The organism is Streptomyces sp. NPDC046881 (assembly GCF_040645015.1).
Classification (GTDB): Bacteria; Actinomycetota; Actinomycetes; order Streptomycetales; family Streptomycetaceae; genus Streptomyces.
This window is the reverse complement of sequence record NZ_JBEYXJ010000012.1, coordinates 1-56356: the sequence shown is the minus strand read 5'-3', so window position 1 is coordinate 56356 and position 56356 is coordinate 1. Positions and strand designations below refer to the sequence as shown.

The 56356-nt window shown below is 71.9% G+C and carries 51 protein-coding genes, 1 tRNA gene and 1 pseudogene (1 of these 53 cut by a window edge); 20 read left to right on the top strand and 33 right to left on the bottom strand.

The window, feature by feature from the left end; translation table 11 throughout:
* Positions 1–305, top strand: the 3' end of a protein-coding gene (locus tag ABZ923_RS08910; protein ID WP_361468653.1) for a Pr6Pr family membrane protein. It extends 454 nt beyond the left edge of the window; 305 of the gene's 759 nt are visible here — the last part of the coding sequence; the start codon falls outside the window, past its left edge; its stop codon occupies positions 303–305.
* A 66-nt stretch (positions 306–371) separates the two neighbouring features.
* Positions 372–445: transfer RNA gene (locus tag ABZ923_RS08905), tRNA-Pro, on the top strand.
* Positions 446–991: 546 nt separating this feature from the next.
* Here the strand turns inward: ABZ923_RS08905 and ABZ923_RS08900 are convergent.
* From ABZ923_RS08900 to rfbD, 5 genes are all read right to left on the bottom strand, one after another.
* The gene (locus ABZ923_RS08900) at positions 992–1498 is read right to left on the bottom strand and encodes a hypothetical protein (protein ID WP_361468650.1); all 507 of its coding nucleotides are present in this window, start codon (positions 1496–1498) and stop codon (positions 992–994) included.
* Entirely contained in the window at positions 1495–5754 is a 4260-nt protein-coding gene (locus ABZ923_RS08895) for a DUF6531 domain-containing protein (RefSeq protein WP_361468648.1), read from the bottom strand. Before ABZ923_RS08895 ends, ABZ923_RS08900 begins: the two co-directional genes overlap by 4 nt.
* Positions 5744–6109 (bottom strand): hypothetical protein, encoded by a 366-nt coding sequence (locus ABZ923_RS08890; RefSeq protein WP_361468645.1) that lies wholly within the window; start codon positions 6107–6109, stop codon positions 5744–5746. Before ABZ923_RS08890 ends, ABZ923_RS08895 begins: the two co-directional genes overlap by 11 nt.
* Positions 6110–6336: 227 nt before the next feature.
* The gene (locus ABZ923_RS08885; RefSeq protein ID WP_361468643.1) at positions 6337–6519 is read right to left on the bottom strand and encodes a hypothetical protein; all 183 of its coding nucleotides are present in this window, start codon (positions 6517–6519) and stop codon (positions 6337–6339) included.
* Positions 6520–6636: 117 nt separating this feature from the next.
* Positions 6637–7536 (bottom strand): dTDP-4-dehydrorhamnose reductase, encoded by a 900-nt coding sequence (rfbD, locus tag ABZ923_RS08880; protein WP_361468640.1) that lies wholly within the window; start codon positions 7534–7536, stop codon positions 6637–6639.
* 249 nt (positions 7537–7785) lie between these two features.
* Between rfbD and ABZ923_RS08875 the strand changes: the two genes are divergently transcribed.
* From ABZ923_RS08875 to ABZ923_RS08860, 4 genes are all read left to right on the top strand, one after another.
* On the top strand, positions 7786–8307 hold the full coding sequence (locus ABZ923_RS08875; RefSeq protein WP_361468637.1) for a flavin reductase family protein: 522 nt from the start codon (positions 7786–7788) through the stop codon (positions 8305–8307).
* A 92-nt stretch (positions 8308–8399) separates the two neighbouring features.
* The gene (locus tag ABZ923_RS08870) at positions 8400–9665 is read left to right on the top strand and encodes a beta-ketoacyl-[acyl-carrier-protein] synthase family protein (protein ID WP_361468635.1); all 1266 of its coding nucleotides are present in this window, start codon (positions 8400–8402) and stop codon (positions 9663–9665) included.
* Positions 9662–10867, top strand: a complete 1206-nt coding sequence (locus ABZ923_RS08865; protein ID WP_361468633.1) for a ketosynthase chain-length factor — start codon at positions 9662–9664, stop codon at positions 10865–10867. Before ABZ923_RS08870 ends, ABZ923_RS08865 begins: the two co-directional genes overlap by 4 nt.
* 59 nt (positions 10868–10926) lie before the next feature.
* On the top strand, positions 10927–11187 hold the full coding sequence (locus tag ABZ923_RS08860; RefSeq protein WP_361468631.1) for an acyl carrier protein: 261 nt from the start codon (positions 10927–10929) through the stop codon (positions 11185–11187).
* 85 nt (positions 11188–11272) lie between these two features.
* Here ABZ923_RS08860 and ABZ923_RS08855 read toward each other — a convergent pair whose 3' ends face one another.
* Positions 11273–12097: an AfsR/SARP family transcriptional regulator gene (locus ABZ923_RS08855; RefSeq protein WP_361468628.1), complete on the bottom strand. Its 825-nt coding sequence runs from the start codon at positions 12095–12097 to the stop codon at positions 11273–11275.
* A gap of 265 nt (positions 12098–12362) precedes the next feature.
* Between ABZ923_RS08855 and ABZ923_RS08850 the strand changes: the two genes are divergently transcribed.
* A complete protein-coding gene (locus ABZ923_RS08850; RefSeq protein WP_361468625.1) occupies positions 12363–13514 on the top strand; it encodes a glycosyltransferase in 1152 nt (383 codons plus the stop codon).
* A gap of 143 nt (positions 13515–13657) precedes the next feature.
* On the opposite strand, the gene ABZ923_RS08845 is transcribed toward ABZ923_RS08850, so the two are convergent.
* Positions 13658–14653, bottom strand: a complete 996-nt coding sequence (locus ABZ923_RS08845) for a Gfo/Idh/MocA family oxidoreductase (RefSeq protein WP_361468622.1) — start codon at positions 14651–14653, stop codon at positions 13658–13660.
* Between the two features lie 149 nt (positions 14654–14802).
* Here ABZ923_RS08845 and ABZ923_RS08840 point away from each other — a divergent pair, with 149 nt between their 5' ends.
* Entirely contained in the window at positions 14803–15972 is a 1170-nt protein-coding gene (locus ABZ923_RS08840; RefSeq protein WP_361468619.1) for a serine hydrolase domain-containing protein, read from the top strand.
* A 39-nt stretch (positions 15973–16011) separates the two neighbouring features.
* On the opposite strand, the gene ABZ923_RS08835 is transcribed toward ABZ923_RS08840, so the two are convergent.
* Positions 16012–17154, bottom strand: a complete 1143-nt coding sequence (locus ABZ923_RS08835) for a hydrolase (RefSeq protein ID WP_361468616.1) — start codon at positions 17152–17154, stop codon at positions 16012–16014.
* Positions 17155–17501: 347 nt separating this feature from the next.
* Between ABZ923_RS08835 and ABZ923_RS08830 the strand changes: the two genes are divergently transcribed.
* Both ABZ923_RS08830 and ABZ923_RS08825 read left to right on the top strand, forming a co-directional pair.
* Positions 17502–18296, top strand: a complete 795-nt coding sequence (locus ABZ923_RS08830; protein ID WP_361468614.1) for an AfsR/SARP family transcriptional regulator — start codon at positions 17502–17504, stop codon at positions 18294–18296.
* 48 nt (positions 18297–18344) lie between these two features.
* Positions 18345–19286: an MBL fold metallo-hydrolase gene (locus ABZ923_RS08825; RefSeq protein ID WP_361468612.1), complete on the top strand. Its 942-nt coding sequence runs from the start codon at positions 18345–18347 to the stop codon at positions 19284–19286.
* A gap of 65 nt (positions 19287–19351) precedes the next feature.
* On the opposite strand, the gene ABZ923_RS08820 is transcribed toward ABZ923_RS08825, so the two are convergent.
* Positions 19352–20281: an NAD(P)-dependent oxidoreductase gene (locus tag ABZ923_RS08820; RefSeq protein WP_361468609.1), complete on the bottom strand. Its 930-nt coding sequence runs from the start codon at positions 20279–20281 to the stop codon at positions 19352–19354.
* A complete protein-coding gene (locus ABZ923_RS08815; RefSeq protein WP_361468606.1) occupies positions 20278–20871 on the bottom strand; it encodes a dTDP-4-dehydrorhamnose 3,5-epimerase family protein in 594 nt (197 codons plus the stop codon). The genes ABZ923_RS08820 and ABZ923_RS08815 overlap by 4 nt, the downstream gene beginning before the upstream one ends.
* 222 nt (positions 20872–21093) lie before the next feature.
* Here ABZ923_RS08815 and ABZ923_RS08810 point away from each other — a divergent pair, with 222 nt between their 5' ends.
* Positions 21094–22359 carry an activator-dependent family glycosyltransferase gene (locus ABZ923_RS08810; protein ID WP_361468603.1) on the top strand — a complete coding sequence of 422 codons (1266 nt, stop codon included), beginning with the start codon at positions 21094–21096 and terminating at the stop codon, positions 22357–22359.
* On the opposite strand, the gene ABZ923_RS08805 is transcribed toward ABZ923_RS08810, so the two are convergent.
* Both ABZ923_RS08805 and ABZ923_RS08800 read right to left on the bottom strand, forming a co-directional pair.
* Positions 22335–23084: an FkbM family methyltransferase gene (locus ABZ923_RS08805; RefSeq protein ID WP_361468601.1), complete on the bottom strand. Its 750-nt coding sequence runs from the start codon at positions 23082–23084 to the stop codon at positions 22335–22337. The genes ABZ923_RS08810 and ABZ923_RS08805 overlap by 25 nt on opposite strands.
* Positions 23085–23160: 76 nt before the next feature.
* A complete protein-coding gene (locus tag ABZ923_RS08800; RefSeq protein ID WP_361468599.1) occupies positions 23161–24144 on the bottom strand; it encodes a twin-arginine translocation signal domain-containing protein in 984 nt (327 codons plus the stop codon).
* Between the two features lie 174 nt (positions 24145–24318).
* Between ABZ923_RS08800 and fabD the strand changes: the two genes are divergently transcribed.
* The gene (gene fabD / locus ABZ923_RS08795; RefSeq protein WP_361468596.1) at positions 24319–25272 is read left to right on the top strand and encodes an ACP S-malonyltransferase; all 954 of its coding nucleotides are present in this window, start codon (positions 24319–24321) and stop codon (positions 25270–25272) included.
* Between the two features lie 88 nt (positions 25273–25360).
* Here the strand turns inward: fabD and ABZ923_RS08790 are convergent, their stop codons facing one another.
* From ABZ923_RS08790 to ABZ923_RS08760, 7 genes are all read right to left on the bottom strand, one after another.
* Positions 25361–26143 carry an SDR family NAD(P)-dependent oxidoreductase gene (locus ABZ923_RS08790; protein WP_361468593.1) on the bottom strand — a complete coding sequence of 261 codons (783 nt, stop codon included), beginning with the start codon at positions 26141–26143 and terminating at the stop codon, positions 25361–25363.
* The gene (locus ABZ923_RS08785; protein WP_361468591.1) at positions 26140–27345 is read right to left on the bottom strand and encodes a serine hydrolase domain-containing protein; all 1206 of its coding nucleotides are present in this window, start codon (positions 27343–27345) and stop codon (positions 26140–26142) included. The genes ABZ923_RS08790 and ABZ923_RS08785 overlap by 4 nt, the downstream gene beginning before the upstream one ends.
* Positions 27338–28324 (bottom strand): aromatase/cyclase, encoded by a 987-nt coding sequence (locus ABZ923_RS08780; protein WP_361468588.1) that lies wholly within the window; start codon positions 28322–28324, stop codon positions 27338–27340. Before ABZ923_RS08780 ends, ABZ923_RS08785 begins: the two co-directional genes overlap by 8 nt.
* A 134-nt stretch (positions 28325–28458) precedes the next feature.
* A complete protein-coding gene (locus ABZ923_RS08775) occupies positions 28459–29394 on the bottom strand; it encodes a nitroreductase/quinone reductase family protein (protein ID WP_361468586.1) in 936 nt (311 codons plus the stop codon).
* Positions 29395–29726: 332 nt separating this feature from the next.
* Positions 29727–30761: an LLM class flavin-dependent oxidoreductase gene (locus tag ABZ923_RS08770; protein WP_361468583.1), complete on the bottom strand. Its 1035-nt coding sequence runs from the start codon at positions 30759–30761 to the stop codon at positions 29727–29729.
* A 19-nt stretch (positions 30762–30780) separates the two neighbouring features.
* Positions 30781–31515, bottom strand: a complete 735-nt coding sequence (locus ABZ923_RS08765; RefSeq protein ID WP_361468582.1) for an SDR family oxidoreductase — start codon at positions 31513–31515, stop codon at positions 30781–30783.
* 35 nt (positions 31516–31550) lie between these two features.
* On the bottom strand, positions 31551–31991 hold the full coding sequence (locus ABZ923_RS08760) for a nuclear transport factor 2 family protein (RefSeq protein ID WP_361468580.1): 441 nt from the start codon (positions 31989–31991) through the stop codon (positions 31551–31553).
* Between the two features lie 241 nt (positions 31992–32232).
* On the opposite strand from ABZ923_RS08760, the gene ABZ923_RS08755 reads away from it, so the two are divergent.
* Together ABZ923_RS08755 and rfbB are read left to right on the top strand one after the other, a co-directional pair.
* The gene (locus tag ABZ923_RS08755) at positions 32233–33300 is read left to right on the top strand and encodes a glucose-1-phosphate thymidylyltransferase (protein WP_361468578.1); all 1068 of its coding nucleotides are present in this window, start codon (positions 32233–32235) and stop codon (positions 33298–33300) included.
* On the top strand, positions 33297–34277 hold the full coding sequence (gene rfbB / locus ABZ923_RS08750; RefSeq protein WP_361468575.1) for a dTDP-glucose 4,6-dehydratase: 981 nt from the start codon (positions 33297–33299) through the stop codon (positions 34275–34277). Before ABZ923_RS08755 ends, rfbB begins: the two co-directional genes overlap by 4 nt.
* Positions 34278–34370: 93 nt before the next feature.
* Here rfbB and ABZ923_RS08745 read toward each other — a convergent pair whose 3' ends face one another.
* Together ABZ923_RS08745 and ABZ923_RS08740 are read right to left on the bottom strand one after the other, a co-directional pair.
* Positions 34371–35738, bottom strand: coding sequence for an NDP-hexose 2,3-dehydratase family protein (locus tag ABZ923_RS08745; protein ID WP_361468573.1), 1368 nt, complete (start codon positions 35736–35738; stop codon positions 34371–34373).
* Positions 35739–35775: 37 nt separating this feature from the next.
* Positions 35776–37008, bottom strand: coding sequence for a nucleotide disphospho-sugar-binding domain-containing protein (locus ABZ923_RS08740; protein WP_361468570.1), 1233 nt, complete (start codon positions 37006–37008; stop codon positions 35776–35778).
* Positions 37009–37200: 192 nt separating this feature from the next.
* Here ABZ923_RS08740 and ABZ923_RS08735 point away from each other — a divergent pair, with 192 nt between their 5' ends.
* Entirely contained in the window at positions 37201–37947 is a 747-nt protein-coding gene (locus ABZ923_RS08735; RefSeq protein WP_361468567.1) for an FkbM family methyltransferase, read from the top strand.
* 57 nt (positions 37948–38004) lie between these two features.
* On the opposite strand, the gene ABZ923_RS08730 is transcribed toward ABZ923_RS08735, so the two are convergent.
* Positions 38005–38409: a hypothetical protein gene (locus ABZ923_RS08730; protein ID WP_361468565.1), complete on the bottom strand. Its 405-nt coding sequence runs from the start codon at positions 38407–38409 to the stop codon at positions 38005–38007.
* A 96-nt stretch (positions 38410–38505) separates the two neighbouring features.
* On the opposite strand from ABZ923_RS08730, the gene ABZ923_RS08725 reads away from it, so the two are divergent.
* Complete coding sequence (locus ABZ923_RS08725) at positions 38506–40572, top strand: NAD(+) synthase (protein WP_361468562.1); 2067 nt, start codon at positions 38506–38508, stop codon at positions 40570–40572.
* A 14-nt stretch (positions 40573–40586) separates the two neighbouring features.
* Here the strand turns inward: ABZ923_RS08725 and ABZ923_RS08720 are convergent, their stop codons facing one another.
* Together ABZ923_RS08720 and ABZ923_RS08715 are read right to left on the bottom strand one after the other, a co-directional pair.
* Positions 40587–41300 carry a TIGR03943 family protein gene (locus tag ABZ923_RS08720; RefSeq protein ID WP_361468559.1) on the bottom strand — a complete coding sequence of 238 codons (714 nt, stop codon included), beginning with the start codon at positions 41298–41300 and terminating at the stop codon, positions 40587–40589.
* Positions 41297–42307, bottom strand: a complete 1011-nt coding sequence (locus tag ABZ923_RS08715; RefSeq protein ID WP_361468557.1) for a permease — start codon at positions 42305–42307, stop codon at positions 41297–41299. Before ABZ923_RS08715 ends, ABZ923_RS08720 begins: the two co-directional genes overlap by 4 nt.
* Positions 42308–42466: 159 nt before the next feature.
* Here ABZ923_RS08715 and ABZ923_RS08710 point away from each other — a divergent pair, with 159 nt between their 5' ends.
* On the top strand, positions 42467–44290 hold the full coding sequence (locus ABZ923_RS08710; protein WP_361468786.1) for an NAD(P)-binding protein: 1824 nt from the start codon (positions 42467–42469) through the stop codon (positions 44288–44290).
* A gap of 2 nt (positions 44291–44292) precedes the next feature.
* Here ABZ923_RS08710 and ABZ923_RS08705 read toward each other — a convergent pair whose 3' ends face one another.
* Positions 44293–46098, bottom strand: a complete 1806-nt coding sequence (locus ABZ923_RS08705; protein WP_361468555.1) for a prolyl oligopeptidase family serine peptidase — start codon at positions 46096–46098, stop codon at positions 44293–44295.
* A gap of 239 nt (positions 46099–46337) precedes the next feature.
* Between ABZ923_RS08705 and ABZ923_RS08700 the strand changes: the two genes are divergently transcribed.
* Both ABZ923_RS08700 and ABZ923_RS08695 read left to right on the top strand, forming a co-directional pair.
* Complete coding sequence (locus tag ABZ923_RS08700) at positions 46338–47120, top strand: class I SAM-dependent methyltransferase (RefSeq protein ID WP_361468552.1); 783 nt, start codon at positions 46338–46340, stop codon at positions 47118–47120.
* 58 nt (positions 47121–47178) lie between these two features.
* Positions 47179–47964, top strand: coding sequence for an SURF1 family protein (locus ABZ923_RS08695; RefSeq protein WP_361468549.1), 786 nt, complete (start codon positions 47179–47181; stop codon positions 47962–47964).
* A gap of 196 nt (positions 47965–48160) precedes the next feature.
* On the opposite strand, the gene ABZ923_RS08690 is transcribed toward ABZ923_RS08695, so the two are convergent.
* From ABZ923_RS08690 to ABZ923_RS08660, 7 genes are all read right to left on the bottom strand, one after another.
* The gene (locus tag ABZ923_RS08690) at positions 48161–49237 is read right to left on the bottom strand and encodes a hypothetical protein (protein ID WP_361468547.1); all 1077 of its coding nucleotides are present in this window, start codon (positions 49235–49237) and stop codon (positions 48161–48163) included.
* Between the two features lie 143 nt (positions 49238–49380).
* Positions 49381–50061 carry a SigE family RNA polymerase sigma factor gene (locus tag ABZ923_RS08685; protein ID WP_361468544.1) on the bottom strand — a complete coding sequence of 227 codons (681 nt, stop codon included), beginning with the start codon at positions 50059–50061 and terminating at the stop codon, positions 49381–49383.
* Between the two features lie 312 nt (positions 50062–50373).
* The gene (locus ABZ923_RS08680) at positions 50374–51447 is read right to left on the bottom strand and encodes an aspartate-semialdehyde dehydrogenase (protein ID WP_361468541.1); all 1074 of its coding nucleotides are present in this window, start codon (positions 51445–51447) and stop codon (positions 50374–50376) included.
* Positions 51448–51463: 16 nt separating this feature from the next.
* On the bottom strand, positions 51464–52735 hold the full coding sequence (locus ABZ923_RS08675; protein WP_356151568.1) for an aspartate kinase: 1272 nt from the start codon (positions 52733–52735) through the stop codon (positions 51464–51466).
* 171 nt (positions 52736–52906) lie between these two features.
* Complete coding sequence (locus tag ABZ923_RS08670) at positions 52907–53569, bottom strand: DUF5063 domain-containing protein (RefSeq protein WP_361468537.1); 663 nt, start codon at positions 53567–53569, stop codon at positions 52907–52909.
* Positions 53562–54161, bottom strand: a complete 600-nt coding sequence (gene recR / locus ABZ923_RS08665) for a recombination mediator RecR (protein WP_030342446.1) — start codon at positions 54159–54161, stop codon at positions 53562–53564. Before recR ends, ABZ923_RS08670 begins: the two co-directional genes overlap by 8 nt.
* A gap of 73 nt (positions 54162–54234) precedes the next feature.
* On the bottom strand, positions 54235–54579 hold the full coding sequence (locus ABZ923_RS08660; RefSeq protein ID WP_361468534.1) for a YbaB/EbfC family nucleoid-associated protein: 345 nt from the start codon (positions 54577–54579) through the stop codon (positions 54235–54237).
* Between the two features lie 250 nt (positions 54580–54829).
* Here ABZ923_RS08660 and ABZ923_RS08655 point away from each other — a divergent pair, with 250 nt between their 5' ends.
* Entirely contained in the window at positions 54830–55579 is a 750-nt protein-coding gene (locus ABZ923_RS08655; protein WP_361468531.1) for an SLATT domain-containing protein, read from the top strand.
* Between the two features lie 96 nt (positions 55580–55675).
* Here ABZ923_RS08655 and ABZ923_RS08650 read toward each other — a convergent pair.
* Positions 55676–56356 (bottom strand): annotated as a pseudogene (locus tag ABZ923_RS08650) (serine/threonine protein kinase); the annotation flags it as partial.

The following is a 56356-nucleotide window of genomic DNA, read 5'->3' as shown; positions in this document are numbered from 1 at the left end:
TCGTCCCGGCGGCGGCCCTGCTGGACTGGCTCCTGCTCACCCCCGCGGCCCGCCTGCACATCCGCCAGACGGCGGCCTGGCTCCTCTACCCCCTGGCCTACCTGACCTTCTTCCTCACCAGGGCCGCCTTCCTCCCGCCCACCAGCCCGTCCCGCTACCTCTATCCCTTCCTGGACGTGGCGGCCCACGGCTACCGCAGCACCCTGGCCAACGCCCTCCTCCTGGGCCTCGCGATCTACGCGCTCGCCGCCCTCCTGGTGGCCCTCGACCACACCCGCCCCACCCCGGTCCGCCGCCGCGCCTAAACCGGATTTCGTCCAGAGCCACCAGTGGGCTAAAGTAAACGACGTCGCCGCGACAAGCAGCGACACCGGGGTGTAGCGCAGCTTGGCAGCGCGCTTCGTTCGGGACGAAGAGGTCGTGGGTTCAAATCCCGCCACCCCGACGCCGTAGTACCAGGTCAGGGGCCTGATCCACCTAGTGGGTCAGGCCCCTGAGTGGTTCCCGGGGCCTTTTGGAAGCCGTTTGGCAGCCGACTTCGGGATCCGGCTCCCATTCCTCTCGCCCGGTGGCAGGCCTGGGCACATCACGGGGCTCCTGAAGAGCACACGCACGAGTGCAGTGCGGCACAGCCCAGGCGGCTGCTGATCCGGACAGCCCGTGTGTGCGCCTCCGTTCCTGATCTGCCAGCGGCCATCCCCGGGCGCGCGCTTCAGGTCTTGTGGCTGGCACGGATCCGCAGGCTCCGTGCCAGCTGGCCGGGTGAGCGGATGCCGCGTCGCCGGGCCGTGTCAGCCGGCGGACGGGCAACCCGCTGGCGTCACCCTGGCCGGGCCGTACGGTGAAATGCGTGGTGATCACGGAGGTAGCTCTTCGCCGGCAGGTGATGACGTGGCTATCGGGATCGGAGTCAGCGATGTTTGGATAACCGGCCGACGTGCCGTTCGCGATCGTTCTCTAGTCGAAGGCCCGGATCCGGCGCCAGAGATCCCTATGTACTCGCCACCTGGAGCGGATCACATCTGGAGTGCCACGCGGGCAGTTCCCGTGCGATGTGCTCCTGACTCATAGCCGTGTAGTCAGGCGGAACATCGCTGATCCCGTCCACTTCCAGGACGTAGAATTCCGCCTGCGCACCCGCGACGTCGAGCTGAGCATCAGGGAAGAATCCGAATCGCGTGCGGAACGATCCGGGGGAGCGGGCTGGCAGTTGGGAGACCACGGTCATAGCCGCGAGAGGCACTTGCACGGCTGAAGAGCTCCAGCCGAAAGAGCTTACTCCACGCACGACAAGCAATGCAGCGTTACCGATATCGAATTGCAGCGAGGTGCGCAGGTCGAAGAGCAGCGCAACCGTACCGGTCAGCTGACACACGCGAGATTCGAGCAATTGGGATTCTTGGAGGGCGTCGGCCTCCCTCAGGGGATTCGGGTCGGCCGCTTCGGCAATAGCTGCGATCTCTGGCCTCGACGCAACGAGACTGTTCACTGTAATCATGGAATCGGAATGTGATTGTAAGGGTCAGCCTTGCTGACAGTCTGGCCGGTTAGAGGGTTTACTGACTGCCCTGCCTTGTTCATGTATACGACGTATCCATTGGGGTATTGGTATTTTCCTGTCGTCACCGGATCCATGACCCGGACTTGGGTAACCCGTGGATCCAGCCCCTTGGTCCCAGCTGGAATATCGTAAGCCCAGCCCTTACCTGTCGCGACGGGCGTACCGGCTGCCCCCTTAGGAAGGGGCAAAGTCTCCCCTGCGGGTCCCTTCACCGATGCTATGCCGCAGGGCGTCAGCCCGAGAGGATCCGCGGTCGACAGGGGCGATTCCACGTAAGCATGGTGGTTGGGTGCGGGTTCTAGGCCGAGAGGGTCGGGGCTGAGGTATCGGGCTGTCTCGGGGTCGTAGTACCGGAAGTAGTTGTAATGCAGGCCCGTTTCGGCATCGGCGTACTGACCGGGGAAGCGGAGCGGACACTCCACGGTTGTCTGGTCGTCATGGGGCGTTGCGGGAAACCGGGTTCCCCACAGCGTCGTGCGGTACTGCCACGCCAGATGCCCCTCAGTGGAGACGAGCTCGGCGGGAGTGCCTACGAGATCCGTGACAATCGCGTGGAAGCGCGCAGAGCGATCCTCATGGGTCTCCTCGGCGAGCTGGGCCAGGAATGACGTCCCTGGAGTGCGCGAGTGTGACCAGTGATCGGTCTGAGTGAGTGGACGGTGCGTTCCTGGGGTGTGGGTCCAGGTGGTGACGTGCCCATCACTTCCAGTCTGCTCAGCGAGCCGGGTGTCGTCCCAGCTGAAGTCAGTTGTCGAAGCCGCGCAGCTATCGGTGGCTTCACGGCTTTTGGAGATGCGGCGGCCAAGTGGGTCGTATGTATATTGCCAGCGCTCCCCGTCCGGAGTGGTTACTGCGGTGAGGCGATCTTCCGCATTCCAACTGTAGGACCAGGTTCGAGTCTGGCCGTTGAGTAGTTTGCGGGTCTTGCGGACCAGACGGCCCTGGGCATCGTGTTCGTACGTGGTGCGGCCCGTGGTACGCAGGAGCGTGCCTGTGAAGGAGCGTCCGCCGGGCTCGGGGTGGCCTGGAGCGGTCGTCTGCGTGAGGTTGCCCGTGGTGTCGTACGCATAGGTCTCGGACCATCCGAGGGCATGGACCGCTGTGGCCCGGCCGGCCGCATCGAGGTCGAAGCGACGTGTACCGAAGGTAAGTTCACGGATTTCGGAGACGTAGCCGTCGGTGCGGTAAACGTAGTTCCGGTGCTGGAGCAGCCCTTCTGGGGTCGAAACCGAAGTAGTGGCGCTCAGGGTTTGGGTGGTGAGGCGGTCTGTGCTGTCCCATCCCTGGGTGAGGACCGCGCCGTCGCCAATGCTGCGTTGTGTCTCGCGTCCGGCAGCGTCGTACGTGAAGGCCAGCGAACCGTGCTTCGAGTGGAGTCCGGCGAGGCGACCCGCCGCGTCGTACGTCCAGTCGGTGGCCAGGCCTGTGGGGGTGATGCGGCGGGTGCGCTGCCCAAGGGCGTCATACGAGTACACCATGGTGCGGCCATTGACGCGGTCCGACAGCAAGCGGCCCAACGCGTCGTACTCCAGCACGACATCGGCGACAGCATTGGTGGCGCGGCCCAGAGCTCCGCTGGGTGTGTAGGCGTATGTTGTGATGTCACCTGCATCGGTGCGCTGTTCGATGACGCGACCCAGGGAGTCCCGCACGTAGTGAAGGGACTCGTTTGCGCCGTTGGTGCGGGCGGTGAGGCGACCTGCCGCATCGTGTGTGTAGGTGATCGTGCGGCCATTGAAGTCGGTCTCTGCGGTGAGGCGACCGGCGACGTCGTAGGTGTAGCTCCACTGCAGGCCTTGGGGATTGGTGACGGCCGTGAGACGCAGTTCGGTGTCGTAGGCGAATTCGTAATGGGCGCCGTCCGGATCGGTGCGTGTCGCGGGCACGTCGAACAGGCCATGAGTGTGTCGAGTGATGTTTCCCGCTGGGTCGGTGTGAGTGAGGAGATTGCCCTCGCCGTCCCAGGTCCACACCTCCCGTGTACGGTCGGGGAACTCACGCCAGGCAGGCTTCCCCTCGATGGTCCAACCTGTCCGCGTTACACGGCCGAGCGGGTCGGTGACTTCGGAGATACGCCCGAAGAGGTCACGGCGCATCACGGTGGTGTGGCCGAGTTCGTCGGTGACCGATACGGGGAGCCCCGCGAGGTTCGGGATCACGGTACGGGTGTGGCCGAGTGCGTTCGTGATGGCCGTCGGGCGACCCGCCTCGTCGTACGCGTACCGTGTCTCGGCTCCTAGCGGATCGACCGTCGTCAGCCGGTTGCCCCGCTCGTCGTACGTGTGTCGCCAGACCGTACCGCCCGGCTCGACCACCTCGGTCGGCAGGCCAAGCGCGTTGTACTGCGCCTGGGCTTGTGTGCCGTCGGGGAGAGCTACGCCGGTGAGGTTGCCGGCGTCGTCGTAGGTGTACCGGGTGGTGTGGCCCAGCGGATCGGTCACCGCGAGCGGATGGGCGCCGTACTCGTCCCACTCCGTGCGGGTGACGTGCCCGAGCTGGTCCGTCTCCTCCACCACCAGGCCCTCGGTGTTGTACCGGTGGAGCGAGGTGTGGCCTTGGGAGTCGGTGTACGTCGTGGTGCGGGTGGCGTCGTCGTAGGTGAGGGTCCCGGAGAGGATGCCGTCGACGCCCTCGGTGCGGACGACGCGGCCGCGGTCGTCGTAGACGTAGGAGAACCAGGTGCCGTTGCGGTCGGTCCAGCGGGTGATGCGGCCTTCGGTGTCGTAGGTGAAGCGCAGGGGTTTGTCGCTGGAGTTGATGACCTCGGTGAGGTTGCCGGCGGTGTCGTAGCCGTAGCGCATGACGACCGTGCCCTCGTCGGGCGTGGTGGACGGACGGTAGCGCGAGGGGGGTTCGTCCAGGAGGCGCAGGGCGGTGATACGGGGGCCCTGGGTGTCGACGGCGACGTAGTAGCCGCCGGAGTGGCGGATGCCGAAGGGGATGCCGTCGTCGTCGCGTTCGACGTCGATGCGGTTGCCGTTGCGGTCGGACCAGGAGTCCAGGGCCAGGTGGAAGACGCCGAAGGAGGGAGAGGGGACGGGGGCGGCGAAGGTGCGCGTCACGCCGGTCGCGGGGTCGGTGACCGTCATCGCGCCGTCCGGTTTGCCGTCCCACTCCAGCGGCCAGCGCGGGCCCTTCACCGGCATCGCGGGGACGCCCGGCTGCGGCACCGGGTAGACCAGGCGCATGCCGTCGGCCGCGGCGAAGACGACGCCCTCGCCGTCGATCTGGAGGCACTCGTCCAGGGTGGAGATCCAGGTCGGGCCGAAGCAGACGCCTCCCCGGTAGGAGGACAGGTGGGTACGCGTGAACTCCAGGGGCAGGCTGCCCGGCAGGGACAGGTCCGTCTGCGTCATCAGCATGGCGCCGGTCGCCACGTCGATCGGCTCGCCCACACAGGGGGTGCGTTCGGCGTTGCGGGCCGCCGGGCCCAGTTCCACCAGGTCGGGGCGGAGGGAGGGCGGGCGCAGCAGCAGCGGGGTGGTGTCGGCGAGGCCGCCTTCCATGCTCGCCTTGAGCAGTCCGCCGCCCGCGCCGAGCGCGCCGCCGAAGATCATGCCGTCCTTGGCGGCCTGGTTGACCTCGTCCAGGCTGAAGCCGTCCTGCAGCCCGGTCGCGATCTTCAGCGGCTGGGCCACGGCGAGGTCGACGGCGACCGACTCGACCCCGCCGAACGCAGCGGCGACCAGCGTGCCCGCGGCGATCTCGGCGACGGTCGTGGAGACCGCGATGCCCATGGCGGCGCCGAACTCGATGACCGCGTCCGCCGCCGCGACGGCCGCCCCGGAGGCCAGACCCGCGGTGAAGAAGGCCAGCGCCACCCCGCCCGCGATCACGGCCGCGTCGATACCGATCTGCGTCCACAGCTTGTTGATCGCGTCGTCGATGGCGTCGGCGAACTTCTCCAGGGCCTTGGCCATCTCCCGCGAGGACTTCGCCAGATCGCTCAGCCAGCCGCCGTCCTGGTCCTTGGCATAACGGCCCCAGAACTTCTCGAACGCCTCGATCGACTCACCGGTGTTGTTGTGGATGATCGAGGACGCACTGCGGTGCACGGGAGCGCGGACGTCGTCCACCGAGTCGGCGAAGGCATGCCAGGCCTTCGCCGCGTCCCGCAGCTTGCCGGAGTCCGCCTCGGGCCACCACAGACCCAGCTTCAGAAGGATGTGGCGGGCCTTGTCCTCAACGCTCACCGGCACCGTCGCTCTGCTTGTCGGTCTTCACTTGCGTGAACATCCCGGCGATGAGCTTGTCGTTGTCCACGTGCCCGTCGGAGAGGTCCACCATGGCCTCGTGAATGCTCGTCAGACCGAGCACCAGGATGCCCGCCGCGCTCTCGATCTTCTTCTGCTGCGGCTTGTAGGCGCTGCCGAACTTGTCGCCCTGCTCGTCGTGGCCCCAGGGCTCACCCAGGCCGTCCAGAGTCTGGATGAGCGTGGTCAGCGCCTTGCTCAGATCGATGGCCCCCTGATGGAAGGCCGGAGCCGCCGCCTTGATGTCGGCGGTCTTGATGTCCAGGACCTTACCGGGCACCTTGCCGTCGCCCACCGATGAACCCCCGTTCGCAGTCGCGGCATCCGACCATAGGGCACACGGGTAAAGGAAGTGTCATGTCGACCCTGCGCGTGATGGTGCCCGCCGAGTGTTCGAGCTGAACCGGGCCAACGTGACGGCCCCGGCGTTCAGTCTCTTCGACACGGCGGCGGGACTTCGAGAGCCGCGACGGCAAGCTGATGACACTCCCTGACGAGTTCCCCCCCAGAGGACGGGGTGGTTCAGTGGCTGCACTGGCCGGAGGCCACCAGTTCGGGGGCTGGGTTGTTTCCTTCGTAGACGGCGACGGACCAACGGACGTAGGGCCAGGTCTTGTTGTGGTGGTACTCGGTGGTCAGCCTCGGGCAGAGGGTTGTGGAGACGGCGTCCTGGAAGTTGGCTCGCTGGGCTCGGCCGATGAGCACTCCGTAGGTGTCCCGCGCCCAGACGTACGCGGCCTTCTCGACCGGGTCGAAGCCGACGTCGATGCCGTCGCCTGCGGCGAAGGGCTCCAGGCCTGCCCAAGGACCGGGTTCCCTGCGTCAGGGTGATGTCCGCGGTGGAACCAGGGTCCTGAAGGCCGGGCGGCGCAGGGCCTCGGAGAGGGACTGTTGCCAGTCGGGCAGGGGGGACAGGCCGGCCGTGGGCCAGTTGTCGTGGGCCAGGACGCTGTACGTGGGGCGGCGGGTCGGGGACGGGAAGGCCGAGGAGGGGATCGGGCGGATGCGGGCCGGGTCCAGGCCGGTCAGGCGGTAGGTCTCCTGGGCCAGGCCGAACCAGCTGGTGCTGCCGCCGGCGGTGCCGTGGTACACGCCGGCCGGGGCCCGGCCGGTGTGGGCGGCTCGGCCGAGTTCCGCCAGTGTGCGGGCCAGGGCGTACGACCAGGTGGGCTGACCGCGCTGGTCGTCGACCACGTCCACGGTGTCCCGCCGGGCGGCGAGCCGGAGCATGGTGGCCACGAAGTTGGGGCCGTGCTCGCCGTACAGCCAGGCCGTGCGGACCGTGTAGCCGTGCTCCGGCAGCAGCTCGGCGACGGCCTGCTCGCCGGCCAGCTTGGAGCGGCCGTAGGCGTTGACCGGACCGGTCGGTGCGGATTCCGGGTACGGGTCGGTGGCGTCTCCCGGCAGGACGTAGTCGGTGGAGACGTGGAGCAGCCGGGTCCCCGTTCCGGCGCAGGCGGCGGCGAGGTGGCGGACGCCGGTGCCGTTGACCGCGGTGGCCCTGTCCTCGGCCGTCTCGGCGCCGTCCACGTCCGTCCAGGCCGCGCAGTTCACCACGACGTCGTGTCCGCGGACCGCCCGGCGCACGGCGTCCGGGTCCGTGATGTCGAGATCGGCCCGGGTGGCCGCGGTGACGTCCTCGCCGGAACGCCCCAGCACCGAGCACAGGTCCCGGCCGAGCATCCCGCCGGCGCCCGTGACCAGCCAACGTATGTCCCTCATGGGGCCACACTCCGGCACGCGGCTCGAGCCGGGTTCGAATCCCGCTCGACGTGCCCCGTTCCGCCCCGCCGGAATCTCCTTCCGCCCGCCAGCCACCACACCCCGTCACCACACCCCCCTCAAAACCCCCTCGAATCCCGCTCGACGCCCGGCGGAAATGCCGGTTCGAGTGGGATTCAAGCAATGAGTGAGATGCCGTTGAAACGGTGTCGGTGAAGGCCATTTCCATGGGGGGTGAACCAGAATTCAATGACGATCACCGAGTGTGCCGAGGACGGCTCGGCGGCACTGCGCGACTGCCTGGCGCACTGGCCGAGCGGTGTCGCCGTGGTGACCACCGTGGACGGCGACGGAGTGCGGCGGGGATTCACCGCGACGGCCTTTTCGTCGCTGTCGGCGCGTCCGCCGCTGGTGCTGGTGTGCCTCGACCGGAGTGCCGACTGCCACCCCGCGTTCGACCGCGCCGAGGCGATGGCCGTGCACCTGCTCCGCGACGACCAGGCAGGACTGGCCGAGCGGTTCGCCACCAAGGGGGTGGACAAGTACGCGGGTCTGGTGTCCACGCCGGGGCTGGACCGGGTGCCGCTCCTGGACGGCGTGCTCGCCCGCATGGAATGCGAGCTGGTCGACCGGCTCGACGGCGGCGACCACGTGATCCTGGTGGGGCTGGTCCGGCGCTCCGAGGTGTTTTCCGGGCAGCCACTGGTCTACTGCGGTCGCGCCTTTCGTTCTCTGCCTGCCGAGGAAAGCGCCGGGAAAAGTCCGGTGTGACCCGTGGCGCTTTCCGTCCGAGGCCAGAAGTCGAGCTGTTCTCAAGCGACAGCCGCGAGCATTCCTCCCAACTTCCAGGAAGGAACTGTCATATGTCCAGACGCGTCGTGATCACCGGAATGGGGGTCCGCGCACCGGGGGCGTCCGGAACCGAGGAGTTCTGGGACCTGCTGAGCGCGGGTCGCACCGCGACCCGCCGGATCAGCTTCTTCGACCCCTCGCCCTACCGGTCCCAGGTGGCCGGCGAGTGCGACTTCGACCCGGTCGCCGAGGGGTTGAGCGCCAGAGAGATCCGTCGCATGGACCGGTCCGCGCAGTTCGCCGCCGTGTGCGCCGGCGACGCGATCGCGGACAGCGGCCTGGAGGTGGAGCGTCTGGATCCGTACCGGGTCGGTGTCAGCCTGGGCAGCGCGGTGGCCGCCTCCACCAGCCTGGACGTCGAGTACCAGGTGCTCTCCGACGCGGGGCGGCACTGGGCGGTGAGCCCCGAGTACCTGTCCCCGCACATGTTCGACTACCTCACCCCGGGGATCATGCCGGCCGAACTGGCCTGGCGGATCGGGGCCGAGGGCCCGGTGACGATGGTGTCCAACGGCTGCACGTCCGGGCTCGACGCGATCGGCAACGCCGTGCAGGTGATCCGGGAGGGCACGGCGGACATCATGCTGGCGGGTGCCACCGACACCCCGGTCACCCCGATCGTCGTCGCCTGTTTCGACGCGATCAAGGCCACGACCACGTACAACGACGACCCCGCGCACGCGTCGCGGCCCTTCGACGCCTCCCGCAACGGGTTCGTGCTGGCCGAGGGCTCGGCCATGTTCGTGCTGGAGACCCTCGACCACGCCCTGGAGCGGGGAGCGCACATCTACGCCGAGGTGAGCGGCTACGCCACCCGCGGTAACGCGTACCACATGACGGGCCTGAAGAAGGACGGCCGGGAGATGGCCGAGGCGATAGGCGCCGCGCTGGCCGAGGCGGGCAAGAACGCCGAGGACCTCGACTACGTCAACGCGCACGGCTCGGGCACCAAGCAGAACGACTGGCACGAGACCGCCGCGCTGAAGCGCAGCCTCGGGCACCACGCGTACGAGGTGCCGGTCAGCTCGATCAAGTCGATGGTCGGTCACTCGCTGGGCGCGATCGGCTCCATCGAACTCGCCGCCTGTCTGCTGGCGATGAAGAACGGTGCCGTACCGCCGACCGCCAACCTGCACGAGGCCGACCCGCAGTGCGACCTCGACTACGTGCCGGTCACCGCGCGGGAGAAGACGGTGGACACCGTGCTGAGCGTGGGCAGCGGCTTCGGTGGATTCCAGAGCGCAGTCGTGCTGAACCGGCCGGGAGGGACCCGATGACCACCGCTGTCGTGACGGGACTCGGTGTGGTGGCCCCCAACGGGGTCGGCACCGAGGACTACTGGAAGGCCACGCTGGACGGCCGCGACGGGATCGCGGAGATCACCCGGTTCGACGCCACGCCGTACGCGGCCCGGCGCGCGGGCGAGGTGCTGGACTTCGACTCCGAGGAACACATCTCGGCGCGGCTGCTGCCGCAGACCGACATCTCCACGCGGTACGCGCTGGCCGCCGCCGACTGGGCGCTCGCCGACGCCGCGGTGCAGCCGTCGGAGCTGGTCGACTACGACATGTCCGTGGTGACCTCCAACGCCCTGGGCGGGTTCGAGTTCACCCACCGGGAGCTGGCGAAGCTGTGGTCCAAGGGGCCGGAGCACGTGAGCGTCTACGAGTCGTTCGCCTGGTTCTACGCGGTCAACACCGGCCAGATCTCGATCCGGCACGGCATGCGCGGCCCCAACAAGGCGCTGGTCGCCGAGCAGGCGGGCGGTCTGGACGCGATCGGCCACGCCCGGCGGGCCGTCCGCCAGGGCACGGGCCTGGTCGTCACCGGCGGTGTGGACTCCGCCCTCGACCCGTGGGGCTGGGCCTCCCAGCTCTCCGGCGGCCGGGTGAGTGCCACCTCCTACCGGCCCTTCGACGTGCGGGCCGACGGCTACATCCCGGGTGAGGGCGGTGCCCTGCTGGTCATGGAGGACCTGGCGGCGGCCCGTCGCCGGGGCGCCGGCCAGGTGTACGGCGCGATCACCGGGTACGCCGCCACGTTCGACCCGGCTCCCGGTTCGCCGCGTCCGCCGGCGCTGCGCCGGGCGATCGAGCTGGCGCTGCGGGACGCCGGTCTGTCCGCCGGCGAGGTGGACGTGGTGTTCGCCGACGCGGCCGGTGTCGGCGAGCTGGACCGGCAGGAGGCGGAGGCGATCTGCGCCGTCTTCGGGCCGTCCGGCGTTCCGGTGACCGCCCCCAAGGCGCTGACCGGCCGCCTCTACTCCGGCGGCGGACCGCTGGACGTGGTCACCGCGCTGCTGTCCATCCGCGACGGCGTGATCCCGGCGACCGCCCACGTCGGCGAGGTGCCCGCCGGCTACCGGCTGGACCTGGTCCGCGGCGAGCCGCGCTACCGGCCCGTGTCCCACGCCCTCGTGCTCGCCCGCGGCAAGTGGGGCTTCAACACGGCGATCGTCGTCAGCGCCCTGGGCGACTGAGCGACCTGGCACCCCTGCGACTTCGACGACTTCGACGACTTCGGAAACGAGGAAACACCATGAGCAAGCCCATCACGGCGGACGAACTGCGCGACGTCCTGGTCCGGTGCGCCGGCATCGACGACGCGGGCCGGCCGGACCGGGAGATCCTGGACCTGACCTTCGAGGAGCTGGGCTACGACTCGCTGGCCCTGATGGAGACCGCGGCCGTCCTGCAGCGCGAGTTCGGCATCGAGATCCCCGACGACGAGCTGTTCGCCACCGACACCCCGCGGGCGCTGCTCGACCGGGCCAACAGCGCGGTCGCGAACGCCGGCTGACGGCCGTACGCACGACGGCCGAGGCCGGCAGCCCCCGGTGTGTCCGGGGTCTGCCGGCCTCGGCCGAGCGGTGTCCAGCGGTACGTCAGCGTGCCAGGCCGGCGTACCCGGCGTCCGGCGTGAGGCCGAAGTCGCCCAGGCAGAGGGCGGAGGCGTTCTCCAGCACCTCCTGGTGCAGTCTCTGCAGCCGGTACGAGGGCTCGACCCCCAGTTCCCGCACCAGGCCGTCCCGCAGGTCCCGGAAGGCGGCCAGCGCCCGCCAGGTGGCCCCGGAGCGGTGCAGGGCGACCATGAGCATGGCGCACAGGTTCTCGTGGAACGGGTTCTGGGCGACGAGCGTCTGCAACTCGGGCACGAGCGTGGCGTGCCTGCCCAGCATGAGGTCGGCGACGATGCGGCGTTCGAGCACCCGCATCCGGCTCTCCTCCAGGCCGATGATCTCGGAGTGGAGCACCTGTCCGGCCGGTACGTCCATCAGGGCGGGGCCGCGCCACAGGGCCAGCGCGCGGCCGAGCAGGCGGGAGGCGCCGGCGGCGTCACCCGTTGCCAGCGCGGCGTCACCCTCGACCGAGAGCCGTTCGAACTCGCGAAGATCCGAGTAGGTCGGGTCGGCCATCAGCTGGTAGCCGTTGAAGTGGGTGACGATTAAGTCCTTGGCGTCCCGGCGGGAGTCCGTGTCCAGCGACAGGGTGATGAGCCGCCGCAGCTGGAGGATGTATGTCTGCAATGTGCAAGCGCTGCTGCGCGGGATGTCGGTGCCCCAGACCTCGTCGACGAGGGTCGGGACCGGAGTGATCCGGCCGCAGCGGACGGCGAGCAGCGCCAGCAGCTGCCTGGGCTTTCTCGCGGTGGGGACGATCGAGGTGCCGTTGATGGTCACGGTCATGGGCCCGAGCAGGCCGAGCTCCATGGTTTTGATGCGGTGATTTGCGGTAGGTACGACTGCGCAGTGGTGCCTGATGGTTCTCTACCCCCGTAGTACTTCCGCGGCTATCCGCGCACAAATTGTTGTAATGCGCACATATCTGCGGGTCTTTTGATCATAGGCTGGCGCGCTCGGACGTGTCCACCAGCAAAGATCCGGGCGTGCTCGATCGCGGATACACCGTTGTTCAGGCGCCTTCGCGCAGGCTGTGCCGGACCGCATGGACAAGGACGGAAGGAGCCACTCCGGCATGGCACGTTCGTTGAGGATGCTCTTCGTGGCCGCCGGCAGCCCGGCCACGGTGTTCGCGCTCGCCCCGCTCGCGACGGCCGCGCGCAACGCCGGCCACGACGTGGTGGTGGCGGCCACCGAGGACATGGTGCCGGTGGTCCTGGAGGCAGGGCTGCCGGGGTTGCCTGCCACGCGCCGGAGCATGCGCGCGTACATGTTCGAGACCCGGGACGGCACCCCGCTCGAACTGCCCGCCGACACCGCGACCCGGCTGCGCTTCGGCGGCCACGGGTTCGGGCGGCTGGCGGCCGGCAGCCTGCCGGCCCTGCGCGCACTCAGCCGGGACTGGCGTCCGGACGTCGTCGTCGGCGGCACCCTCTCCTTCGCCGCCGCGCTGCTCGCCGTGGAGCTGGGCGTGCCCTACGTCCGTCACGCCTGGGACATGGGCGAGCCGGTGGAGATGGATCACGGCGCCGCGGAGGAACTCGCTCCGGAGCTGGCCCGGCTCGGTCTGACCCGCCTGCCCGATCCACAGCTGTGGATCCACATCTGCCCGCCGAGCGTGCTCGCACCGGACGCGCCGGCCGGCGCGGTGATGCGCTTCGTGCCCACGGGGCGGCAGCGCCGGCTCGAGCCGTGGATGTACACCGCCACCGACCGGCCCCGGATCTGTGTCACGGCAGGCAGCCGGGTCAGCGGTGAGCAGGACGTCGACCACCTGGAACGGCTGGTGGCCGAGGTGGCGCGGACCGACGCCCGGGCGGAGGTGGTCATCGCCGCGCCGGACGAGGTCGCGGCGGCCCTGACCGCCCGGCGGCCCGAGGTGCGGGCGGGCTGGCTGCCGCTGGCCACCGTGCTGCGCACCTGCCGTGCGCTGGTGCACGCGGGCGGCGGCCAGACGGCCCTCACGGCGATGCAGGCGGGGGTGCCGCAGCTGGTGGTGCCCAACATGCCGAAGCTGGAACCGCATTCGCAGCGGCTGTCCGCGTTCGGCGCGGCCGTCACCCTGCTGCCCGGACAGGACACTCCCGAAGCCGTCGCCGCCGCCTGCCACCGGCTGGTGTCCCAGCCGTCGTACACCGAACGCTCCCGCGAGCTGGCCACGGAGATGACCGCACTTCCCGGACCGGCCGAAGTGCTCCGCTCGGTCGAGGAGTTGGCGGCCCCCTGAGCCTCGCCGGCGGGACGGGCCGGACGGCGGTGAGCAGGGCGGCCCGGGACAGGCAGCCCTCCGGCCCGCACCGCCGCGACCAACACGCGGAGCCGGCCGAAGTGCTCCCTTCCGGCCAGGAGCTGGTGGCCCTCTGAGCCTCGTCAGCGGGATGGGACGGCCGTCTGGCGGATGGTGGCGAGGAGGTCGGCCTGGGCCAGGGAGTCGGCCGGTGACAGGTGGCCGGTGCGTACCGCCGCGACGAACGCGTCGAGGGTGTTGGCTACCTGGTCGTCCGGCGGCAGCGTGTGCGTCCGGATGCCGTCCCGGGTCTCGACGACGATCTGCGGGGCGTGGTCCGCGGGCGGGGTGAAGGCGCGGTCGACGAGGATGCGGCCGGTGCTGCCCGACAGCTCGTACCGGGACCGGTAGGCGTCCTCCATGCCGAAGGTCAGGTGCGCGACGACCCCGTCGGGCGACCGCAGCAGCGCGGCACCGGCGGTGTCGACCCGGCGGCCGGGACCGCGTTCGAGGACGGCGCCCCGGACCTCCAGCGGCCCCGGCAGCAGGTGCACGGCCGCGCGGACCGGGTAGACCCCGACGTCGAAGAGGCTGCCGCCGCCGAGTTCGGGCTGGTGGCGGATGTCGTCGTCGGGCAGTCGCGGGATCGTGAACGTCACGTGCAGCGCGCGCAGTTCGCCGATCGCGCCGTCCGCCACCAGTCGGCGGACCACCTCGTGCCGGCCGTGGTGGACGAACATGACGTTCTCCATCAGCACCAGGCCCCGGGCGCGGGCCTGGTCGAGCAGCTCGCGGGTGCAGGCCGGATCCGTGGTGAGCGGCTTCTCGGCGAGCACGTGTTTGCCCGCCGCCAGCGCCGCCTCGACCCAGCGGGCGTGCAGCGCGGCGGGCAGCGGGACGTACACGGCCTGGACGGTGTCGTCCGCCAGCAGGGTGTCGTACCCGACGACCGGCCGGCAGCCGAAGAGGCCGGCCGTCTCGGCCGCCTTGGCGGCATCCCGGCTGGCGACCGCCGCGACCTCGATGAGCGGATGCGCCCGCATGGCGGGCAGCATGCGGCGCCGCGCGATCTCGGCGCAGCCCATGACTCCGACTCTCAGCACCTGGCGTTCTCCGTGGTTGGGGGCTGGGGTGACCATGCCACCCTCGCGGTACGGCCTCGACGCCCGCTCGAAGGACGGCGGAAGCCGGTCCCGCCCGAGCGCCGCGTTGCCGAGAGTCGAGCGAACCACGAGCGCGGGCAGCGACTGTCGTAGGCGATCAGGCGTGGATACGGAGGTGGGACACGATGAGCGGGTCTCCGCGAGGTGGCTGGGCGGCGGACGGCTTCGCCGGGGTCGCCGAGGCGTTCGAGGCGAACTTCGCCGCGGGTGCGGAGGTGGGCGCCGGGGTGTGCGTCTATCACCGGGGCGAGCCGGTGGTCGATCTGTGGGGCGGGTTCGCGGACGGGGACCGGGTGGATCCCTGGCGTCCCGACACGCTGGGGGTGCTGGCCTCGCCGACCAAGGCGCTGGTCGCCGTGGCGGCGTTGCGGCTGGTGGAGCAGGGGCTGCTCGACCTCGACACCCCGATCGCCCGGTACTGGCCGGAGTTCGCGGCACACGGCAAGGCGGGGATCACCCTGCGGATGGTGCTCGCCCACCGCTCCGGTGTGGTGTGCCTGGACCACGCGCCGATCACCAACGAGGCCATGCGCACCCATCTGCCGATCGCCGAGGCGCTCGCCGGCGCCCGGCCGGAGTGGGAGCCGGACACCGCGCACGGGTACCACGGGATCACCTTCGGCTACCTGGTCAGCGAGCTGCTGCGGCGGCGCACCGGGCACACGGTCGGCAGGTACTTCGCCGAGGAGATCGCCGGGCCGCTGGGCCTCGACTGCCACATCGGGGTGCCGGACGCCGGGTCCGTCCACCTGGCGACCATGTTCACCTCCAAGGCCGAGGCGCTCTTCGCCGGCGAGGACCGCGAGCTGGCCGCCTTCCTCGACCCGAGCACGCTGACCTACCGGGCGATGATGGGCAGCCTGGCCCTGGACGTGACGGCGCTCGACCCGGCCTGGGAGGACCCCTCCTACGGCGGCCGGGCGAGCGCGCGGTCGCTGGCCCGTTTCATGGCCGCGCTGATCGGCGAGGTCGACGGAACGCGCCTGCTGGGCCCGGAGCTGCTCGCCGAGATGACGCGCATGCACTCCAAGGGCCACTGCCTGGTGACACAGACCGACTGCAACTGGGGTCTGGGCGTGCAGCTGCCCGACCACGCGGTCTTCCCGGCGTCGGCCGGACTGACCACCGCCTTCGGTCTGAGCGCCGCCAACGGCTCCTACCTGTTCGCCGACCCCGAGCACGACCTGGCCTTCGGCTACATGCAGAACGCCGGCTCGCCGGTGATGGGCACGCTGGACGACCGGCCCCGCCGGCTCATCGAGGCCGTCTACCGGAGCGTCGGGACGATGCGGTAGCCGCGGGGGCCGGCGCCGCCCGCCGCCGGCAGCGGCCCGTCAGCCGTCGAGCCCCAGGGCGCTGACGGCGTACGACGCCGCGGCCGGCCCCGGCTGCAGCACCACGTGGCCCGCGGCGGAGTTGGCGTCGCGCCAGAGCCGCTGCAAGGGGTGGTGCACGCTGTGTCCCGCGGTGCCCGAGGCCCGGAACAGCTGGTTGACCGCGCTCACCAGGAGGTCCGCGGCGAGCGCGGAGTCCCGCTGGTTGCGGGCCCGCTCCAGGGGGGTGGCCCGCGCGCCCAGGTCGGCGACGCGGGCGGCCCGTTCCAGCAGCGCGCGGGCCGCGTCGATCGTGCCGGAGGTGCGGGCGAGGGTCTCCTCGTAGAACCCGCGGGACGGCCCGGGCCGGCGCGGGGACCACGAGCGGATCTTCTCCGCCGCGTACGCCGACCACAGGCCGAGCGCGCCCTCGGCGGCACCGAGGATGGGCAGGGCGAAGAAGAGCCCGTTCACCGCCGTCAGGGGAACGTGGTGGCAGCCGGGTGCGGAGGGGCCGGCGGCGCCTTCGAGGAGGCTGCCGAGCGGGAAGCTCAGCGCGGCGGGCACGAAGACGTCCTCGGCGATGAGCGTGTCGCTGCCGGTGGCCCGCATCCCGACGTCCGACCAGGTCCGCTCCAGCCGGTAGTCGGCGCGCGGGAGGGCGAACAGCCGCGGCTCGCTCTGCGCACCGGACCCCGCGACACCGCACACCAGCGCCCAGTCGGAGTGGGCGGCGGCACTGATGTACTGCCACGTGCCGGTCAGCAGCCAGCCGTCCTGGTGGGCGTGGGCCCGGCCGACCGGGGAGACCCCGCCGACGATCAGGGTGTCGGGCCCGTCCTGCCACACCCGCTTGCGGCCCTCCTCGGGCAGGTAGCCGGCCATCCTGGCCATGCTGGCCGCCAGGGACGCGCACCACGCCGTCGCCGGGCACTTCGCGCCGATCACGGCGACGGCGGCGGCGAACTCCGCGAAGGTGCCCGCCGTACCGCCGTGCTCCGGTGCCACGAAGTGGCGGGCGAATCCGGCCGAGGTGATCGCGCGCACCACCTCGGGACCGAGTTGCCATTCCTCTTCGGCTCGTCCGGCGTGGCGGGCCGCGAGCGCAGCGATGTCGTGTGCGGCCCGTTCCATCCCCGCTTCGGGTGAAATACGTTCGGGCATCTTTGGCCTCCTGGGCTCGGCTTGAGCGCCGATGCTGCACCCGGCTGTTCGCAGCGAACTAGAACTCCGCTTGAGCTGGTGGTGCCCGGCGGCTCCGGCACGCCGTTCAAGTGAGCCTCAAGGTGCCTTTCAGAGGCTGAACAACGGTGACGTCGAGGAGACCACAAAGCGGTCCGGCCGGGAACGGGGTGCGCCAGACCTGCGCAACCCGGCCGGTGCTCGAAGGCTCCTGCGAAACAGCCATGGAAATCTGTCCGCTGCCCCCACGCAGCGGCCGTCCCAGGGGGATCGAAATCATTCAGGACGTAGTGGCGCCCAGGCCGGTAGAGGCGCTCGATGAGCAGACGATGGAAATCAGCGTGCTGGGCCCGGTCGGTGTCCGCATCGGCGGCCGGTCCGTGGTCCCGACGGCCGGCAAGCCCAAGCAGGTGCTCACCCTGCTCGCGCTGCGGTGCGGGCGCGTGGTGCCGGTGTCGACGCTGATGCAGGAGATCTGGGGCGACAAGGTGCCGCGCAGCGGGACCACGACGCTCCAGACGTACATCCTGCAGCTGCGCAAGCTCATCGCCAGATCGCTCCCGGCCTCTTCCCCGCTCAACGCGAAGGACCTGCTGGTCACCCACTTCAACGGCTACCAGCTCGCGATCGCACCGGGCGGCTTCGACCTGCGCGAGTTCGAACGGCTCACCGCCGAGGGCGACGCCATGCTCGCGGCCGGCGACGCGGAGACCTCCTCGCGCCTGCTCGGCCGCGCGCTCCAGCTGTGGAACGGGCCGGCCCTGATGGACGTACCGGCCGGGCAGGTGCTGGAGATGGAGGCGATGGGCATGGAGGAGGCCCGGATGCGCGCCCAGGAGCTGCGCATCCTCGCCGACCTGCACCTGGGCAGGCACGCCATGCTCATTCCCGAGCTGCGGATGCTCGTCGCCCAGTCCCCGATGCACGAGAACTTCTGCGCCATGCTGATGATCGCCCTGCAGCGCTCGGGCGCGCCGTGGCGGGCCCTGCAGGTCTTCCGGACCCTCCGGCAGACCCTGATCGGCGAGCTCGGCGTCGAACCCTCCAACCGGCTGCAACGACTGCACCAAGCGGTGCTGTCGAACGTCCCGGAACTGCCGCTCGCCGCATACGACCTGGTCTGACCGTCCGGCCGCCATGGCCGGGAACCCTGTTACGTCTAGGAGGCTTTCGTGTCCCCAGCAGCCAATGAGCCCGCAGCCAATGAGCCCGTCCTGCAGGAAGTGGCCGACGGTGTCTTCGCCTACGTCCAGCCGGAGGGCGGCTGGTGCGTCAACAACGCGGGCGTCATCGCGTCCGGCGGATCCGTCGCGCTGATCGACACCGCCGCGACCCGGGCGCGCGCCGAGCGCCTGCGCCGCGCGGTGCTCGCGGACGGCCGTCCGGCGCCGTTCGCCCTGGTCAACACGCATTCGCACGGTGACCACACCTTCGGGAACTCGCTCTTCCCGGAGGCCACCGTCATCGCCCACGTCAACGCCCGCGACGAGATGGACCGGGCCGGGCTGCACCTGACCGAGCTGTGGCCGGACGTGGCCTGGGGCGGAATCGAGGTGCGGCTGCCCTCGGTCACCTACCGGGACCGGCTGACGCTGCACGTCGGTGAACTGACCGCGGAGCTGATGCACTTCGGGCTCGCGCACACCGCCAACGACACCGTCGTCTGGATACCCGAGCGCAAGGTGCTCTTCACGGGCGACATCGTCATGTCCGGCTTCACTCCGTTCGTGCCGCTCGGCTCGGTCTCCGGCTCGCTGAAGGTGATCGAGCAGCTGCGCGGCCTGGGCGCCACGACCGTGGTGACCGGGCACGGGCCGGTGGGCGGACCCGAACTCCTCGACGTCACCGAGGACTACCTGCGCTGGGTGCGGCAGCTGGCCGTGGACGGCATCGCCGCGGGCCGGGCACCGCTCGCCGTGGCGCGCGAGGCCGACCTCGGCCGGTTCGCGGCCCTCGGCGAGCCGGAGCGGCTGGTGGCCAACCTGCACCGCGCCTACGCCGAGCAGCTCGCCCCGGAGGCGGAACTCGACTTCGACGTGCTGCTCAAGGAGATGGGTGTGATCTTCGGCGAGATGATGGACTACCACGGCGGTCCGCTGACCTGCTGCGCCTGAGCCGTACGCCCCGGGGGCGGGGCCTCGTCCACCCGGCGAGGGCCCGCCCCCGGCCGGTCCGGCCGTCAGGCGCCGAGGCTGTCCCACAGGGCCGCCATGGACGCGCCCACGGTGAACCGGGGCCGCCAGTCCAGCGCGGAGCCGGCCAGGGCGATGTCGGCCCGGGTCCAGTCGCCGCCGTGGCTGTGCACCGCGCCGCCGGTCTCCCGGACGGTGTCCGCGGGCAGGCCGGCGGCCCGCAGCAGCTCCCGCACGAGGAAGCGGACCGAGACGGCGGTCCCGCTGCCGATGTTCAGCAGGCGCGGCACCCCGGGCCGGACCGCCGCGCGCACGATCGCCTCCGCCGCGTCCCGTACGTCGACGTAGTCCCGGCGGGCGTCGGAGATCGTCAGCTCGATCCCGTCGGACGGGTCGGTGCCCCGCAGCCGGCGGGCGAGCGACCCCAGGAAGGTCTCGGCCGCGGGGTGCGGTCCGAGGGTGTTGGCCAGCCGGACCACCACACCGTCGATGCCGTCGGGCCCGCTCGCGTCGAGCACCGTCCGGGAGGCGGCGAGCTTCACGCGCGCGTAGCGGCTCTCCGGCGCCGGGGACAGCTCCTCGTGGATCGGGCTGCCCTCGGGCACCGGGCCGTACTCGTGCAGCGTGCCGACGTGCACCAGGCGCGGACGGCCGGGCAGCCGGCGCAGCGCGTCGACGACGTGCTCGACGGGCCGGACGTTGAGCCGGTGCATCTCCTCGTCGGTGGCACCCCACCCGGTGACGGCGTTGACCACCGTGCCGACGCCCTCGCGGGCCAGAACCGCGGCCAGCGCGGCACCGTCGGCGGCCACCAGGTCGAGCGGCACGAACCGGTACGGCGCCACGTGCGGCGCCGGCCTGCGGGCGACCACGACCACCTCGTGGCCCTGCTCCGCGAAGGCGGCGCAGACCTGCCGGCCCACCGAGCCGGTGCCGCCGAGCACCGCGACGCGGGTGCGCCCGGGCGCGCCGGTCACGCCGGCACCCGCCCGTCGACGCAGTCCTCGTACGCGGGCAGCAGCCCCCGCTCCAGTGCCTCCTGCAGGCTCATCGCGGCACGGTCCCGGTCGGAGACGACGAAGTCGAGGCCCTCGGGCCAGGGAAGCGCGAGGGTGGGGTCGAACGGGTCTATCGCCTGCTCCAGCTCGGGCACGTAGCTGGTCGACATCAGGTACGACATCATCGTGTCGTCCTCCAGCGCCAGGAAGGTGTGGCCGACGCCGACGGGCAGGTAGACCGCGCGGAAGGACTCGGCGTCCAGCTCGACGCAGTCCCACGCGCCGAACGTGGGCGAGCCGACGCGGATGTCCACGACGAAGTCGAGGGCCCGTCCGTGGGCGCAGTGGACGTACTTCGCCTGCCCGGGCGGGGCCGTGGTGAAGTGGATACCGCGCAGCACGCCGCGGGACGAGCGGCTGATGTTGCTCTGGGCCACCTGGAATTCATGACCGACGTGGGACTGGAAGAGGGGCCCCTGCATCGGCGAGACGAACACCCCACGCCGGTCGGGAAAGAGTTCCGGCGTGAATTCGTAACTTCCCGGAACCGCGAGTTCGCGCACATGCATGACGCAATCCTTGGCTGTTGGCCGAATGATGGTGGGAGACTGCGTGACGATGCTGCCAGAGAATCGTCGGCGCGCGGTAGCGGTAAAGACCGGCCGGTGACGGCGCTCAAGTCATCCGCAATTGGTTTTCGAGCGGTTTCTCTCCGGCAGTCCAGTCGATTTCCAGAAGGGGTGGGCAGGTTATTCCTCCCGAACTGTGTCGGGCGAGAGGAAATTGAATCCATGCGTGTTCTGTTCTGCGCTTTCCCTGCGACGGCTCATGTGCACCCCCTGGTCCCGCTGGCCTGGGCGTTGCAGAACGCCGGGCACGAGGTGCGCGTCGCGATCCATCCCGGTGCGGCCCATCTGGTGACCGAGGCCGGTCTCGCCCCGGTGCCGGTCGGCGCGGCGCTGACCGAGGTCATGGAGTGGAACGACAACTTCGAGAAGCTCGACTCGCTCACCGACTTCCTGTCGGTGGACGCCGCCCACGACGACGGCTGGGAGCGCAAGTGGGCCGGCATGACCAGGATGCTGGCCGGGTTCACGCCGATGCTCGACGACCTCGTGGACTTCTGCCGGAACTGGCAGCCCGACCTGGTGCTGTGGGACCCGTTCTGCGTGCCGGCCGCCGTCGCCGCCACGCTGACCGGCGCCGCGCAGGCCCGGTTCCTCTGGGGCCAGGACAACATCGGCTGGCTGAACGCGCGGTCGCGCGAGCGGCTGGCCCAGCGCAACGCCGGCCCGGAGGAGGACCCGGTCACCGCGCTGATGCGCCCCATGCTGGAGCGGTACGGCCTCGCCTACCGCGAGGAACTGCTGCTCGGCCAGTGGTCCGTCGACCCGGTGCCCGCGCCGCTCCGGCTGCCGGTCGACCTCTCGTACGAGCCGGTCCGGCGGGTCCCCTACAACGGCAACCGGACCCCTCCCGCCTGGGTGCACGAGCGGCCCGAGCGGCCCCGGGTGTGCCTGTCGCTCGGCATGGGAGGCCGTGGCCGGCAGCTGTTCCGGGAGTCCGGGCTCTCCTTCGCCGACATGGTCGCCGCCCTGTCCGAGCTGGACATCGAGCTGGTCGCCACGCTGCACGCCGAGCAGCTGGCGACCGTGCAGGAGGTGCCGGACAACGTCCGGCTGGTGGAGTACGTACCGCTGAACTACCTGCTGCCCAGCTGCTCGGCGCTGATCCACCACGGCGGCGGCGGAACCTTCGCGGCGGCCGGGGCGCACCGGGTGCCGCAGCTGGTCACCCCCCTGTCGATGTGGGGCGAGGCCCGCACCGCGCGGTACGTCGCCGACAGCGGCGCAGGGCTCATGCTGGAGCCGGGCGAGCTGACCGCGGGGTCGCTGTGCGCGCAGGTGCAGCGGCTCGTCACGGAGCCCTCGTTCCGTGCCGGGGCCGATCAGCTGCACTCGCTGATCCGGTCCATGCCCGGCCCGGACGAGGTGGTGCGCAGGCTGGAGGCGCTGACGGCCCAGCACCGTCCTCAGCGTCGGGCGGTGACGTTGTAGATGCCGAGCTCGGGCCACATGTAGGGAGCGGGTGTGCTGCGCACGTCCAGCCCGCGCTCCCGCAGGATCCGTTCCACGGTCTCCCGCTGCTCGCCCACCTCGACCACCAGGGCGCCGATCCGGGACCAGTCCTCCTCGGCGATGCCGTGGAGGACCTCCGGCTCCGCTCCCTCGACGTCGATCTTGACCAGGTCGACCGGGCCGTCCGGGGCGGTCCGGCGGAGGACCCCGGACAGGGTCTCCACCTCGACGGTGAGGCGCGCGGTCGCGAAGAGCTCCGCCGCCTTGTCCGCACCCAGGTGACGTGCCATCAACTCGCGCTGTGGGCCGAGCTGTTCCGGGCGCAGGGTGGAGTTCCCCGCCAGTCGCGGGAGGTGGGTGAGTTCCGCGGCGGCGGCCGGCCGGGCGCCCAGGCAGGACTGCCGTACCACGACGTCCTCCGTGACACCGTGCAGTGCCAGGTTGCGCCGCAGCAGCCGGACGTTGCCGGGCACCGGCTCGAAGGCGATCACCCGGGCCCGCGGACGGCTCCGCTTGACCAGGAGGGTGAACAGCCCGATGCCCGCGCCGGCGTCGACCACGACGGGCGTCCGCGGCAGGTGGTCGAGGCGGTAGGTGTCGTCCTCGAAGAGTTCCCGGTAGCCGAAGCGGGCGGTGGCCTCGTCCTCGGCGTGGCAGGAGAAGCCCTCGGCCAGTTCGATCAGTCGGGTGCCCTCGTCGGGCATGCGGTCCCCTTTCCCGGGAGAGAGTCGCGGTGCGGCCGGGAGGAGGAGCCCGGCCGGGGCCGGGCTCCGTCCTGGACTACGCGTGCCGTGGCAGGGCCACCGCGGTGTACGCCGTGGTCGGCGTCGGCGGCAGCGGGAAGCGCGAGTTCGTCAGGTACAGCCGGTCGCCGTAGGGCGCGACGGCGCTCGGCGAGTCGAAGCGCGGGTCGGTGACCCGGCGGACCAGGGAGCCCCTGGTGCCGTCCGGGGCGAGCCGGATCACCGCGAGGTCGGTCTGCGAGGGCGCGTACAGCGTGCGGCCGTCGACGCAGATGCCGTTGGTGGTCGGGAACTTCGCGCCCTCGACGGCGACCCGGCGGGCGTCACCGGTCCGCGGGTCGACCCGGAACAGGGTGCCGCCGTCGACGTCCTGGTTGACGACCAGCAGGGACCGCCCGTCCGGGGAGCCGGCGATGCCCGCCCCGGTGATCTGCCACTGGGCGTCGCTCTGCCGCCACTCCCCCGTCAGCGGCAGGGTGACGATGCCGTCCCGCCCGGGCAGCGTGCCGCCGGGGCCGAAGGGCACCCCGAACAGGACGCCGTTGAGCCCGTCGGTGAACCAGGCGGCTTCCCGCGTGACCGTCGCCAGGTTCACGCAGGCGTTCGCGGCGCCGAGGCCCTCGTACGTCGTGAGCACCTCGCCGGTCCGGCCGTCCATGACGGTGATGGTCCGGCCCCAGCCGCCCCCGATGAACAGCCGTCCGCAGTGGTCCAGCGCGAGACCGATGGCGTTGTGCCCCGATCCGAGCCCCTCGTTGATGAACTCGCCCTCACCGGTGGACAGGTCGACCCGGTAGATCGCGGCGGTGAGCAGCGAACCGAAGTAGGCGAAGGGCAGTCTGCCGATCGCCAGGCCGTCCGGATGGAGCCCGTCGGGCAGCCGCAGGGTGGTCGGCCAGGGCTTGCGCCCCGCTGGTTCGCCCGCCCAGGTCGGGCTCGCCGCGGCGCCGACCACCGCCGCGCCGCCCACCGCCGCCCCCAGGCCGAGGAATCCCCGACGGGTCAGCACCTTGTTCCGCATGCCGCTTCTCCTCCTTGGAATGGACCGCCGCTGGGCGGTGGCCGCACGATCGCAGGCAGGGCCGGAGAACCGCTTGAGCGGGCCTTTCGCGAGCTGAAGCGGTGCTCAAGCGGCGGTGTAGGCCGGATCTGGAGACTGCGAGCTCCTGCCACCAGCCGAGAGTGAGTGTCTGCATTGGACAGGACCGCCTTCCTCTTCCCCGGCCAGGGCGCCCAGCGCGTGGGCATGGGGCTCGACCTGATGCGGCGTTGGCCCGGGCTGACCGAGAGCTACTACCGCCGCGCCGACGAACTGCTCGGCTTCGAACTGTCCCGGCTGTGCTGGGAGGGTCCGGCCGCGGAACTGCGGCAGATGCCCGTCACCCAGCCCGCCGTGGTGCTGACCAGCGTGGTGGCGCTCGAGGTGCTGCGCGCGCACGGTGTCGTACCGGACCTCGCGGCCGGGCACAGCCTGGGCGAGTTCAGCGCGCTGGTCTGCGCCGGCGTCCTCGACTGGACCGACGCGCTGCGGCTGGTCCGGCTGCGCGGCGAGCTGATGAGGGCGGCGAACGCCCGGGTGCCGGGCAAGATGGCGGCGGTCGTCGGCCTGGACCTGGCGACGGTGGAGGAGCTGTGCCTCAAGGCCGCCGCCGTCTCCGGCGAGATCGTGGAGGTCGCCAACCACAACGACTTCACGCAGGTGGTGGTCTCCGGGCAGATGGCCGCGGTCGACGCGCTCACCGAACTGGTCGGGCAGGCCGGCGCCGACCGCGTCGTGGTGCTGCAGATCGGCGGCGCCGCGCACTGCACGCTCCTCGGCGGCGTCGAGGACGAGTTCGCCGCCGCCCTGGCGGACGTGGAGTTCCGCGATCCGGTGATCCCGGTCGTCTCCAGCTTCAGCGCGGCACCGGTCCGGGACGGCGCCGAGGCGCGCACCTGTCTGCTCCGCCAGTTCACCGGCCGGGTCAACTGGACCGGTACGGCGCAGCGGCTGGTCGCCGAGGGTGCCGGGAACCTGGTCGAGGTGGGCCCCGGCAAGGTCCTGGGCGGCCTGTGCCGGCGCATCACACCGGGTGTGGTCACCCACCGGACCGACGACGAACAGCAGCTGACCCGGACCCTGGCCGCCCTCGCGGACCGGGCCCGCTGAGCCGCCGGCCCGTACCCGACGAAGGGGCGTTTCCCGGCCGGCGGCCGGGAAACGCCCCTTGTGCGCTGGGCACGTGCGCGGTGGCGGCTCAGTAGTTGCCGAGACCGCCGCACACGTTCAGGGCCTGCGCGGTCACCGCGTCGCTGCCGGGGCCGACCAGGTAGGCCACCATCGCGGCCACCTCCTCGGGTACGACGTACCGGCCGATCGGCACCCGGGCGCTCACCCGCTCGTGGACCTCCTCGGCCGGGACGTTCCACAGCCCGGAGTAGACCTCGCGCACGCGCTCGGCCATCGGTGTCTCCACGAACCCGGGGCAGACCGCGTTCACGGTCACCCCGGTCTTGGCCAGCTCCAGGCCGAGCGCCTTGCTGAACCCGACGACGCCGTGCTTGGCGGCCGAGTACGGGGCGCCGTTGACGACGCCCTGCTTGCCGCCGGTGGAGGCGATGTTGATGATGCGTCCCCAGCCGCGGTCCAGGATGCCGCCGTGGTTGAGGACCTCCTTGGTCATCATGAAGACGCTGTTGAGGTTGGTGTTGATCACGTCGAGCCAGAGCTCGTCGGGGACGTCCTTGGTGACGCCGCCGCCGGACCGGCCGGCATTGTTCACCAGCACGTCCAGCGGGCCGAACCGTTCGGTGGCGGCGCGGACGACGGCGCGGACGTCCTCGCGGGAGGTGACGTCGCAGGCCCGGCCGTCGACGTCGAGCCCCTCGGCCCGGAGCGACGCCACGGTCTCGGCCACGACGTCCGCGCGCCGCGCGCCCAGGTACACCCGGGCGCCGTCACGGGCCAGCCGGCGGGTGATCTCCAGGCCGATGCCGCTGGTGGCGCCGGTCACCAGGGCGACCAGAGGGGTGCGGGTCATGATTCCTCCTTGGTCGAGCGCTGTCCGACGCTCGAATAGACGGCTTGGACGAGCCGGTGGGCGCGGTCGTCGATGCTGCCCAGCTCGCGGGAGCCGGAGTTCTGCACGTAGGCGAAGGCGAGGTCGTGGCGCGGATCGGCGAAGGTGAAGGTGCCGTTCGCGCCGTCGAAACCGAACGCGGTGGTCAGGCCGGCCGAGGCCGGGAAGGTGGGGCTGTCGGGCAGCATGAAGCCCAGCCCCCAGGCGGTGGACATCATGGTGATGCGGCAGGCGCCCCGCGCGTGCACCCGGCCGATCTCGGCCGACATCCGGGGGCTGAGCAGCCGGACCCCGTCGACCTCGCCGAGGAGCGCGGCGTACAGCCGGGCCAGGGACTGGGCGCTCGCCCAGCCGCCGTAGGACGGGTCCTCGGCCGTCGGGTCCGGTTCCGGATCCAGGGCCATGCTGGCGACCGTCGACCGGTGGGTGAGCGAGTCGGGCTTGCCCAGCTCGGTCAGCATGGCGATGGCGTCGCCGGGATCACCGCCCGACATCACGTCCTCGGCCTTGGACTGGAGCATGGTGGCCAGGTGGACCGCGTCCGGGTCGGGCAGGCCGATGTGGCAGTCGAGGCCCAGCGGAGCGGCGATCTCCTCGGCGAAGAACGCGCCGACCGTGCGGCCGGTGCGCCTGCGGACCAGTTCGCTGACCAGGTAGCCGAAGGTCACCGCGTGGTACCCGTGCGCGGTGTCCGGCTCCCACTCCGGGCGGGCCGCGGCGAGCGCCTCGGCGATCGGGGTGTGCCGCCGCATGTGCTCGGCGGTGATCGGGGCGTGGTCCAGGCAGACCACGCCGGAGCGGTGGCTCAGCACCATCCGCAGCGTGATCCTCTCCTTGCCGTGCGCGGCGAACTCCGGCCAGTGGTCGGCGATCGGCCGGTCCAGCTCCAGCACCCCGCGGTCCACCAGCAGCAGCGCGGCGCTGGACACGAGGGCCTTGGTGGGCGAGGCGAGGACCCCCAGGGTCGAGGGCCGCCACGGGTCGGTCCGGCCGGGGTCGGCGAAGCCGCCCCACAGGTCCACCACCGGCCGGCCGCGGTGGTAGACGCACACCGCGGCGCCGATCTCCTCGCCGTCGGCGAAGTGCCGCCGGAAGACCCGCGCCACCTCGGCGAAGGCGCTGTCGCAGGAGCCGTCTTCGGGGAGGCCGGCGGTCTCACCCATGACGCCACGACCCGGCGTGGTCGAGCGTGCTGCGGCTGTTGCGCCCCAGCGCGGCGCGGACGTACTCGCGCGCGTCGGCGAGGGTCTTGCCGGCGCCCAGCACCTCGGCGATGGCCCCCGGGTTGATCGCGACGGTGTGTTCGGCGGTCACCAGCACCTCGTCGCCCTCGCCGGCCAGCTCCCAGCGTCCGCTGTGCCCGAAGAGCAGCCGCGGCGGCACCAGCTGCTTGTAGACGATGAGCTGGCCGGGCACGCAGACCCGCACCGAGTGCGTGCTGTGCGTGGAGCCGTCCGCGGTGACCGTCTCCATCACCATGTCCTGGACGCCGGGCACGTCCTCCTTCAGCGTCACCCGCCGCACGTGCGGGAGGCGCTGCGGCCACAGGTCCGAGCGGTGGAGGAAGTCGTAGACCTCGGCGGCCGGCCGCTTGAGCGCGACCGTGTCGGTGAACGAGAACACCACGTCGTCGATCGCGTGGCCCAGTTCGGCGATCCGGGTCAGCGCCTCCAGCTCCACCGCGCTGTTGCGGTCGAGCGCGGAGGCGATCCAGCTGACCGTCTCCTGGCTGTCGTCGGCGGCGGTGAACTCGTGGAGCAGCACGATCTCGGTGCCGCCGTCCGGCAGCGGCCGGAAGTGCCACTCGCCGCCCATGCTGCCGATGGGGGCGACGCTCTCCTCCTGGTCGAAGCGGATCCACAGCGCGTCGGGGTCGAGTTCGCGCCGGGACACCCAGGACTTGACCTCGCCGTTCACCTGGGCCCACAGCCGGAACCGCTCGGTGCGCGGGCCCCGGCTCAGGTGCTGGGCGTAGATGCTGGGCCCGAAGATGGCGGGCCAGCGTGTGACGTCGGCGGCCAGCTCGTAGAGGGTACGGGCCGGCGCCATCGAGTACCTGACGTGCTCGGTGCGCCGCAGCTCGGGCTGCCCGTCCCTCGTGGCCGGCCTGCCGTGCCGGCCGCCGACGGGGATACTGCTCATGGTGGTTCCTCTCCTCCTGGTGCGCGGCGACCGGCACGTGCGGCCACGGTCGGTGGCCGCGCCGGTCTGCTGCCGCTACCCGGTGGCGAGGCTCGCAGCGGGCGCTAGAGGACAGCTCAAGAGCCCGTGCCGGATCAGGCGAACGGCGGTGCGTCGGCGGTGGCGTTCAGCGCCGTCACCACGGTCTGCTCCTCGAAGTCGAAGTGGGACTCCAGGCGGCCGGCCAGCTCCTCCAGCTCGGCGCGCAGGCGTACCGGGTCGGACTCGCCGGGCACGAAGCCCTCGACGAGCACCTGGATGGAGTCCTGGAGCCGGGCCACCACCTTGTGCTGCTCGCTCAGCTGGGCGAGCGCCGGGGCGAGCGCGGGGAACTGCGCGGCCAGCGAGGGGAAGACGGCCATGTCCTCGCCGGTGTGGTGCCGGCGCAGCGCGCCGCAGAAGCTCAGGCAGTGGGTGCGCATCTGCTGGGCGAGGTCCGGCGGGGTGGCCTCGATGGTCTCCGCGGTGCCGTCGATCACCCGGTCCGCCTGCTCGCGCAGCGTCCTCAGCTCGCCGCGCAGCCACTCGTGGACCTCGACGATCCAGTCGCCCATGCCCTTCACCCGCTCCTCACCGGGCCGGGGCTCGATCCGGTGCAGGACGACGACGGGGATCTCACGGGTGGTCTTGGCCTGGTAGTCGCCGTACCCGGGGGCCTCGGCGACCACCCGCTCGAAGAGCCGGTCGCGTTCGGCTCCCTGCGGGACGGCGGCGATGGCCCGGTAGGTCTCCTCGCCGGTCTCGACCGTCACGATGGGGTTCTTGCGGATGTTGTGGTACCAGGCGGGATGCCGGTCCGATCCGTTCGCTGATGCGACGACGACGCCCTTGCCGTCGATGACGAGGTAGCCGAGGGGGGTCTCCCGGGGCAGTCCGGATTTGGCCCCGGTCGTGGTCAGCACGGTCAGCGACCAGCCCTCGAACATTCCGGTCATCTTGCCGTTGTTCGCGCGGAACTCGGCGATGATCCGCCGCTGGAAATCGTTGACGTCGAAGCCGGACCAGTTGTTCTCGGCCTGTTCCTTGCTCATGCACTTCCTTTCGGATTCCATCCGGAAAGGAGGGCGGCTGCACAGGAGGACAACACAAAAAAACCCGCATGCCTACGCAGTGGAATGGGCGCAGTGAACCCCCGCTTCAGGGGTTGACGAAACTGCGAGAGACGGACGTGCCGGTCCCTGTGTTGGCTGAGTAGCCGCTACCTCCATACGTAGGCCCATACGGGGCTCACCAAGACTGTAACGCTGATCATCAGCGGGTCGCAAGGCCGGCCGCCGCGCACCGGGCGCGGTCGGCCGGTCCTCAAGTCGCGCTCCGGCACGGGCCTTTGCGCGGGCAATCCGCGGGCGTACGGCGGGTGCGGTCAGCCCGCCACGCCGGACTTCTCCAGCGCCGCCCTGGCCTGCTCCAGCACGGCCAGCCGGCCGGCCAGGTCGGTGTCCACGGCCGAGATCATGATGCTGAGGGTGGTCACCCCGGCCCCGGCGTAGGCCGCCATGCGTTCGGCGATCCGGTCGACCGGGCCGACCAGCGACGTCCGGTCGACGAAGCCGGCGGGCACCGCCGCCGCCGCGCCCGCCCGGTCGCCGCGCCGCACCCGCAGGCTCACCTCGCGTGCCTCCTGCTCCCAGCCGAGCCGGGCGGCCAGCTTGCAGTAGAAGTTCCGCTCCGGGTCGCCGATCCCCATCAGATGGGCGTAGTGCGCGCGCAGCAGGTCGATGCAGCCCGCGATGTCGTCGCCCACCGAGGTGGCCAGGCACGGGATCACCTCGAAGCCGGCCATGGTGGAGCCGCGCAGCGCCCGCCCGGCGGCGATCCGCTCGACCGACTCGGCGACCTGCTCGGGTGCGGCGAAGACGCCGATCCAGCCGTCGGCCAGCTCGCCGGCCAGCCGGAGGTTGCGCGGCCCCACCGCACCGAGGTAGACGGGGACCGAGGTGCCCGCAGGTTCGGTGATGACGTGCAGCGGCGCGCCGGTGGCGCCGGAGTACGGCAGCCGGTAGTGCTCGCCCGCGTAGACCACCGGCTCGCCGGAGAGCGCCTTGCGGACGATCTCCACGTACTCGCGGGTGCGTTCCAGCGGACGGTCGAAGGGCACGCCGTACCAGCCGTCGGAGACATCGGGGTTGGACACCCCGAGCCCGAGCCGGAACCGGCCGCCCGAGAGCGAGTTGAGGGTCGCCGCGGTGAGCGCGGCCAGCCCCGGGGTGCGGGCGGGGATCTGCATCACGCCCGAGGCAAGACCGATCCGTTCGGTCCGGCCGGCGACCAGGCCGAGCACGCTGGCCGCGTCCGACCGGTAGCCCTCGGGGGCGAAGGCGACGTCGTAGCCGAGGCGTTCGGCGGTGACGGCCAGTTCCGACACGCCCTGGTAGGTCAGGTTCACGCCGAGCTTCACAGCGCCGGCTCCTTCCGGTTCAGATCAGCAGGTGGGCGCCGCCGTCGACGAGGACGACCTCGCCGGTGGTGTAGGCGGCGCGCTGCAGACCGGCCACGGCCTCGGCCACGTCCTCGGGCGTGCCGACCCGGCGCAGCGGTGTGGTGGCCTCGACCCGGGCCCGGATCTCGGTGAAGCCCTGGGTCCACGGGGTGTCGATCAGGCCCGGCGCGACCGCGTTGACGCGGATGTCGGGGCCGAGCGCCCCGGCGAGCAGCCGGGTCATGTGGTCCACCGCGGCCTTGCTCACCGCATAGGGGATCGAGCTGCCGGCCGGGCGGGTGCCGGCGACCGAGGAGATGTTGACGACGTGGCCGCCGCCGGGTGCCTCGCGCAGCCACGGCACGGCCGCGACCGTCGTCTGCCAGGTGCCGACGACGTTCAGCCCGAGGATCCTGCGCCAGACGTCGCCGGTCACCGCGTCGAGGTCCGTGTGCGGGATCGGCTGGGTGACACCGGCGTTGTTGACCAGCAGGTCGAGCCGCCCGTACGCGGCGACGACCTGCTCCACGAGCTGCCGGGCCTCGGTCTCGTCGGACACGTCGGCGCGGACGAACCTGGCGTCGGGCAGCGACGCGGCCAGCTCCTGGCCCGCCTCGGCGCTGCGTACCGCGTTCACGACGACCGCCATGCCCTCGGCGGCCATGCGGCGGGCCACGGCGGCGCCGATTCCCGACGACGATCCGGTGACGAGGGCGACCGGCTTGCCAGTCATGCGATTCCTTTCCGGGGAGACGAAAGTCAGGGGGATCAGGCGGCGTCGAACATGTGGTCGTGCTCCACCCGGCGGGAGCGGTTGCGCACGTCGCCGTCCTCGATCACGAGGACGTCGTGCACCAGGCAGCTCGGGCCGACCACCGGCTGCTTGACGCCGGGACGCGTGGTGAGGACCAGCGCGTAGAACGTGGCGTCGAAGGCGCCGTCCTCGCGCTCGGTCAGGTTGAGCATGCTGAACATGTGCCGCCGCTGCACCGGGTCGTCGGCGAAGCGGGTGTTGAACCGGTGCAGCTCCTCGATGATCCCGGCGTGGCCGCGGGCCGGCGGGACGCCGGGCGTGTGCTGGAACTCGCCGTCGGGGGTGAAGGTCTGCGCGTACTCCTCGAACCGGTTGCTGTCCAGGAGCTGGACCTGTCGGCCGTAGTGCTGGGAGACGGCCGTGTAGACGTCCGTGAAGCTCGCCGTGATGGGCATGCGGGTGAGGCCTCCGCTGATCTGTGAGGTGGACGGGCCGGGGGGCGCCCGGTCCCAGGGCAGCGAGTGTGCGCCCAGCGCCTTGAACGCGGCTTGAACCGGCGCTCCGGGAACCACGCGCGCCCGCGCGGGACACCGGCGTTCCGGCGTACCTCCGGCACGGCTCGACCCCTGCTGAAGCGCCGGCCGCCACGCTGCGGCCGGAGGGAAGACCGGTGTCATCTGCTCTGGAGGCTCGTACATGAAGGCGCTCGTACTGTCCGGCGGGTCGGGGACCCGCCTGCGCCCCATCACCCACACATCGGCCAAACAGCTGGTGCCGGTGGCCAACAAACCCGTTCTCTTCTACGGCCTGGAGGCGATCGCCGACGCCGGCATCACCGAGGTCGGCCTGGTGGTGGGAGACACCGCCGACGAGATCCGCGAGGCGGTCGGCGACGGCTCCCGCTTCGGCCTGGAGGTGACCTACATACGCCAGGACGCGCCGCTGGGCCTCGCCCACGCGGTCCTGGTGGCGCGGGACTTCCTCGGCGACGACGACTTCGTGATGTACCTCGGCGACAACTTCATCGTCGGCGGCATCACCGGCCTGGTGGACGACTTCCGGGCGGAGCGGCCGGACGCGGGCATCCTGCTGACCCGGGTGCTCGACCCGCGGGCCTTCGGCGTGGCGGAGCTGGACGCGGCGGGCCGGGTGGTCTCGCTGGTGGAGAAGCCGGAGTTCCCCAAGAGCGACCTCGCCCTGGTGGGCGTCTACCTCTTCACCCCCGCCGTGCACGAGGCCGTGCGCGCCGTACGGCCCTCCGCGCGCGGGGAGCTGGAGATCACCCACGCCCTCCAGTGGCTCATCGACCAGGGCCGGGACGTGCGGTCGACCACGATCTCCGGCTACTGGAAGGACACCGGCAACGTCGCCGACATGCTGGAGGTCAACCGGTCGGTCCTGGAGAGGATCGAGCCCCGCACGGCCGGGACGGTGGACGCCAGCAGCGAGATCATCGGCCGGGTCCGGATCGAGGAGGGCGCCCGGGTCAGCGGCAGCCGCGTCGTCGGCCCCGCGGTCATCGGCGCCGGTGCCGTGATCAGCGGCTCCTACGTCGGCCCCTTCACCTCCATCTCCGAGGGCTGCCGCATCGAGGACAGCGAGGTGGAGTACTCCATCCTGCTGCGGGACTCGACGCTCACCGGCGTCCGCCGGGTCGAGGCCTCGCTCATCGGCCGGGACGTCGAGGTGACGCCGGCCCCGCGTACCCCGTCCGCCCACCGGCTCGTGCTCGGTGACCACAGCAAGGTGCAGATCTCGTCATGACGACCCGACTCCTGGTGACCGGCGGCGCCGGTTTCATCGGCTCGCACTACGTCCGGACGCTGCTGGGCCCCGAGGGACCCGGCGACGTCCGGGTGACGGTGTTGGACCAGCTCACCTACGCGGGCAACCTCGCCAACCTGGAGGAGGTGGCCTCCGACCCCCGGTTCTCCTTCGTCCAGGGCGACATCTGCGACCCCGGCACGGTGGAGCGGCTGGTGGCCGCGCACGACCAGGTCGTCCACTTCGCCGCCGAGTCGCACGTGGACCGCTCGATCGACGGCGGCGCGCAGTTCGTGCGCACCAACGTGCTGGGCACGCACACCCTGGTCGACGCCGCGCACCGGGCGGGCGTCGAGCGGTTCGTGCACATCTCCACCGACGAGGTCTACGGCTCGATCGACACCGGGTCCTGGCCCGAGACCGATCCGCTGCGGCCCAACTCGCCGTACTCCGCGTCGAAGGCCTCCAGTGACCTGGTCGCGCTCGCCTACCACCGCACGCACGGTCTGGACGTCCGGGTGACCCGCTGCTCCAACAACTACGGCCACCACCAGTTCCCGGAGAAGCTCATCCCGCTGTTCATCACGCACCTGATGGAGGGCAGGAAGGTGCCGCTGTACGGCGACGGCGGGAACGTGCGGGACTGGCTGCACATAGACGACCACGTCCAGGGCATCGAGCTGGTGCGCACCCGCGGGCGGGCGGGCGAGGTGTACAACATCGGCGGCGGAGAGGAGCTCTCCAACAACGACATCACCCGCATGCTCCTGGATGCCCTCGGGGCCGACTGGGACAGCAGCGTCGAGTACGTCGAGGACCGCAAGGGGCACGACCGCCGGTACTCGGTCGACTGGACCAAGATCCGCACCGAGCTGGGGTACACCCCGCGCGTACGGTTCGCGGAGGGCCTGGCCGCGACGGTCCGCTGGTACCGCGAGCACCGCGCCTGGTGGGAGCCGCTGACGGCCCGGGTCTGACCGCCCGGGCGGCGACCCGCGCGAGAACGCCCGGCCGGGATCCCCCGGCCGGGCGTTCTGGCGCGTCCGCGCGTCGGCGCGTCCGCGTGCCTGCTAGACGGCCTGCGGTACGGAGGCGTCCAGATCGGCGAAGGTGAGGAAGGTCAGCAGGCTCCTGGCCTCCACGTTGAGGTAGTTGCCGTAGCGGACGAACTCGGTGAGCTGGCGGAGCGTCATCCAGGCGTAGTTCTCCGGGACCTCGGTCGGGAAGTCGTCAGCGGCCTCGACCAGCATGTACCGGTTCTGCGCGTGGTAGAAGCGGCCGCCCTCCTCGGAGTGCACCGACTCGAAGCGGATCCGCTCCGGCGGCGCGGTGAGCACCTCCTCCAGGAACCTCGGCCGGACGCCGTTGAGCGGGTAGTTGGCCGGCTGGCAGTGGACCGTCGGCGCCAGCTCGATCAGGTCGCCGGCCCCCGTCTCGGTCCTGGCCTGCACCAGGACGTGCATCACACCGCCGACGGTCCTGGCCAGGAAGGCGATGACCCCCTCGCTGCGGGGCTGCAGCATCACCTGGGACCAGCTGCCCACCTCGCGACTGCTGGCCCGCACGTCCACCCCGATCACGGTGAAGTGCTTGCCCTCGTCCTGGGCGATGGTCCCGTCGGTGCGGGACCAGCCGCGCACCTGCGCCAGCGGCAGGCGCCGGCGGACCAGCGAGGAACGGCACTTGGCGTCGGTGAACCAGCTCAGCAGCCGCGCCGTGTCGTGGTACGGCTCGGCGTCCGGCCGCCAGGCGCGGTTCAGCGCCTCCCGGAAGGTGCCGTCCCCGTGGGCGGGACCGGTCCGCCGGAACGGCGTCGCGCCGGAGAGCACGGTCCGGGTGTCCATGTTGACGAGGTTGTCGACGGCGAGCAGTTCGCCGATCTGCTCCGCGTTCAGCCAGCAGAAGTCGTCGAGCAGTTCGACGTCCTCGTCGGTCTCGATGACCATGTTGCGGTTGCGCTTGCCCAGGAACCAGGAGGCCTGCTCGGACTGGAGCGCGTCGTGCAGCACGCGCCCGCGGTGCGGGGCGATGAAGTGCTCCAGGTAGGGGACCGGCTTCCCGCCGTGCACCCGGGTGTAGTTGCTCTTCGTCGCCTGCACGGTCGGCGACAGCTGCACCAGGTTGACGTTGCCCGGTTCCATCTTGGCCTGCAGCAGGAAGTGCGGGACCCCGTGGAACCTCTTGACCAGGATCCCGAGGATCCCGTACTCGGGCTGGACGATGATCGGCTGCTGCCAGGCGTCCACCTCCCGCCCCGCGCCCCGGACGTCCAGCCCCTCGACGGAGAAGAAGCGGCCGCTGCGGTGGACCAGGTTCCCGGTCGGGCGCTCGAACCGCCAGCCGTCGAGCCGGTCGAGGGGAACCCGGGACACCTGGTACTCGTGCGCCCGGCAGCGGTCGGCGAACCAGCTGCTGAAGTCTGCCGTGGTGGAAAACAAGTGGAGCTCCCAAGTGCTGATCCGAGCCGGACGGTGCCTAGCGGGCGTCCAGTCCCCGTACGAGCCGGTCGATCACCGACGCCGGGCTGGGCTGGTCCGCCATCTCCGCGCCGACCGCCCGGGCCGCCTCCGTGAAAGCGGGCTCGTCGAGCAGCCGGCGCACCAGCTCCCGCACCGACGCCAGTTCGATGTCGGCGAAGGGCAGCGCGAGCCCTGCCTTGCGGTCGACCACGCGCTGGGCCACCAGGGGGTTGTCGGCGCCCTCGGGCAGGATCAGCTGGGGCACGCCGTGGTGCAGCGCGGCGGCCGTCGTACCGGAGCCGCCGTGGTGCACGATCAGCGAGCAGGTGCCCAGGAAGGCCGACAGCGGGAGGTAGCCGGGCAGCCGCACGTTGTCGGGCAGCTCGCCCAGCGCCGAGACGTCCGTCGAGTGGTCGGCGAGGACCACCTCGGCGTCCAGCTCCCCGAGCGCCTGCATCAGCAGCCGGAGTTTGCTGCCGTCGGACATCAGCGGGATGACGGTGCCGAGGGTCAGGCAGATCCTCGGCCGGTCCGGGCGGTCCAGCGCCCACTCGGGCAGGAGGCCGCCGCCGTTGTACGGGACGTAGCGCATCGGCCACCACGGAGCGCCGCCCTCGCGGTCCTCGGCGTCCTCCGTCAGGCCGCCCAGGCTCGGCGGACGGGGGTCGATCCTGGCGACCAGCTCGGGCTCCCGGTCGCCGATGCCCAGCCGGTCGCGCAGCATGGCGATGAGCGGCGAGTGGTCGGGGATGACCCCGGTGCGGTGGTTCTGGGCGCCGCTCGCCTTGACGCCCTCGTCCCGCATCGACCAGGAGACGCGGTTGCCGACCTCCAGGGCCGGCACCCCCAGCGCGGCGGCGGCCAGCATCCCCGCGGCGTGGTCGGAGGGGTAGACCACGAGGTCCGCGCCGAACCGGCGGCCGGCCTCGACGGTGCCCTCGGTCATGGCCAGCGTGAACAGGTCGAAGGGACGCATCGCGCCGGCCAGCTCCCAATACCCGGGCGGCAGCCCGTCGCCCGCTTCCTCGGTCTTCGGTGCCTGCCCCTTCGAACCGAGCAGCAGGTCGGCCCCGACGTCACGGGTCGGGAAGACGTCCACCGTCGGCAGCCCCGACTCGGCGGCGGCCTTGGTCACATAGGCGGTGGTCGCGAGCAGTACCTCGTGGCCGGCCGCCCGGGCGGCCCACGCCAAGGGGACGACGGGCAGCAGCAGCCCGTATCCGGGCGCGGCAGGGAAAAGAATTCTCATGGCCGGGATGCTGCCACAGAAAGGGCGCTCCGGGAGGGGTGACTTTCACCGGCACCCGGGCGTTTCGGATACGCCCTGCCGGGATTCTAGCGGGCCGCTAGCGGGGCTCGACTATTCACGTGGAAATATCGCTGGCGGGGGCGGGCCGGTGCCGGCCGACGCTCCGGACCCGGCGGAAGGAATGTACTGGTCATGGCCCTGAACCTCATTGAATTGGAAGAGGGATTCTCCTGCTATGCCAGCGGGGAGTTCGAAGCCCGATTCATCTACCAGGAGATATTCAAGGACAACAACTACGAGCAGCCCGGACTTCCGGAGGCGCCGTTCACCATCGATGTCGGCGCGAACATCGGGCTGTTCTCGCTCTACATGAAGCAGAAGTACCCGAAGGCCCGGATCATCGCCTTCGAACCCGCGCCGGAGAACCACCAGGCGCTGCGGCAGAACCTGGAACTGCACCAGGCCGACGATGTCACCGTCTACCCGTACGCCGTCGGCTCCGAGGCCCGCGAGGCCACCTTCACCTACTACCCGGCGATGCCCGGCAACTCCACCCTCCACCCGGAGGAGAAGGTCCTGCAGAAGCGTCTGATGGGCGAGCGCCTCGGCGAGCAGGCGGCCACCGACCTGTTCCAGGCCTCGACGATCACGGTCACCGTGGACCGGCTGTCCCGCTTCCTGGCGGAGCACCACCCGGACGTCACGACCATCGACCTGCTCAAGATCGACGTCGAGGGCGCGGAGCTGGAGGTGCTGCGCGGCATCGACGACGCCGACTGGGCGAAGGTGCGGAACGTCCTGCTGGAGGTGAACAACACCGACGGCGCGCTCGACCGGGTCGAGACCCTGCTGCGGGAGAAGGGCTTCACGGTCACCAGCGAGCCCGTGCCGCTGATGTGGGAGGAGATGGCGCTCTACTACGTCACCGCCCACCGCTGACCCCGCCGCACGGCGTGCCCGGCCCCGGCAGGGGCGGGCGCGCCGTGGCCGCGCCGGTCAGGGTGCGGTGCGGCGCCTGCCCCGTCCGGCCAGGGCGATCACCCCCGAGACGGCGGCGGTCCCGGCGAGACTGCCGATCACGACCAGGCCCACGCCGATCGCGAAGAGGCCGGTCGTGTCGTCCGACCAGTCGTACCAGGCCGCGGCCGTCAGCCCGGCCGTGGTGCCGAGGATCGCGCCCGCGGTGTGGCCCCGGGACACGGCCCAGTACACCGGCACCAGCAGCGTCAGCACCAGCCCGATCACCTGCCAGGCCTCGTACGGGCCGCTCGTCGAACCGTCCGGGTGCACGTCCCGCTGCTGGTCCCAGCCCAGCCAGGCGGCCCACGCCGCGACGGCGACCAGGGCCGGCACGAGGAACGGCAGGGTCCACAGGGCGGGTGTCGGGAGTCGTCGGCGCATACCCCCAGCCTGTCGCCTCCCGGCGGCACCGGCCAGAGCGGAGGTACTCAGGTGGGCCCGAGTATCCCGGCGCGGGCGGGATCTAGGCTTCCAGACATGAAGGAAGCCCCGTTGAACTTCTGGTCGCTCTACAGCCACGGCTTCGCGCGCATCGCCGCGTGCACGGGCCACACCGTCATCGCCGACCCGCACGCCAACGCCGAAGCGGTCCTGCGCCAGGCCCGCGGCTGCGCGGACGAGGGCGTCGCCGTCGCCGTCTTCCCCGAGCTGGGCCTCACCGGCTACTCGATCGAGGACCTGCTGCTCCAGGACGCCCTCCTCGACCGGGTCGAGGAGGCCCTCGGCACCGTCGTCGCCGGGTCGGCCGAGCTGCTGCCGGTGCTCGTCGTCGGCGCCCCGCTGCGCCACCGCAACCGGATCTACAACTGCGCGGTGCTGGTGCACCGGGGCCGGATCCTCGGTGTCGTACCGAAGTCGTACCCGCCGAACTACCGGGAGTTCTACGAGCGCCGGCAGATCGCCGACGGCCACGACGAGCGGGGCGGCACCATCCGGGTCGCCGGTGCCGAGGTGCCGTTCGGGGTGGACCTGCTGTTCGCCGCCCAGGACGTGCCCGGGCTGGTGCTGCACACCGAGATCTGCGAGGACATGTGGGTGCCGGTGCCGCCGAGCGCCGAGGCCGCCCTCGCCGGGGCGACCGTGCTGGTCAACCTCTCCGGCAGCCCGATCACCGTCGGCCGGGCCGAGGACCGCAAGCTGCTGTGCCGCTCGGCGTCCTCCCGCTGCCTGGCCGCCTACGTCTACGCGGCGGCCGGCCTCGGCGAGTCGACCACCGACCTGTCCTGGGACGGGCAGACCATGATCTACGAGAACGGGGTGCTGCTCGCCGAGTCCGGCCGCTTCCCGCTCGGCGACCAGTACGCGGTCGCCGACGTCGACCTCGACCTGCTGCGGCAGGAGCGGCACCGGATGGGCACCTTCGACGACAACCGCCGGGCCCACGGCGACCGCACCGGGGGCTTCCGGACCGTCTCCTTCGAGCTGGACCCGCCGCTCACCGACCTCGGGCTGCGCCGCCGTGTCGAGCGGTTCCCGTTCGTGCCCGCCGACCCCGAGCGGCTCGCCCTGGACTGCTACGAGGCTTACAACATCCAGGTCGCCGGGCTCCAGCAGCGGCTCGCCGCGATCGGCGGCCCCAAGGTCGTCATCGGGGTGTCCGGCGGGCTCGACTCCACGCACGCGCTGATCGTCGCCGCCCGGGCGATGGACCGCGCGGGCCGCCCGCGCAGCGACATCCTCGCCTTCACCCTGCCCGGCTTCGCCACCAGCGACCACACCAAGGACAACGCGCACAAGCTGATGCGCGCGCTCGGCGTCACCGCCGCCGAGCTGGACATCACGCCGACCGCGCGGCTGATGCTGCAGGAGATCGGCCACCCGTTCGCCTCCGGCGAGCCGGTGTACGACGTCACCTTCGAGAACGTCCAGGCCGGCCTGCGCACCGACTACCTGTTCCGGCTGGCCAACCAGCGCGGCGGCATCGTCCTCGGCACCGGCGACCTCTCCGAGCTGGCGCTCGGCTGGTCCACGTACGGCGTCGGCGACCAGATGAGCCACTACAACGTCAACTCCGGGGTGCCGAAGACCCTGATCCAGCACCTGATCCGCTGGGTCATCAGCAGCGGGCAGTTCGACGAGGAGACCGGCGAGATCCTCGCCGCGATCCTGGACACCGAGATCAGCCCGGAGCTGGTACCGGGCGAGGAGATGCAGTCCACCGAGTCGAAGATCGGCCCGTACGCACTGCACGACTTCACCCTCTTCCATGTGCTGCGCTACGGCTTCCGGCCCTCGAAGATCGCCTTCCTGGCCTGGCACGCCTGGCACGACCCGGACGCCGGCGCCTGGCCGCCGAACTTCCCGGCGGCCAAGCGGGTGGCGTACGACCTGGCCGAGATCCGGCACTGGCTGGAGGTCTTCTGCCGCCGCTTCTTCGCGTTCTCCCAGTTCAAGCGCTCGGCGATGCCCAACGGCCCGAAGGTCTCGGCCGGCGGTTCCCTCTCCCCGCGCGGCGACTGGCGCGCCCCGTCCGACGGCAACGCCCGGGCGTGGCTGAGCGACCTGGAGCGCTTCGACTTCGACGGCGCGGCCGCCGGGCGGTAACCGGCACCGCCGGCTCAGGTGTTCCAGGTCTCGTCGTACGGGTCGCGCGGGGCCTGGACCGGTCGGGTCGCGGTGACCTTCAGGTAGGGGATGGGGCCGTTGTTGACCGGGTCGCGGACCAGGCGGGGGGTGTACGTGCCCGTGACCTCCAGCCAGGCGTCCGGGCGCAGGACCGGCGGCAGCTCGCCGGCCAGCGCGATCTTCACCGGCTGGGCGTCCGCCGCGCAGCAGTTGAGGGCCATACGGACCAGGTAGGGCCGACCCGCCCGGTCCAGCGCGAGGAAGCCGGTGACCCGGACCAGGCGGCCGTGCAGCGAGCGGCCGTGGCCGTAGGCCGCGCGGGAGGCGTAGTCCACGACCGAGAGCGGCACCGGGTCGCCGGCCGGCAACGGGCCGTAGGCGTACGACTTCTGCAGGGCCGTGCCGGAGCGCAGGGCGCTGTACGAGCCGAGGGCCGGCGGGGCGATCAGGATCAGCGCGAGCAGCGGCAGCAGCAGGAGCCAGGACACGCGCGGCTCGGGGTGCGCGTGCCCCGGCCCGGGCCGGCCGGCGCGGCGGCGCTCGTACCAGGCGGTCGCCACGGCCGCCGCGATCAGGACGGCGCCGGAGGCCAGCAGGAGGGGGCGCAGGCCCGCCTTGACGTAGCGCAGGTACAGGTCGGTGGCGCCCGCGTGCAGCAGGGCGGCGCCGAGCAGGAACAGGACGGCCGCCTGGGCCTGGCGGTTCACAGCAGCACCGCCCCGGTCAGCACGGCGCCCGTGACGGCCAGCGCGAAGGTGGCGGGCGCGAACCGGAGCGCGAAGGCACGGCCGAAGGTGCCGGCCTGCATCGCGAACAGCTTGAGGTCGATCATCGGGCCCACCACCAGGAACACCAGTTTGGCCGTCGGGGAGAACTGGGTGAGGGAGGCCGCGACGAACGCGTCGGCCTCCGAGCAGATGGACAGCAGGACCGCCAGGACGGCGAGGGCGAGCACCGACACCAGGGGCGTCCCGGCGGCCGCGCGCAGCCAGTCGGCCGGGACCGCCGCCTTCAGCGTGGCCGCGGCCGTCGCGCCCAGCACCAGGAAACCGCCGGCGTGCATGACGTCGTGCCGGACCGCGTCCCAGAACGCCTCCCCCCTGCTCGCGCCCTCGTGCGCGCCGTGGGCCGGCGGGCGCAGCCAGTCCGTGCGGCCCAGCCGCTGCCACAGCCAGCCCATCGCGCAGGCCACCAGCAGGCTCGCCGCGAACCGGGCCAGGACCATCTCCGGGTGCCCGGGGAAGGCGACGGCGGTGGCGGTCAGCACCACCGGGTTGACGGCGGGCGCGGACAGCAGGAAGGCGAGGGCGGCGGCGGGGGTCACGCCCCGGCGCACCAGGGCGCCCGCCACCGGCACCGACGCGCACTCGCAGCCCGGCAGCACCGCGCCCGCGATCCCCGCCACCGGCACGGCCAGGGCGGGCCGGCGCGGCAGGGCGCGCGCGAAGAAGGACGCCGGGACGAACACCGCGATCGCCGCCGACAGCAGCACACCGAGCACCAGGAAGGGCAGCGCCTGCACGGTCACCGCCACGAACACCGTCATCCAGCTCTGCATCGCGGGGGTGCCGAGCAGCCCGCGGATCGGGGACTGGGCGAGCACGGCCAGCAGGAGCGTCAGCGTCAGCACCAGCGGGGAGCTGAGCCGCCGGCCCCGCGGGGGCGGAGCAAGGCCCGGGTCCGCGCCGGGCGGGGCGTCTTCGGTGATGGCCACGGGTGGTTACCTCCGGCTGCTGGACTGCCTCCCCTTCCGTACGCGAGCCGTCTCCCTGCCGTTCAGGCCGTTGCTGGAACCACGCATCTGCTTGGGGCACTCTTTTCCCTTGTGGCGAGCGTTCCGTATCAAGGGGGCCCGGGGGCCCGGCCGGCGCACATGGTGGTGTGCGGTGACGACGGCCTCGCGCACCGGCTGGCCGCCGAGTTGCGCGGGGTCCACGGCGAACAGGTCACCCTCGTCGTACCGCCGAACGAGCGCACCGCCCGGCCCCCCGTGGTCGGCCGGGCCCGGGCCGCGTCGGCGGCGCTGTTCGACCGCGTGGTCAGCGCCGCCGTGGGCACCGTCGGCCGGACCGGCGGCACCGGACCGCCCGCCGGCGGGACCGGAGCCCAACGCCCGGATCCGGACGGCGTGTTGGAGGCGGACGAGCTGACCGAGGCGGTGCTCGCCGAGGCCGGGGTGGCCCGGGCCGCCGCGCTGGCCCTCGTGTACGACGACGACGAGACCAACATCCGGGCCGCGCTGACCGCCCGCCGGCTCAACCCCCGGCTGCGGCTCGTCCTGCGCCTGTACAACCGGCGGCTGGGCCAGCACATCGAGGAACTCCTCGACCAGGCCGCCGCGTTGGCCGCCGGCAACGACGGCGGACCGGACACCGGCGCCGAGGCCTCCACGACCGTGCTGTCCGACGCCGACACCGCCGCGCCCGTGCTGGCCGCCACCGCCGTCGCCGGCACCAGCCGGGTCGTCCAGGCCGAGGACCTGCTGCTGCGGGCCGTCGAACGGCCGCTCACCGGGGACGACGGGGTGGGCACCGGTCCCGGACTGTGCACCCTCGCCCTGCTGTCGGGCGGCGACCCGGACGGCGGCGGCGAACACCCGCCGCGGCTGCTCCCCGACGACGAGGAGGTCCGGCAGGCCGCCGGCCGCCAGGCCGTGGTGCTGGAACACGTCTCCGCCCCGGCCGGTGCCGAGTCCGCCGCGCCCACCCGCCGGATGACCGGCGTCATGCCGCTCGCCTCGCTCTTCTCCCGCCGGCTGCGCTGGTCCCTGGCCGGCCTGGTCGGCTGCGTGGTCGGCCTGGCCGTCGCCCTGTGGCTGGTCACCGGCATCCACCCGGTGCGCGCCTTCTACGTCACCCTCCTCGACCTCTTCGCGATCGACGACCCGGCCCTCAAGGAGCCCCTCGGCCGCCAGCTCCTCCAACTCCTCTCCGCGCTCACCGGGTTGCTGCTCCTCCCGCTGCTGCTGGCCGCCGCCCTGGAGGCGTTCGGCACCTTCCGCACCGCCTCCGCCCTGCGCAGACCCCCGCGCGGCCTGAGCGGGCACGTGGTCCTGCTCGGACTCGGCAAGATCGGCACCCGGGTGCTGACCCGGCTGCGGGAACTGAACATCCCCGTGGTGTGCGTCGAGTCGGACCCGGAGGCACGCGGCCTCGCCACCGCCCGCCGGCTGCGGGTGCCGGTGGTCCTCGGGGACGTCACCCAGGAAGGCGTCCTGGAGGGCGCCCAGATCCACCGGGCCCAGGCCCTGCTGGCGGTGACCAGCTCCGACACCACCAACCTGGAGGCCGTGCTCTACGCCCGGACCGTACGCCCCGACCTCCGCGTGGTCCTGCGCCTCTACGACGACGACTTCGCCACCGCCGTCTACCGCACCCTGCGCACCGCCTACCCCCAGGCCCTGACCCGCAGCCGCAGCGTCACCCACCTGGCCGCCCCCGCCTTCGCCGGGGCGATGCTGGGCCGCCAGGTCCTGGGTGCCGTCGCCGTGGAGCGCCGGGTGCTCCTGTTCGCCGCGATCGACGTGGACGGCCACCCCCGGCTGGAGGGCCGCACCGTCCGGGAGGCCTTCCACGCCGGCTCCTGGCGGGTCCTGGCCCTGCTGGGCCACACCGCCACCTCCGCCGACCACGTCCTGGCGAAGGGCGACCGGGTGGTGGTGGCGGCGACCCGGCGGGGGCTGGCGGAGCTGCGCTGACGCTACGCGGGCAGGTGCCGCTCGGCGAACTCCAGTTCCAGCCTCACCTGCTTGATCCGCTCGTCCACGACCAGGGAACCGTGTCCCGCGTCGTACCGGTACACCTCGTGGACCGCGCCGCGGGCCTCGAGTCTCTTGACGTAGTTGTCGATCTGGCGGATCGGGCAGCGGGGGTCGTTGACACCGGCCGAGATGTGGACGGGGGCCTTGACCTGGTCGACGTAGGTCAGCGGGGAGGACGCGGCGAAGCGGTCCGGGACCTCCTCGGGGGTGCCGCCCAGCAGGGTGCGGTCCATGGCCTTCAGGGCCTCCATCTCGTCGTGGTACGCGGTGACGTAGTCCGCGACCGGCACGACGGCGATGCCCAGCGTCCAGGCGTCCGGCTGGGTGCCGAGGCCGAGCAGGGTGAGGTAACCGCCCCAGGAGGCGCCGGTGAGGACGAGGCGGCCGGGGTCGGCGAGGCCGGAGGAGACCGCCCAGTCGCGCACCGCGGCCACGTCCTCCAGCTCGATCAGGCCGACCCGGTGCTTGAGGGCGTCGGTCCAGGCGCGGCCGTAGCCCGTGGAGCCGCGGTAGTTGATGCGGACGACCGCGTACCCGTGGTCCACCCAGGCGGCCGGGCCCGCGGCGAAGGAGTCGCTGTCGTGCCAGGTCGGGCCGCCGTGCAGGTCGAACACGGTGGGCAGCGGGCCGGTGGCGCCCGCCGGCTTCTGGACCAGGGCGTGGATACGGCCGCCGGGGCCCTCCACCCACACGTCCTCCACCGGCACCGACGCCGGGCAGGCCATGCCCGGAGGGTCGAGCACCACCCCGCCGGCCGTGGACCGCACCGCCGGGGGCTCGGCGGCCGACGACCACAGGTACTCCACGCTGCCGTCGGGGCGGGCCGTCGCGCCGGAGACCGTGCCGGGCGGGGTGGGGATGCGGGTCAGCTCGCGGGCCGCCAGGTCGTACCGGAACAGCTCGCTGCGGGCCTCGAAGCCGTGGGCGATGAGCAGGGCGGAGCCGTCCGGGTACCACTCGGCGCTGACGTCACCCGGCAGGTCCAGGGCCAGGTCCGTCTCCCGGCCCGTCGCCACGTCCCACACCAGCGGCTCCCAGCGGCCCCGGCGCTGGTGCCCGATGAGCAGCCGGGTGTCGCCGTCGACCGGGGCGAAGCCCAGCACCTCCAGGCCCAGTTCCTCGGTGCCGCCCTTGGTGTCGTCCAGCTCGGCGACCGTCGTGCCGTCCGGGCGCAGCACCCGCAGCGCGGCGTGCATGGCGTCGCCGTGCTCGGTGTGCTCGACGGCGATCAGGGAGCCGTCGTGCGAGAGGTCGCCGACGCCCGCCGACTCGCGGTGCCGGTAGATCTCCACCGGGTCGGCGCCCTCGCGGGCCAGGTGGATCGTCGTGCCGTCCTCGTCCGTGGAGCGGCCGACGACCGCCGTGCGGCCGTCGCGGGACAGGGCCAGGCCGGCCGGGTAGGAGGGGTCGAGACCGGGCACGGCCGGCTCGTCCGGGCCGCCGGTGAAGGGCTGGCGGCGCCAGATGCCGAACTCGTCGCCGTCCTTGTCGTCGAACCACCAGATCCACGCGCCGTCCGGGGAGAGCACGCCGTCCGTCGTGCCGTTCGGCCGGTCCGTCACCTGCCGCTGCCCTCCCGTCGCCCTGTCCCAGGCGTACAGCTCGTACGTCCCGGTCGCGTTCGACACGAACAGGGAGCGGTCCGGCGCGTCCTCCGCCCAGTCGGGCAGGGAGACGCGCGGTGCGCGGAACCGCTTCTCCCAGTCCGGCATGTCCGGTGTGTCCGGCGTCCTGCTCTCACTCATGGCCCCAGTCATGCGCCCATACTGCCTGGCCGCGCCGACAATTGGGTGGCGGGTGTGCGCAGCCTGTGGATAACTTCCCGCGCATGAGCGTTTCCGTCCCTTCGCCCTCCGTACCCGGGGGTTCGTCCGCACCCGCACCCGGGGATTCGTCCGCACCCGTACCCGGGGGTCCGTCCGCGCCCGCGCCCGCCGGTTCCGCCCCGTCCGTCCCCGACGGCTGGCGCGAGGACAACCGGGCGATGTGGGACGAGAGGGTCCCCCTCCACGTCTCCGGTTCCTTCTACGACCTCGACGGTTTCCGCACCCGCCGGGACGACCTGCGGGACTTCGAGACGGCGGAGGTCGGGGACGTCACCGGCAAGTCGCTGCTGCACCTGCAGTGCCACATCGGCACCGACACCCTCTCCTGGCTCCACCGCGGCGCCGCCCGCGTCGTCGGCCTGGACTTCTCCGCACCGGCGGTGGAGGCGGCCCGCGCCCTCGCGGCCGACCTCGGCCACGGCCCCGACCGGGCGGCCTTCGTCACCAGCGACGTGTACGACGCGGCCGGCGCCGTGCCCGAGCCGTCGTACGACATCGTCTACACCGGCCTGGGCGCCCTGTGCTGGCTGCCGGACATCCGGCGCTGGGCCGAGACGGCCGCCTCCCTCGTCGCGCCCGGCGGTTTCCTCTACCTCGCCGAGTTCCACCCGGTCACCGAGACCCTGGACGACGAGACCGGCACCCGGGTCGTGCGCGACTACTTCACCCGGGACGCACAGGTGTGGAACGAACCGGGCACCTACGCCGACCTGGACGCCGCCACCGTCCACAACCGCAGCGTGGAGTGGCAGCACACGCTCGGGGACGTGGTCTCCGCGCTCGCCGCGACGGGGCTGCGCGTCGAGTTCCTGCACGAGCACGACGTGTCGCTGTTCCCGCGGTTCCGGAACTTCGAGGTGCGCGACGGCTACCACCGCTTCCCGTCGGGCCATCCGCGCATCCCGCTCATCTACTCCCTCAAGGCGAGCAGGGTGAACTGAGCGGGCGAGGGCCGACCCGCGGCCCGGCCGCCGGGCCGGGCGCCGTACCGTGGAGGGCGTGTACCGGTTTCTGCTGACACCCCGCTGGTGGGGCATCAACGTCTTCGTGCTGCTCGCCATCCCCTTCTGCGTCTTCATGGGGTCGTGGCAGCTGGGCCGGTTCGAGGACCGGGTGCAGGACCATCGCGCCGTGACCGAGCAGGTCGCGGCCGGCCGGGAGGCACCCGCGCGCCCGCTGGACTCGATGCTGCCCGTCGACAAGAGCACGGCGGGCCGGCGGGTCACGGCGAGCGGGCGGTACGGCGAGCAGTTGCTGGTTCCCGGGCGTGAGCTGGACGGCAAGCGCGGGTTCTACGTCCTGACGCTGCTGCGCACCGGCTCCGGGAAGGCGCTGCCCGTGGTGCGGGGCTGGCTGCCCGGTACGGCGGACGCGGCCAAGGTGTCCGCGCCGCCCGCCGGCGAGGTCACCGTCACCGGCGCGCTGCAGGCGTCCGAGACGCCCGGGGACAACGGGGTGAGCGCGCAGGGCGGCCTGCCGGCCGGGCAGACCGCGGCGATCAGCTCGGCCTCGCTGGTGAACCTCGTGCCGTACCGGCTGTACGACGCGTGGGTCACCCTGGACAAGGGGGACGCCGGGATGAAGGCCGTGCCCGCGAGCGCGCCGAGTGGCAGCGGGCTGGATCTGAAGGCGTTCCAAAACCTGGGGTACACCGGCGAGTGGTTCGTGTTCGCCGGGTTCGTGGTGTTCATGTGGTTCCGGTTGCTGCGGCGGGAGATCGAGTTCCAGCGGGACGCCGCGCTGGGCCTGGTCCCGGAGGACCGGACACCGGTGCCCAGCGCGTGACCGGCGGCGGTGCCGGCCGGGCGTGCGGGCGTCTCCCGCTCCGGCAGGGTGCCGCTTCCGTGGGACGGGCCCGCCCGGTGCGGCCCGCCGCGGTCGCGCAGGGGCGCGGGGAACCGCACGGCCGGCCGCCACGGACCCGCAGCGGCCGTCGCCACCCGCGCCCCCGAGGCGGTCGCCCCGTCGGCCCGCGGGGGCGTCACGCGCCGGGCAGCACCCCGGTGAAGTAGACCGTGCCCGCGCACGCGCCGGGTACCACCGCGCCGGCCGACGGGGCGCCGCCCTGGGCCGTGTGGGTGACCGCGATGCTGCCGTCGGCGGGGCCGTCCTCGGCGGCCAGCTGGGTGGTGGTGCCCGCCGAGCCGCCCGTGTCGGTCGTACCGCCGGAGGCACTCGCTTCCTGGGTCGGCGTCGGGTCCGGCGACGGCTCGCTCGGGTCGGGGCCGCCGGTGTCGGTGCCGCCGGTGGTGGGGCAGGTCTCCGACGGGACGAAGGCGAACTTCTCCTCGTAGGCCGAGCCGGGCTGCAGGACCAGGGAGGAGACCTCCAGGGACGGGTCGGGCAGGGAGGCCGCCGCGTCACCGGCGACGTGCCGGGCGCTGAAGACCTTGGCCGGGTCGGCGGCGCCCTGGGCGGTCGGCGTGATGACGCCCGGGCCGCCGAGGGTGCACGCGGTGCCGGAGGTGTTGGTGACGCGGAAGGTGCCGTAGACGACGCCCGCGGTGTCGGGGGCGTTCACCGTTCCGGTGGCGGAGCCCAGTTGGGCCGCGGTGCACAGCGGGGTGCCCGAGACCGTCGGGACGGAGGGGCCGGGGCCGCCGGCGGAGCCGTCGGCGTGGCCGCCCTTGTCGCTCTTCTCGTCGTCCTTGCCGGGGTCCTTGTCCGGCTTGACCGTGGTGGCGGCACCGTCCTTCTTGTCGCCCTTGTCGCCGCCCTTGTCCTTGCCCTGGCCGGTGCCGCCCTGGGCCTGGGAGCTCTGGCCGGCCATGGCGGTGTTGGGATCGGAACCGCCGGACTGGGAGACGTGCACGAGGGCGGGGATGGCGGTGCCGATGAACAGGGCCGCCGCGGCCACGCCGACGACCGCCTGCCGTTTGCGGGCGCGGCGCGCGGGGACGGCGCGGCGCAGGTGGTCCAGGGTGCCGGTGCGCGGTCGGATGTCGTCGACCGCGGAGTGCAGCAGCCGGCGCAGGGCCAGTTCGTCGGTGTCGAGCCCGTCCAGGCTGTGGACGCCGTCGAGCCCTTCGGGGCCCTTGTCGTCGGGGCCGTGGTTCACAGTTCCGTTCCCAGCGTGCGGTGGCGTGTGCTCTTGCCCGGTGCGCCCTGTCGGCTCGTGCCAGGCGTAGGGTTCGTGTCGTTCATGGGAGTGGCGCTCGTGGGAGTGGCTGTCATGGGAGCCGCCCCCTTCGGCGTGGTCGCTCATGCCGGTGCCTCCATGGCCACCCGCAGCGCGGCGATGCCCCGCGAGCCGTACGCCTTCACCGAGCCCAGCGATATGCCGAGGGTCTCGGCGACCTGGGCCTCGGTCATGTCGGCGAAGTAGCGCAGCACGAGCACCTCGCGCTGGCGGCGCTGCAGGCCCTTCATCGCCTTGATGAGGTCGCGGCGCTCCAGCTGGTCGTAGGCGCCCTCTTCCGCGCTCGCCATGTCGGGCATCGGCTTGGACAGGAGCTTCAGGCCGAGGATGCGCCGGCGGAGCGTGGACCGGGAGAGGTTGACGACGGTCTGCCGCAGGTAGGCGAGGGTCTTCTCGGGGTCGCGGACGCGCTTGCGGGCCGAGTGGACGCGGATGAAGGCCTCCTGGACGACGTCCTCGCAGGATGCGGTGTCGTCGAGGAGGAGTGCGGCGAGGCCGAGCAGCGAGCGGTAGTGCGCCCGGTAGGTCTCGGTGAGGTGGTCGACGGTCGTCCCGGCGGCCTCGGTCGCCACGGCGCCCGCGGCCTCCTCGGCCCCGTCGCGCTGACTGGGTATGCGGGCGGGCCGCGCTGCGGGCATGGGCGCGATCACCGGCATGCCGCCGGGCGTGCGGGGCCGGAGCGCCGCGCGGGGTCGCAGGGCCGTAGCGCCGCCGGCCGCAGTGAGTTCGAGTACCTCTGCCACGCCTGTTGGACACGTTTCCCCCCTCGGGGGTTGTACGTGCCGGACGTCACATCTGCGACAACCGACGGTGCCTCAAGTGCCGTCATGCGTCCCGCTCTTCCCTTATGTCCCATTTGAACGGGCGTCCCCACGCCCCGATCACGGCGTCCCCACGCCAGGATCATCACGTCCCCAGGTCCCGCAAGGGTGACCGCAAAGACGCTCCCCGCCTCCGTACGGTTGCGGAAGGCGGGGAGTGAAATCCTCTGTCGCCGAAGGGGGACGGTTCAAGTGGATTGGACCATGCCCCTGGCCACACTTCTTACTTGAATCCTACAAACCTGGCTGGGCGGGGGCGGAGGCCTCCGCCGCGATCAGCTCCGCGATCTGCGCGCAGTTCAGGGCGGCGCCCTTGCGCAGGTTGTCGCCGCACACGAACAGCTCCAGCGCGGTCGGGTCGTCCAGCGCCCGCCGCACCCGGCCCACCCAGGTCGGATCGGTGCCCACCACGTCGGCGGGGGTGGGGAACTCGCCGGCGGCCGGGTCGTCGCACAGCACCACGCCCGGCGCGGTGGCGAGGATCTCGCGGGCGCCGTCGACGCCGACCTCCCGCTGGAAGCGGGCGTGGACGGTGAGCGAGTGCGTGGTGATCACCGGCACCCGGACACAGGTCACGGCGACCGGCAGCCTCGGCAGGCCGAGGACCTTCCGGGACTCGTCGCGGACCTTCATCTCCTCCGACGACCAGCCGTCCTCGCGCAGCGAACCGGCCCACGGTACGACGTTCAGCGCGACCGGCTCCGGGAACGGCCCGGTGTCCTCCCCGACGGCCCGCCGCACGTCCCCGGGCTTGGTGCCCAGCTCGGTCCCGGCCACCAGGGACAGCTGGGCCCGCAGCGTCTCCACGCCGGCCCGCCCGGCCCCGCTCACCGCCTGGTACGACGACACCACCAGCTCGCGCAGCCCGAACTCGGCGTGCAGCGCGCCCAGGGCGACGATCATCGTCAGGGTGGTGCAGTTGGGGCTCGCGACGATCCCGCGCGGGCGGGACCGCACCGTGTGCGGATTGACCTCGGGCACCACGAGCGGCACGTCCGGGTCCATCCGGAAGGCGCCGGAGTTGTCGACGACGACCGCGCCGCGCGCGGCGGCGACCGGCGCCCACTCGGCGGCGACCTCGTCGGGCACGTCGAACAGCGCGATGTCGACCCCGGCGAAGGCGTCCTCCGTCAGGGCCGTCACCTCGACCTCCGCCCCGCGCACGGTCAGCTTGCGGCCGGCCGAGCGCGGGGAGGCGATCAGGCGGATCTCGCCCCAGATGTCCGCCCGCTGGGACAGGATCTGGAGCATGACCGTGCCGACGGCCCCGGTCGCTCCCACGACCGCGAGCGTCGGCCTGCCGGTCATCGGTCCGTACCCCGGCTCATCGGCCGGTGCCCCCGTAGACGACGGCCTCGTCGCTGTCGGAGTCCAGGCCGAACGCGGTGTGCACGGCGCGGACGGCCTCCGGGACGTCGTCGGCGCGGGTGACCACCGAGATGCGGATCTCGGAGGTCGAGATCAGCTCGATGTTCACACCGGCGTTGCTGAGCGCCTCGAAGAACGCGGCGGTGACGCCCGGGTTGGTCTTCATACCGGCGCCGACCAGGGAGATCTTGCCGATCTGGTCGTCGTAGCGCAGCGAGTCGAAGCCGATGCCGGAGCGGTTCTTCTCCAGCGCGTCGATGGCCTTGCGGCCCTCGGTCTTCGGCAGCGTGAAGGAGATGTCCGTCAGGCCGGTGGAGGCGGCGGACACGTTCTGCACGACCATGTCGATGTTGATCTCGGCATCGGCGATGGTCCGGAAGATCGCGGCGGCCTCACCCGGCTTGTCCGGCACGCCGACGACCGTGATCTTGGCCTCGGAGGTGTCGTGCGCGACACCGGAGATGATGGCCTGCTCCACCTTCTTGTCCCCAATCGGCTCACTGCTGACCCACGTGCCCTGCAGTCCGCTGAAGGACGACCGGACGTGGATCGGGATGTTGTAGCGGCGGGCGTACTCCACACAGCGGTGGAGCAGCACCTTGGACCCGGAGCTGGCCAGTTCGAGCATGTCCTCGAACGAGATCCAGTCGATCTTCCGGGCCTTCTTCACCACACGCGGGTCGGCGGTGAACACGCCGTCGACGTCGGTGTAGATCTCGCAGACCTCGGCGTCCAGCGCGGCGGCCAGCGCGACGGCCGTGGTGTCGGACCCGCCGCGCCCCAGCGTGGTGATGTCCTTCTTGTCCTGCGAGACGCCCTGGAAACCGGCGACGATGGCGATGTTGCCCTCGTCCAGGGCCGTCCTGATCCGGCCCGGCGTGACGTCGATGATCCGGGCTTTGTTGTGGACCGAGTCGGTGATGACGCCTGCCTGGCTGCCGGTGAAGGACTGGGCCTCGTGGCCCAGGTTTTTGATCGCCATCGCCAGCAGGGCCATGGAGATCCGCTCTCCGGCGGTCAGCAGCATGTCGAATTCCCGCCCGGCAGGCATGGGAGAAACCTGCTCGGCGAGATCGATCAGCTCGTCCGTCGTGTCGCCCATCGCGGAAACGACGACGACAACCTGGTTGCCGTTCTTCTTCGCTTCCACGATCCGCTTGGCGACGCGCTTGATGCCTTCGGCATCGGCTACGGAGGAGCCTCCGTACTTCTGCACGACAAGGCCCACGTGCGCTCCTCGCTCGGTTCGTTTGTGTCGGCTCAGTCTAACGAGCGTCCGAATACCACCACCCTGCTCCCGCATGGTGAGACATCCGGATGCTCGCCACCGGCACCTGCCCAGCGGCCCGCCGGACACTCGGAAAGTGCCCGGGGTCACAGCCGCCGCGGGACGGCCGGCCTACTTCCCCGGCCGGATCCCGAGCGGCCCGCCGATCTCCTGGGCCATCACCCGGCCCGCCTCGAACTCCAGGGTCTCGTCGCCCATGTCCGCCTGGTCGGTGTCGAGGCCGTCCAGCTCCTCCAGGGGCTGGTTGAGGCGGACGTGGATGAGGACGGACTGGAGGGCACGCAGCACCGCGGAGGCCGTCGGACCCCAGTTGGAGAAGTACGAGAACTGCCACCACCACAGGGCCTCGGTGGTGCGGCCCGCCCGGTAGTGGACCATGCCGTGCCGCAGGTCGGTGATGATGTCGGCGAGGTCGTCGGAGATCCGGGCCGGCACCGGCGCCTTGCGCGGCTCGTACGGGTCGAAGACCTCGGAGTAGACGTCGACCGGGTCCAGCAGCCGGGCGAAGTTCTCGCGCAGTTCGTCCACGTCCGGTTCCGGGCCCGGGTCGGGCTCGTAGCGCTCCTCGGGGACGATGTCCTCGTGGGCGCCCAGCCGGCCGCCGGCCAGCAGGAGCTGGGAGACCTCAAGGAGGAGGAAGGGGACGGCCGATTCGGGTTCGTCGCCCCTCGCCACCTCCGTGACGGCCACCAAAAAGCTCTCGACCTGGTCCGCGATCTGGACGACGAAGTCGTCCGGGTTCTGCGTCGAGGCGTGCAGCGTGGCGTCAGACATCTAGGAGTCGTCTCCCCTCGAAGGCGCGGCCGAGGGTCACCTCGTCCGCGTATTCCAGGTCGCCACCCACCGGGAGGCCGCTGGCCAGGCGGGTGACCTTCAGGCCCATGGGCTTGATCATGCGGGCGAGGTACGTCGCCGTGGCCTCGCCTTCCAGATTCGGGTCCGTGGCCAGGATCAGCTCCGTGACCGTCCCGTCGGCCAACCGCGCGAGAAGTTCTCGGATACGCAGGTCGTCGGGTCCCACACCCTCGATCGGGCTGATGGCGCCGCCGAGGACGTGGTACCGGCCGCGGAACTCACGGGTGCGCTCGATCGCGACGACGTCCTTGGGTTCCTCCACCACGCAGATGACGGAGGGATCGCGGCGCGGGTCGCGGCAGATGCCGCACAGCTCCTCCTGCGCCACGTTGCCGCACGTGGCGCAGAAGCGGACCTTCGCCTTCACCTCCAGGAGGGCCTGCGCGAGCCGCTTCACGTCCGTCGGCTCCGCCTGCAGGATGTGGAAGGCGATCCGCTGCGCGCTCTTGGGACCGACGCCGGGCAACCGCCCCAGCTCGTCGATGAGGTCCTGGACCACGCCTTCGTACAACGGACTGCCTTTCCTGGAGACCTTTCGGTACGTACGGTAGTTGGCTCCCGCCTCCGCTTGGAAGGCGGAGGCCTCAGAACGGCAGCCCCGGGATGCCGCTGCCGCCGCCCAGGCCCTGGGCGAGCGGGCCGAGCTTCTGCTGCTGGAGCGCCTGCGCGTTCTCGTTGGCCGCCTGCACGGCCGCCACGATCAGGTCGGCGAGGGTCTCGGTGTCCTCCGGGTCCACCGCCTTCGGGTCGATCTTCAGCGCCCGCAGCTCACCGGAGCCGGTGACGGTGGCCTGCACCAGCCCGCCGCCCGCCTGTCCGTCGACCTCCGTGTTCGCCAGTTCCTCCTGGGCCCGCTGCAGGTCCTGCTGCATCTTCTGGGCCTGCTGGAGCAACTGCTGCATATTGGCCTGGCCACCACCGGGAAACACGATCAGCTCCTCTACGTCTTCTCCTTGAGCACGAGCCTACGTGGTCCACGCCCCCATCGCCCCGCCACTCTTTCGAGTGAGAAGTTCGGCAGTCGTATACCTGATCAAGGCCCTCTTCCGAGCGGAAAAGCTGGGAAAGCTCCCTCTCCGCCACCCGTTGGGCGGTAGGAAGGGGGCCGCGCACCGACATGAAATGTCACGCAAAGTGACCGGTGGTGAGCAGAGATCAGTGATCAGTAGGGAGTGCCGGGTGGGTCAGCCGGAGATGCAGCCCGAGGGTCCGCCTCAGGACGGGCGGGGCGAGGGTGCGGCCGGGCTGCGGCCGGGCGATCTGACCGGGCGGGCCTTCCCGCTCGGGGACTGGGGCGAGCCCGCCGAACGGCTCGACGACCTGTACCGGTGGGCGGAGCGGCGGGCACTGGAGACGGCCGCGTGGTATCTGCGGGACCGGGTCTGGAAGCGGCGCGGGGCCCGCGTGCTGCGGATCGGGGCCGCCGCCGGTGCGGTGGCCGGGGCCGCGCTGCCCCTGCTGGAGCTGACCGGGGCGGCCGGCGGGGTCGCGCCCTGGGGCTGTCTGGCGCTGCTGCTCGCGGCCGCCTGCGTCGGCGTCGACCGGTTCTTCGGGGTCACGTCGGGCTGGATAAGGGACGTCGCCACCGCCCAGGCGGTGCAGCGGCGGCTACAGGCGTTCCAGTTCGACTGGGCCTCGGAGAGCGTGCGGGAGGTGCTGGGACCGGCGGAGGGCACGGCGAGCGAGGCGGCCGAGCGGTGCCTGTCGGTGCTGCGGCGCTTCTCGGAGGACATCACGGAGCTGGTGCGCACGGAGACCACCGACTGGATGGTGGAGTTCCGCACGGGGGCGGCACCGCTGGGCATCCAGACGGCGGTGGCGGCGGTGCCGCGGCAGGAGGTCGGGGGCGGCGGGGGCCGCTTTCCCCTGCCCCCGGCGAACGGCAGCCGCCCGAACATGCCCCGGCAACGGCCTCCCGAGCCGCGCTAGGGTCTTTCTTCCGGCTCAGGCCGGCCCCGAGCGACCGCACCACCTGGCCGACCCGCGACACCGGCAAGATCCGGAAGAGAGGCCCTGGACGCCGGGCTACCCCTTGTCGTAGGTCAGGCTCTCCCCGCCGCTCCGCTTCTCCCGCTTGAGCCGTCCGTCCGGCAGCAGGGTGACCTCGGTGGCCTCGCCCGGGGTGCAGGAGGAGGCGGGTTCACCGCTGGTGACGGTGGACGGCCCGATCTCCAACGGTCCGTCGCCGCCCGGCGCTTCGGCCAGCTCGGCCGTGAAGACGCAGTGGTACGACCCCCCGCCCTCGGTCGGCCCGTCCGCGACCAGCGTCAGCACGGTGTCGCCCACCTCGCCCTGCCGGATGGTCAGTTCACGGGTGTTGGAGCCGGCCGCGTTGTCGATGGTCGTCCGCCAGGTGCCCAGGTAGGCCTCCGGTACCGCCCCGGCGGAGGCGGACGGCGACGGCGTCGAGTCGGTCGGTGTGGCCGAGCCGGAGCCGTCCGGCGACGCGGATCCCGCGGTGGGCGCCGGACCGGGCTTGCCGTCGCCCTGGTCGTCCGTCCCGCCGCCGTTCTTCATCAGCGCGTACACCGAGCCGCCCGCGCCCAGCGCGACGACCAGCGCGATCACGACGAGCAGCGCGGTGGACCGCCCGTTGCGCCGCTCCGGCTCCGCCGGGACCCCGGCGCCCGCGGGCCCGTACGGCGGGGTGGCGCCGAGCCCGCCGCCCGGTCCCGCGTAGGGGTGGTACGCCGGCTGGGCCCCGCC

Coding starts and splice junctions, on each gene's coding strand:
- ABZ923_RS08800 (WP_361468599.1), bottom strand. CDS start 24,144: ATGCGGAACAAGGTGCTGACCCGTCGGGGATTCCTCGGCCTGGGGGCG.
- ABZ923_RS08725 (WP_361468562.1), top strand. CDS start 38,506: ATGAAGGAAGCCCCGTTGAACTTCTGGTCGCTCTACAGCCACGGCTTC.
- ABZ923_RS08740 (WP_361468570.1), bottom strand. CDS start 37,008: ATGAGAATTCTTTTCCCTGCCGCGCCCGGATACGGGCTGCTGCTGCCC.
- ABZ923_RS08730 (WP_361468565.1), bottom strand. CDS start 38,409: ATGCGCCGACGACTCCCGACACCCGCCCTGTGGACCCTGCCGTTCCTC.
- rfbD (WP_361468640.1), bottom strand. CDS start 7,536: ATGAGGGACATACGTTGGCTGGTCACGGGCGCCGGCGGGATGCTCGGC.
- ABZ923_RS08790 (WP_361468593.1), bottom strand. CDS start 26,143: ATGACCCGCACCCCTCTGGTCGCCCTGGTGACCGGCGCCACCAGCGGC.
- ABZ923_RS08860 (WP_361468631.1), top strand. CDS start 10,927: ATGAGCAAGCCCATCACGGCGGACGAACTGCGCGACGTCCTGGTCCGG.
- ABZ923_RS08780 (WP_361468588.1), bottom strand. CDS start 28,324: ATGAGCAGTATCCCCGTCGGCGGCCGGCACGGCAGGCCGGCCACGAGG.
- ABZ923_RS08900 (WP_361468650.1), bottom strand. CDS start 1,498: ATGATTACAGTGAACAGTCTCGTTGCGTCGAGGCCAGAGATCGCAGCT.
- ABZ923_RS08845 (WP_361468622.1), bottom strand. CDS start 14,653: ATGGTCACCCCAGCCCCCAACCACGGAGAACGCCAGGTGCTGAGAGTC.
- ABZ923_RS08735 (WP_361468567.1), top strand. CDS start 37,201: ATGGCCCTGAACCTCATTGAATTGGAAGAGGGATTCTCCTGCTATGCC.
- ABZ923_RS08700 (WP_361468552.1), top strand. CDS start 46,338: ATGTGGGACGAGAGGGTCCCCCTCCACGTCTCCGGTTCCTTCTACGAC.
- ABZ923_RS08840 (WP_361468619.1), top strand. CDS start 14,803: ATGAGCGGGTCTCCGCGAGGTGGCTGGGCGGCGGACGGCTTCGCCGGG.
- ABZ923_RS08815 (WP_361468606.1), bottom strand. CDS start 20,871: ATGCATGTGCGCGAACTCGCGGTTCCGGGAAGTTACGAATTCACGCCG.
- ABZ923_RS08765 (WP_361468582.1), bottom strand. CDS start 31,515: ATGACTGGCAAGCCGGTCGCCCTCGTCACCGGATCGTCGTCGGGAATC.
- ABZ923_RS08760 (WP_361468580.1), bottom strand. CDS start 31,991: ATGCCCATCACGGCGAGCTTCACGGACGTCTACACGGCCGTCTCCCAG.
- ABZ923_RS08755 (WP_361468578.1), top strand. CDS start 32,233: ATGAAGGCGCTCGTACTGTCCGGCGGGTCGGGGACCCGCCTGCGCCCC.
- ABZ923_RS08810 (WP_361468603.1), top strand. CDS start 21,094: ATGCGTGTTCTGTTCTGCGCTTTCCCTGCGACGGCTCATGTGCACCCC.
- rfbB (WP_361468575.1), top strand. CDS start 33,297: ATGACGACCCGACTCCTGGTGACCGGCGGCGCCGGTTTCATCGGCTCG.
- ABZ923_RS08805 (WP_361468601.1), bottom strand. CDS start 23,084: ATGCCCGACGAGGGCACCCGACTGATCGAACTGGCCGAGGGCTTCTCC.
- ABZ923_RS08830 (WP_361468614.1), top strand. CDS start 17,502: ATGGAAATCAGCGTGCTGGGCCCGGTCGGTGTCCGCATCGGCGGCCGG.
- ABZ923_RS08670 (WP_361468537.1), bottom strand. CDS start 53,569: ATGTCTGACGCCACGCTGCACGCCTCGACGCAGAACCCGGACGACTTC.
- ABZ923_RS08875 (WP_361468637.1), top strand. CDS start 7,786: ATGACGATCACCGAGTGTGCCGAGGACGGCTCGGCGGCACTGCGCGAC.
- ABZ923_RS08870 (WP_361468635.1), top strand. CDS start 8,400: ATGTCCAGACGCGTCGTGATCACCGGAATGGGGGTCCGCGCACCGGGG.
- ABZ923_RS08705 (WP_361468555.1), bottom strand. CDS start 46,098: ATGAGTGAGAGCAGGACGCCGGACACACCGGACATGCCGGACTGGGAG.
- ABZ923_RS08775 (WP_361468586.1), bottom strand. CDS start 29,394: ATGAGCAAGGAACAGGCCGAGAACAACTGGTCCGGCTTCGACGTCAAC.
- ABZ923_RS08680 (WP_361468541.1), bottom strand. CDS start 51,447: ATGACCGGCAGGCCGACGCTCGCGGTCGTGGGAGCGACCGGGGCCGTC.
- ABZ923_RS08835 (WP_361468616.1), bottom strand. CDS start 17,154: ATGCCCGAACGTATTTCACCCGAAGCGGGGATGGAACGGGCCGCACAC.
- ABZ923_RS08785 (WP_361468591.1), bottom strand. CDS start 27,345: ATGGGTGAGACCGCCGGCCTCCCCGAAGACGGCTCCTGCGACAGCGCC.
- ABZ923_RS08855 (WP_361468628.1), bottom strand. CDS start 12,097: ATGGAGCTCGGCCTGCTCGGGCCCATGACCGTGACCATCAACGGCACC.
- ABZ923_RS08850 (WP_361468625.1), top strand. CDS start 12,363: ATGGCACGTTCGTTGAGGATGCTCTTCGTGGCCGCCGGCAGCCCGGCC.
- ABZ923_RS08865 (WP_361468633.1), top strand. CDS start 9,662: ATGACCACCGCTGTCGTGACGGGACTCGGTGTGGTGGCCCCCAACGGG.
- ABZ923_RS08710 (WP_361468786.1), top strand. CDS start 42,467: ATGGTGGTGTGCGGTGACGACGGCCTCGCGCACCGGCTGGCCGCCGAG.